The following is a 57,521-nucleotide window of genomic DNA, read 5'->3' on the forward strand; positions in this document are numbered from 1 at the left end:
CATCCCTGTTCGTGAGCTTTCATCCGTAAGTTTGAACGATGCTGCGCAAGCAGTAGAGCTAGGTCAAGAAGTTGAATTGAAGATCGTTTCCATTAACGATGCGAAAGAAACATTGGTATTGTCCAAACGTGTCGTTGACAATGAAAAAGCTTGGGAAACGCTGCAAGGACAACTCGAAAGCAAAGAAATTATCGAAGCTGCCGTTGCTGAAGTTGTTAAAGGCGGACTTGTCGTGGATATTGGTGTGCGTGGTTTCGTTCCAGCATCCATGGTTGAGCGTCAATTCGTTGAAGATTTCTCCGCATACAAAGGCCGCACTTTGCGTCTTCGTGTGAAAGAAATCGATCGCGAGAAAAACAAAGTCATCCTTTCCCAAAAAGATATTTTGGATGAAGAGTTCGAATCGAACAAAAAGAAAATCATCGAAGGTCTTCAAGTTGGCCAAGTACTAGAAGGTACGGTTCAACGTTTGACACAATTCGGTGCATTTGTTGATATCGGTGGTATTGATGGTCTTGTTCATATTTCCGAGCTTGCTTGGCAGCATGTTGAACAAGCATCTGATGTTGTTAAAGAAGGCGACAAAGTTAAGGTTCAAATTCTTAAACTTGATCCGTCCAATGACAAAATCAGTTTGAGCATCAAAGCTACACAAGCTGGTCCTTGGTCCAATGTTGAGAATGATTTCAAAGCTGGTGACATCGTAACGGGGACAGTTAAGCGTCTTGCAGCTTTCGGTGCATTCGTTGAAGTGGCTCCAGGTGTAGAAGGTCTAGTGCATATTTCCCAAATTGCACACCGCCACATCGGTACGCCACATGAAGTATTGAAAGAAGGTCAAGAAGTACAAGTGAAAATCTTGGAAATCAACTTGGCTGAGAAACGCGTTAGCTTGAGCATTAAGGATACAGAAGATGCTCCTGAAGCACCAGCTGGTGCAGCGGCTCCTGCGGTTGCTGGTAAACCAGATAGAGAAAGACAACCACGCGGCGATCGTGACCGCGGCAACAGTGCTAGTCACCAAAAAGAAATCGCTGGTAACGAAAACGTTTCTCTAAGCAATCAAGGTTTGTCCATGACACTTGGTGAGCGTTTTGGAGATAAACTAGCTAAATTCAAAAAATAAATAGATCCAATTTCTAGGAGGGTACAGAAATGCGCATCTCACGCAAAATGGAGCATGTCCATTACGCGCTGGAGCTTGGTCAAACCTGTGAGCAAGGGCTGACGGATATCAAGCTTGTGCATAACTGTCTTCCTGAGACATCGACGGATCATATTGCTTTAACAACAACAATCGGCGATCTCATTATGAGTTCGCCGATTTTAATTAATGCAATGACCGGCGGCGCTCAGGAAACAGAAAGCATTAATCGCGAGTTGGCCATTCTTGCCAGGGAGAAAGGCATGCCGATGGCTGTTGGTTCCCAGATGTCAGCTATTAAGAATAGCGAAGTGGCATCCAGCTATCAAATCGTGCGGCGCGAGAATCCAAACGGCATGATCTTCGCGAATTTGGGCAGCGAGGCGACAACAGAACAAGCGCTGCGCGCCATAGATATGATTGAGGCGAATGCGCTTCAAATTCATTTGAATGTCATGCAAGAGCTGATTATGCCAGAAGGTGACCGCAGCTTCGTAGGTATGCTCGGACGAATTGAGAGTATTGTTCGCAATGTGTCTGTTCCGGTTATCGTGAAAGAGGTAGGCTTTGGCATCACACGTGAAAATGCGAAACAATTGCGGGATATTGGTGTACAGATTATCGACGTCGGTGGTTCTGGCGGAACGAATTTTGCAGCTATTGAGAATGCGAGAAGACCATCTGCTTTAGCATGGCTAAACGATTGGGGAACTCCGACAAGTATGACTTTGTTAGAAGTGCTTTCCGTTTATCCTTGGGGTTCTGTCATTGCATCGGGCGGGATTACAAATGCTTTGGAAGCTGCTAAAGCTCTTTCGCTAGGTGCCTCTGTAGTTGGTATGGCAGGTGCGTTTCTTAAAGTATTGCGTTCAGACGGTGTAGATGCCCTTCATGTGTATGCCGATGAGCTTCACCAAGGACTTATCTTAATCATGACGGCGCTAGGCGCCAATTCGATTCAAGCTTTGACACATTGCCCAGTAGTAATCATTGGAGACACGGCTGAATGGTGTCGTACACGAGGTATTGACTTAACTTCATATGCAGGGCGAAGCAATCCGAGTAAATAATCAAAATATTGCCATACTAAGGATCAGGCAGATCTCCCTTATATCGTGAGGGGGAGTCTGAAGATCCGTTAGCATCTCGATGTCGATAAGTTGTCGTTGCATGCTACGCAGGCTAGGGTGGTTTGATTATGAATGCCGGTTATCTCTCGCTAATCCTTCTTTGCATCACGTTGATCTTGCTGGCCAGCGGTTGGAAGGAGCTGTACGTCAGAAGTATATCGCATAAGGGCATGCTTCTTTTTTTTGTCTCATGGCTTATAGGAACACGAATTACGATAACCATACACAATGTCCATATTCAGCTTGTATATGTCGTTGTACTTACGATTTCATTCAGCATTCTTTATGTCACACAAGGCTTTATACATAAGCTTCATCTGCTTTCTATCGGTCTACTGATCGGTTCTCTCCATTTTCTATTTCAACAACTTCTCGAGATGGATCCCATATTAATCATTCGAAACTCAGAATGGCAGACCGCATTGTTACTTGCTATCGTTGCCGTTGTTGTGCAGCGCAGCGCTTGGGAGCAGATTGCCGCGCTTTCGATTGGGTATCTGATTGGAGATATGTACCAAGCTGGAATCCATGAAGTGGATGGCTTTCATCAGTTGGGCATGGCAACTTTTCAAGATCAATGGTGGCTTTCGATCTTCACAGCGAGAACAATAACGATCATCGTACAGACTGCTTATAGCAGTTGTCGAAATGTCATACGAAATTGGATTGGCCGTAGTAGGAGCAGATGGAAATAATGAAAACCTCATAATGCGAAGCGCTATTTTGGTGAAGTCTCAAAAGAGATTAGCCAAGGCGTCTATTTTTTGTTATGATGTAAGTTGCGTAATTTTCCATGTGTATTCATGGAATTCGAAGGAGTGATGTAAATTGGCTAGACCCGTACTTGCAATTGTAGGCCGACCGAATGTCGGCAAGTCCACCATTTTTAATCGAATCGTAGGCGATCGCATGGCGATTGTAGAAGATAAACCAGGAGTCACACGAGATCGTTTATATGGTGTAGGTGAATGGCTGAATACCTCATTCAGCGTTATTGATACTGGTGGTATTGAAATTGATGGCGAAGATGTGATCCTGAAATCTGTTCGTGTACAAGCTGAGCTAGCGATCGAAGAAGCGGATGTTATCGTGTTCATGGTTGACGCGAAGGCAGGGGTTACTCCGTCTGATGAGGAAGTTGCACAGTTGTTGTTCCGCTCCAAGAAGCCTGTTGTTCTTGCCGTGAACAAAGTGGATAATTTGGCGCGTCAAGATGATATCTATGAGTTCTATTCTCTTGGTTTCGGTGATCCAGTAGGGATATCCGGTTCGCACGGAATTGGGATTGGTGATCTGCTTGAGGTTGTGTGTAATTTATTCCCGGATAAATCCGATGATGAGTACGGCGAGGAAGTTGTGAAATTTGCTCTGATTGGCCGCCCGAACGTAGGCAAATCATCAATGACGAACGCGATTCTTGGTGAAGAGCGGGTTATCGTGAGCGATGTTGCAGGAACAACGCGCGATGCGATCGATACTCCTTTTGAACGTGATGGACAGAAGTTCGTTATCATTGATACGGCAGGTATGCGTAAGCGTGGTAAAGTATATGAGAACACAGAAAAATATAGTGTCATGCGTGCCATGAAAGCCATTGAGCGTGCAGATGTCGTATTGGTCGTAATTGATGGTCAAGAAGGCATTATTGATCAAGATAAACACATTGCGGGATATGCGCATGAAGCAGGAAAAGCGATCGTGATTGTCGTAAATAAATGGGACATTGTAGAGAAAGATGATAAAACGATGCAGCATTTCACGACCACGATCCGTGATCATTTCTTGTTCTTGAGTTACGCACCGATTGTGTTTGTATCAGCCAAAACGACACAGCGGCTTCATAAATTGCTGCCTGTTATCGTACAAGTAGCGGAGAATCATGCCCTGCGTGTACAAACACATCTTCTTAATGATGTTGTTTCTGATGCTGTTGCCTATAACCCGCCGCCAACAGATAAAGGGAAACGTCTGCGGATTAACTATGTAACACAAGTGGCTGTTAAGCCGCCAGTCTTCGTTCTCTTCGTGAATGAGCCTGAGCTCATGCATTTCTCTTACGAACGATACCTGGATAATAAAATCCGTGCTGCCTTTGGTTTTGAGGGAACACCCATTCGTATCTTGAGCCGTAGGAAAACTTCGGACAAAGAATAGGAGATGTTGCACATTGCTTTCGATAATAACAATTGTATTGGGCTATTTATTAGGATCCATAAGCTTTAGTTATTTATTCGGAAAATGGATTAAGGGCATTGATATCCGCAAGCACGGCAGCGGGAACGCTGGGGCCACGAATACGCTCCGCGTACTGGGGAAGGGGCCAGCAATCCTCGTCCTGCTGCTGGATGGCTTCAAAGGTGTCGCAGCGGTCTTACTAGGGGCTTGGGTTGCCTCAGGACCGGATGAGATCTGGATCCGCGTTTTATGTGGTTTGGCAGCGATTGTAGGGCATAACTGGCCTGTCTATTTTGGCTTTCGGGGTGGTAAAGGAATTGCAACTACCGTTGGGGTCATGGCTACACTTTGCTTCCTTCCTACGTTGATCGCGGGATTAACTGCCATAGTCATTATTGCTGTCACACGATTTGTATCGTTAGGCTCCCTTATACTTACTGCACTCTTACCTTTTCTTATTTGGGGAATGGACCGGCCTTTACCAGTTTTGTGGATAAGTATTTTACTATGTGCTTTTGCTTTCTTACGTCATCGGACGAACATTGTGAAGCTTATTCAGGGGAAAGAAAACAAGCTGGGCCAAAAAAGAGCCTAACGAATGTGTTCTAAAAACATCTACGCATAGGAGGGGAAACCGTGACACAAAAAGTATCGGTCCTTGTAGCTGGAAGTTGGGGGACGGCACTTGCCTCCGTATTGGCGGATAATGGAAAAGAAGTACTTCTATGGACTCGTAACGAAGAACAAGTGGTGGAAATCAATGAAAAGCATACGAATAGTCGGTTTCTCAAAGATATCTCGCTTTCTCCTTCGATTATAGCTACGAATTCCTTGCAGGATGCTGTGCAAGATGCGGATGCCATTATCATGGTTGTGCCATCTGCGGGCATGCGTGAGGTAGCTTCACGAATTCGTCCCTTTTTGAAGAAGGATGCACTTGTCATACATGCAACCAAAGGCTTTGAGACAGGAACGCTGAAGCGAATGACGGAGGTGCTGGCGGATGAACTGCCGGAGCTGGATCCGAAGCGATTTGTCGTTCTCTCAGGTCCAAGTCACGCCGAAGAAGTGATTCGTAAAATGCCGACTACGGTTGTTGTGGCCGCGCAAGATTTGAAAGCTGCAGAGGCTGCGCAAGATTTGCTCATCACTGGCTATTTCCGTGTGTATACGAATCCGGATGTGACAGGTGTGGAGGTAGGCGGAGCGCTGAAGAATATCATCGGGCTTGGTGCTGGACTAACGGATGGTTTGGATTTCGGTGATAATGCCAAAGCAGCGCTTGTTACACGTGGGCTTGCAGAAATTACTCGCTTAGGCACTGCGATGGGGGCGAATCCATTAACCTTTGCTGGTCTAGCTGGAATCGGCGACTTAATCGCAACCTGCACGAGTCAACATAGCCGGAATTTTCGGGCAGGCTATCAATTAGCCAAAGGTATTCCTTTGGACGAGGTGCTGAAAGAGATGGGGATGGTTGTAGAAGGCGTGAAAACGACGAAAGCAGCCTATGACCTGTCGCGACAATATGATGTCACCATGCCGATAACGAATGAATTACATAACGTTCTTTTCGAAGGAAAATCACCACAGCTTGCCGTACGTGACTTAATGGGACGCGTCCGGACACATGAAATGGAAGAATTACCGATGACGAGATAACAAAAGGTTCGAGATAGCCTACACCAGATCTTCTCCGCATTCATACTATACCCTATCAGCAGTTCTTATTAGCTTAGGGTATAGGAGGCGGCACAATTGGCGAATAAAGATATGTCGAAGGACGTATTGAGTGTGGTCAAGAAGAAGACGGGCAAATCCGTTACATCTAAAGATATCGAAAAAATTGCAAGCGGTGTGAAACCTTCTACAATGCAGAATGAAGCCCAATTAAGGGCACTCATTAAGCAGGTCTCAGGTTTAGTTAACGTTAAGGTATCGGAAGAAACCATTAATGATATCGTTCAAGCCGTTAAAAGCAGTAAACTTGATACCAATAACATGCAGCAATTAATGAGTATGATGTTGGGTAAGAAATAAATGGCATGAAGGGGAGACGCCTCCCCTTTATGCTTTTTTTCTTTTTCTGTGCTATACTTACATGTGTTTCATTTTCACCATTTATTACATAAGGAGTTTTATTCGAATGACACCTTTAGACAAAATGTGGGCCTCATTTGTAGCGATGGGCTTGATGGTTGCTGCATCTTTTTTAATTTCATATGCTCGAACAAGAACCAACGGTGTATGGCGAGGTGTGCTTTCTATAATCGCCTTTTTAATGTTTATCCCCATTTTACTATTCATGCTATCTTCTTTGTTTTAACTTACCGGAGGGGAAATCATCATGTTAGAATTGAAAACACGCAAAACACAAATGCAAGTTACGCCGGAAACCGGATTAACTATTTTGGATCATGCTTTGAAAGCCGATGTGGATTGGGGATTTTCTTGCACACGAGGTACCTGCGCCAGGTGTCGCTGTTATGTAGCTGTAGGCCGCGAGATGCTTTCTGAGGCATCAGAAGCGGAAGAGGATCGATTAGAGCCTGAAGAGCTTGAACAAGGCTACCGACTCGCCTGTCAGTGCGTAGTGAAGCAAGTAGGAACCATTGCAGTTACGCATAAGCCTTATTTTTAAAATTAACTGCCTGAAAGGTGTGGGCATGATGAAACTGCTGGAGCCACTACTCCCGTCGATTTCGACTATTCATACACGGTTACAGCATGCTCAAGATGTGCAATGGCTGATTGGCGGAAGCTGCGGCCTGCTGATGCATGGGGTCGATATAGGAAGAAGTCCAAGAGATTTGGATATCTACATAGATCTGAAGGATGTCCAAATGGTGCATGCGTTGCTGCAGCCTTACGCGATTGATACCCCTGAATTTAGCGAAACGCCAATTTATTCTTCGATGCTGAGTCATTATCTCATCGATGGTCATGCGGTGGAGGTTGTTGGGGATTTTAAAGTAAAGGCATTGGGTTCGTTGTATCGAGTCGAGGTTGCGTATCTAGAAGAAAACTATCAATGTCAAGCTATTGTCGAGGCATGGAAGGTTCCCCGGATGCCGCTTGCGCATGAGTTTCTCTTTAATGTTCTTCGCAACCGCCCGGATCGCTATGAACCCATTCTTAGAACGATGGTAGATAAGCCCGAAAGCCATATGCCAGCATTAACGGATTTGATGAACCGGAATGACTGGGGTCAAGAATTTCATGCGAAGATGAAGGAATTGATAGATTGGCGCCGATAAACAGACAAGCGGTCCAATAAGAAGGTGACAATGATGAGTGTTTTTGAGGTGCATTTTTGGCCAGACGACAGAAGAATCAAAGTAAGAGCGGGCACAACTTTATTGGATGCAGGGAACAAAGCTAAGGTTCATATTCGTACACGTTGTGGTGCGAAAGCAGCCTGTTTAATGTGTAAAGTTAAGGTGAATGATCAAAGTGGTCTTGCGCCACCCAATACGAATGAACGCTTGAAACTGGGTTCTCTAGTAGACGAAGGGATTCGTCTTGCTTGTCAAGCGCGAGTAACAGGTGCCGTGCAGGTGAACATTCCAGAAGATCCGTTAAAGGCAGCCATACGTGCTCAACTTGCCAGACAAGCGGAGGACGATGGTTCAATATAGACGAGATAGGATGGTTGAATTGTTAATGAAACGAAAAGGAACCCAAGGTAGAAGCTTGCTTCTGATGCTTATCTTGGTTATTTTGCTTACAGGTTGTGCGTATCCGCAAGAACTTAGAAAAGAGAATCAAATCAATCCTGCTGAATTTATAACAGTCGTTCAACAGGCGGTAGATAGCTATCATGATAAAACAGGCGTGCTTCCCATCAAAAATAGTGATATGACGACACCTCTCTATGAGAAGTATGTGATTGATTTTCCTAAACTTAAGAAAACGAATCTGCTGAGCACAGTGCCTGCCAATGCTTTCGAGAGCGGCGGCGTGTTCATCTACGTACTTGTGGACGCAGAAACGAAGCCAGTAGTGAAGCTGATGGACCTATCTGCTCATCAAAGTGTAGAAGATGTACAGAAGAAAGTGAATGATTACATTGCGAAGCATGGCGGAAATATGCCTCAGGGTGTTTCGCTGAATGACGCATTTGCTTATGTTGACTTCAAGGTGCTTGGGATGAAAGAGCCCGATATTAAATCTGTCTATAATCGAAAAAATGCGATAACGTATATCCTGAATAAGCAAACGGGAGAAGTCTCTATCGATTATGCGATGGATATTAACTCGTTTATTCAGAACAACGCGTTAGTAAGCTCGTTAAAGCCCGATCAAGATTTACGGCAGATTCTCGTAGATAAATCCTACTTCGTACCGATTCGCAGCGTTTCATATACGTGGAAAGATAATCAGCCTTTGCCTCAAAAGTAGTCATAGTATCACCCTCTTCCCATGCCTGGGAGAGGTTTTTTTGTCTTTCTAGAATAAGCGCAACCGACTCATCATATATTCTTTCGAAAGCCGTATGTGCTTCATAAAATATGAGCGAAAAAAAGTTGGAACGCATCTATCATATTTCTATCGAAAGTACATATATTTTTACTAGTCCAAATGAATGTACGAGTAGTCAATTGTTACCGTCACTAGCGTCAGTTGACGACCAAACTGTAGGAGGGATTCTCTTGGAGAAAGTGGATATCTTTAAGGACATTGCAGAACGAACGGGAGGGGACATTTACCTGGGGGTTGTCGGCGCAGTCCGGACCGGGAAATCAACCTTTATTAAGCGTTTTGTGGAATCTGTAGTGCTTCCGAACATTCAAAGCGAAGCGGATAGGATCCGGGCTACCGATGAACTCCCGCAGAGCGCTGCTGGCCGCACGATTATGACAACGGAGCCGAAATTCGTACCGAATACGGCGGTTCAAATTTCTGTGGCCGAGGGGCTGAACGTAAATGTTCGCCTTGTTGATTGTGTTGGATATGCAGTCGATGGCGCCAAAGGCTATGAAGACGAGAACGGACCTCGGATGATCAACACGCCATGGTTCGATGAGCCAATTCCTTTCCAGGAAGCGGCTGAGATCGGAACACGGAAAGTCATTCAGGAGCATTCCACATTAGGTGTCGTTGTTACAACAGATGGCACGATTTCGGATATCCCTAGGTCTTCGTACGTATTAGCTGAGGAAAGAGTTATTAATGAACTCAAAGAGGTCGGGAAACCGTTCATTGTGATCATTAACTCTCAGAAGCCTAACAGTGAGCCTGCACTCGAGCTGCGGAGCGAACTGCAAAGCCGCTACGATGTGCCAGTTGTCACAATGAGTGTAGCTAGCGCAGGAGAAGAAGAAATGGTCTCCGTGCTTCGTGAAGTCTTGTATGAGTTCCCTGTTCATGAAGTAAATGTGAACTTGCCTAGCTGGGTCATGGTGCTGGATGAGAATCATTGGCTGCGTACACAGTTCGAAGCATCCGTTCGCGATACGGTACAGGATATCAGACGCTTACGCGATGTGGATCGTGTTGTCAGTCAATTTGCAGAATATGAGTTTATTGACAGGGCTGCCTTAGCAGGGCTGAGTATGGGGCAAGGGGTTGCAGAAATTGACTTGTTTGCGCCAGATGAGCTCTATGATCGGATTCTCGTAGAAGTTGTAGGCGTTGAAATTCGCGGGAAGGATCATCTCCTCCAACTCATGCAGGATTTCACGCATGCGAAGCGGGAATATGATCAATTCGCTGAAGCGCTGGAAATGGTCAAAACAACCGGTTATGGGATAGCGCCTCCTACGTTAGCGGAGATGGCGCTTGATGAGCCTGAGTTAATCCGTCAAGGCTCCAGATTCGGTGTTCGCTTAAGAGCCACAGCGCCTTCTATCCATATGATCCGCGTAGATGTCGAATCCGAGTTCTCGCCGATCATCGGGACAGAGAAACAAAGTGAAGAGCTTGTCCGCTATCTGATGCAGGATTTCGAAGATAATCCGTTGAAGATTTGGGAGTCCGATATTTTCGGAAGATCACTTCACTCAATTGTCCGCGAAGGCATTCAAGGTAAACTTGCCCAAATGCCAGACAATGCGCGGTATAAACTCCAAGAAACACTTGGACGTATTATCAATGAAGGTTCAGGTGGCTTGATCGCCATTATTTTGTAGGAAAATGTGGACAAAAAACACTCGAAAGAGTGTTTTTTGTCGTTTTCTAGCGGAAAGTCCCACATATAATGGAAATAGATACTTGAAATTGCTCCCTGAGTGTATTACTATGAATTTATTCGTCTGCTTTCAAAGTTCATTTTGCTTAGAAAATCAACGATTTTTCCGATGTTTATGTATAATTTCTGGGAAAACGGTGAAAACAGGAAGTAACGGAAGTGAGAAATCTTGGGGGGAGGTGAATGGCATGAATAAATCTGAATTGATTAACAAGGTTGCGGAAACCTCAGAGCTTTCCAAGAAAGACGCAACGAAAGCAGTAGATGCTGTTTTTGATGCAATTTCTGAAGCATTGCAAGGTGGAGATAAAGTGCAATTGGTTGGATTTGGTAACTTCGAAGTTCGTGAACGTTCTGCTCGTAAAGGACGTAATCCACAGACTGGTGGAGAAATTGATATCCCAGCAAGCAAAATCCCAGCTTTCAAACCTGGTAAAGCACTTAAAGATGGCATTCAATAATTTGTATTTATACATAGGATTGAACGTTACATAATTATAAAGCCGTGGCCGCGAATTGCGGGTAACGGCTTTATTTGTTTTACCTGAAAATGGCTTTACAATTTGATAGTCTGCTACTATAATTACAAAAGTGAAAGCGTTATTCTTGGTTGTGAACGGGGAATGACGGGGTATGGCGCAGCTCGGTAGCGCGCACCCTTGGGGTGGGTGAGGTCGCACGTTCAAATCGTGTTACTCCGATTAAGATGAAGACATCGGTGTTCGATGTCTTTTTCTTTTGACAAGAAAGTCTGGTCAACACACGATAGTACTTTTTGGAACACGTAGGAGGTACAGGATTGAAGAAGTTAAAGCTGAACGACTTAGTGAAGTCACAAGACTGGACGATGTTTGGTATCATTGCTTCGATTTACTTGATCTGGAGAATTGGTACGGTTGGAAACTGGAGCACAGAATGCTGGATATTGTTGCTTATCTGTTTATTAGGTGTTCGGAAGGATCAGATTGATGTAGATTGGAAACGCTTTTTTTTGATTGGAATTCCACTTTTGGGTATTTTTTATTATTTTTACGGGACAGGCAACGGATTTTGGTGGAAAATTGCGAACTGGATGTTTGAAAATAATCGCCACCCATGGCGCTGGGACAGCTATATGAATGCCATCCCACTGAACACGGGAGGATGGGCTAGGTGGATTTCAACACCTTTTCTGGATAGAGCTATGGTGTGGGTTTATAATTATGGTTTCGTGCTATCGCTATGGATTTGTATTGTGAGAAGCTTCTGGACACGCAGTGTCAAAAAAATGTTATCTTATGCGCTATCCGGGCATATGCTGCAATTCCCGCTTATTTTACCTTTTTATAACCTCATCCTGCTTCATGAGGTTTGGTATGTCAATAAGCAACCTGACTTATTGCATCGCACCTTTGCGGATGAGAATTCTTTACTTGTGGCTGTTATGAATTGTTTCCCAAGTATGCACACTTCCATTTCGTTTGCGATGCTTCTCTTGGCGCTGCGTGAAAAGGATCGCATATTCAAATACATGATGGTCACGTATTGCTCCGCAATTATTTTCTCAACCATGTATTTGCAAATTCACTGGGTGATCGATGTTATCGCGGGCATGCTATTTGCCTATGGGACGGTTAAATTAACGGATCTGCTCATTCGCTTAGGCTCGACTCATGCATTGCCAGCGAAATTCAAACAATTTTACCGGAAACGTTCTAAATCAGCTTCTGCTGAATTATCCATCTAACACAGTTGACTTTCGGTTACTTTTTTTGGCATCATTAGATGTGAGAAAGAAGGCAAGGGAAGAGCGGAGGATGGATATGGAACAATCGAATAAATCGAATCAGTCAAATCAATCGAACTCGAACGGTAACGAGTATTTCGTGATTAAAGCCAAAGACAATGGTGTTCATGTGATTGGATTGACACGTGGACAAGATACACGTTTTCATCATACAGAGAAGCTGGACAAGGGTGAGGTCATGATTGCTCAGTTTACAGAGCATACATCCGCAGTTAAGGTTAGAGGCAAAGCTTTGATTATGACCAAGTTTGGCACGATCGATACAGAAGAATAAGAGATAATCCCAATAAATGGTTACAACGGCCTTCTTGGACGGGGCGGAGTGTTTATCAAGAAATATATCCAAGTTATCGTGTGAAACAATTGAATACATGTATTTCTATGAAAAGCAGGCATAGCCTGCTTTTTTTCTATGTACAATGGTGTATAGGACTTGTTACCTTGGATAACCTGCAGGTTATTTGGCTCCTACATATGCTTAGGAGGTGTTGAATGTGAAATGGTCAATGCGCATCGTGATCACGCTTGGTATTTCTGTAGTTGTTGCGATCAGTCTATCCATGCTGCCGAAGATGGATCTTTCATCAGGCTTAGGTTCCGCTTACACGTGGTCCAATAATCGCGGCGGCCAGCTTACGGATAATAACTTGGCCGATCTCCTTGTACAAATTCCACTTCAGCTGCGGATTCGGAAAGTGGAACTAAGTGCTTCTCGTTTATCTATGGATTTGAGTTTGCCCAAAAATGCGGATTCTATTGCGGTGTATCGTGATCTGTATACCATCGCACAGACCATGCTCGTAAAAACAAAAAATGTAGAGCAAGTTTGGGTGCGTATCATTGACTATTCAGGCGGATCCGAAACAACTTCTACCCAAATGGTCCTCGCTATGGTAGCCCAGCGTGAATTTGGCAAGGATATGGAGAAGAAGCCAACGGACCTTAGTTTGATTCAGTTGGAACAGGAGTTACAGAACCGCTTCCGCATTACGTACACCTCCAAATGGCAGCAAAAATATCCACTATAATAAATTGTGCTTCTATTAACGGGTTATGCTATAATAATTTGGATTGAGACTTTGAACTTCAGAAATAGAGATTTGGCATACGGTTACGGAGGCTTTTGCATGAATTCTTATCGGATCCCTGAGATCGCTAAGCAATACACGGAGTATGATATGATCCAAATTCACACAGACTTGCCCGATTTTCCAGAGTTGCGCACACGTCTGTTGTTTGCATTCTTGAATGGAGATAACAAACTGAGTTCATTAAGCGAATTATTTACCTTAGCTACGGCGCTTGTGCAATTAGGGCTCGATACCCATGATCTTGTGACAGTGTCCAATGAGGTCAAGGAGAAAAAGGCTTCAAGGTCAAGACAGCTAAAAGTGCTTGCAGGGGACTATTTTAGTGCTAGATTTTATCATCTCCTAGCTAAAATGGGACAGATCGATATGATTAAGCAGCTCTCGAATGCGATCTGTGAAGTAAATCGATTAAAAATGAGCAGCTATATGAAAATGAAACAGCTGAAACTGACGGCAGAAGATTACATTCACCACTCGGTGGAAATCAAATCTCAGCTGTTTTTGTCTTTTTCAGAGGTTATGTCGGAGGCTTACAAGCACGCATGGCCTGATATTTTAAGAGGCTACGTGAGATGTGAACTTCTATTCGATGAAATTTTCCGTATGGAATCTATGGCGAATTTCAAAGGCAGCTGGGGATATTGGCATATTAATCAGAATGGCACGAGAGATGAGCGAAAGCAGTTACAAGCTGAAGAGCCGGATACAACGAAGTTTCGTACGCTTTTACATAAATACAACATCTCTTCGCAACTGTATCAGCTGCTTAACGCTCAGACGAAGCAATTGCAGGATCGCGTTAAAGAGCTTGAGTCGGATCAGCTACAAAGTGAACTCTTTCACATGGGAGAGCCCTTCTTACGTTTTACTGGGGTGCAGCCCAAAGTGTTAGAAGAAATTTAAGGGGACCTGGGCAATGAGTGTAAGCAAAACAAATAGCGATAGCAAAAAAATGAAGAGCAAAGAAGAGTTTGTACATGGTGTATTTGAAAGTATCGCACCTAAATATGACTTGATGAACAATATCATTAGTTTTAATCGGCATAAAGCTTGGCGTAAATTTGCCATGAAGAAGATGAATGTGAAACCAGGAGATACGGCTATTGACTTGTGCTGTGGTACTTGCGATTGGACGATTAGTCTTGCTCAAGCAAGTGGTACTGGTAAAATGGTCGGATTGGATTTCAGCCAGAATATGCTGGACTTCGGTGCGGAGAAAATTAAACAATTGCGCTTAGATCAACAGATCGAGCTTATACAAGGAAATGCGATGAGTCTTCCGTTTGACGACAATTCTTTTGACTTTGCCACAATCGGTTTTGCCCTGCGTAATGTTCCCGATCTCGAGCAGGTTATCCGTGAAATGCAACGTGTCGTTAAGCCCGGAGGACTAGTTGTGTCTTTAGAGCTATCTAAACCAACTTGGCAGCCGTTTAAGTCCATCTACTATGTGTATTTCCGTCATATCATGCCGTTCCTCGGGAAGTTAATCGTAAAGAAATATGAGCAATATAAGTGGTTGCCGGAATCATTAATTACGTTTCCAGATCATAAGCAGTTAGCAGCTATCTTTGCGAAGAATGGATTAGATCACGTACAAGCCCATCCACTCTTTGGTGGTGTCGCGGCTTTGCATGTAGGAACTAAAGGTCAGAAGAATTCAGGAGTGTAACTAGATTATGTTTACTAAATTAAAAATCTTTCTTGAAATGATTAAGTTCGAGCACAGCGTGTTTGCATTGCCATTTGCGTTCATGGGGGCTATTCTAGGCTCCGTAGTTTTACAAGGGCACCTGCCAAGTTGGGCACAGATAGGCTGGATTACGTTAGCAATGGTCGGGGCGAGAACAGCCGCGATGGCTTTGAATCGTGTCATTGACCAAGCGATTGACAAACGAAATCCACGTACAGTGAATCGGGCGATTCCAGCAGGTTTGATTTCCATTCCGCAAGTTATTATTTATATCATTATCTCTTTTGCTGTCCTCTTTTGGGCAACCTACCATCTAAACACATTGGCAATGAAGCTGCTGCCGATTGCCGTATTCTTTTTGGTCATTTATTCGTATACCAAAAGATTTACATGGACATGCCATTTCGTGCTCGGTATCACGTTGGGGCTAGCTCCGCTTGGCGGTTGGGTTGCGGTAACAGGAGAAATCACATGGGCATCCATCATCTTATTCCTAACGGTTACATGCTGGAGCGCTGGCTTCGATCTCATATATGCTTGTCAGGATGCAGAATTTGATCGCAATGAAGGGCTTCATTCCTTACCAAGCAGATTCGGCATTAAAGCTTCTTTGCTAACGGCTAAGGTGCTGCATGTCTTAACCGCAGTCGGATTAATCTCCTTATTCTTTATTACACATCTTAGCTGGCTCTACTTGGTGGGGCTTGTCATTGCCTATGTATTGTTGTTCAAAGAACACAGACTCGTTACGCATAAAGATTTATCCAAATTGAATACCGCGTTCTTCACTATGAATGGTGTTCTCAGCTTGGTCATGTTCACTTTCACTTTGCTTGATGTGATTGTGAGTAAACACTCATGAGCAGCGGAAATTGGGTCATTGGCATTTCGGGCGCAAGCGGCGCGATTTATGGCGTACGATTGTGTGAAGTGCTGTTGGATCTTGGTTTAGATGTGCATCTTATTATTACAGATGCTGGCTGGCGAGTTCTGCAGGATGAGCATGACTGGAACGTGACCAAGAGGCAAGAAGTGCTTGATAAACACTTCGGTGGCCGAGCAGGTTCCTATGAATATCATCCTGTTGCCAACATTGGAGCGACTGTTGCAAGCGGCTCTTTCCGAACCAGAGGGATGGTAGTCATTCCGTGCTCAATGGGCACTTTATCTGGTATTGCCCATGGTTCGTCCGATAATTTGCTTGAGCGTACCGCGGATGTCATGCTGAAAGAAGGAAGAAAATTAATATTGGTGCCAAGGGAAACACCCCTGCATGCTATACATTTAGAAAATATGCTAACCCTAACAAGAATGGGTGTGCGAATGATACCGGCTATGCCAGCCTTCTATAATCATCCGCGCTCAATCGATGAGATGGTTGATTTTTTGGTAGGTAAAGTGATGGATAGCATGGAGATTGAACATTCCTTGTACCGCAGATGGGGAGATATTGATGAGCAACCTAGACCCTAAAATCCGAATAGGCCGAATCAATTATACGAATGTGTGGCCGATCTATTATTATTTCCCAGAGCTGATGAGTAGCTCTGACGTCGACATTATTGAACAAGTACCTACATCATTAAATCAAGCAATGGCTGAAGGCCGTATTGACATGGGGCCCATTTCTTCTTTTTCTTATGGTCAATTTTTTGAAGACTATATGCTTTTCCCAGATCTCTCTGTAAGCTCTTATGGTGAAGTTAATTCAATCCTTCTTTTTCATGACAAACCACTGCGTGAAATCGTGAATGGGAAGATCATTCTGCCAACAACGTCAGCAACCTCCGTTAATTTACTTAAAATCATTCTAGAGAAGTTTTATAACGGTAAGCCAAACTATGAATATGCGAAGCCAAGCTTAGACCAAATGATGGAGGGAGCAGATGCTGCGCTTCTCATCGGGGATGATGCCATTAAGGAAAGCTGGCGGAATCAGAAATATATGATTACTGACCTTGGTCAAGAGTGGGCCAAATGGACGGGGAAATGGATGTCATTCGCTGTATGGGCGATCCGCAAAGAGACCATTCGTAATTATCCAGAACTCGTGGCATCCGTCTTTGATGCATTTAAAGCGAGTAAAGAGAAAGCTCATCGAAATCCGCAGGACATGATTGAGGAGGCACAAGCTACCGTTGGTGGCACCTCTGACTATTGGCATCATTATTTTCATACATTGTGTTATGATTTTGCAGCTGAACAATGGGAAGGACTTAATTCGTATTATCAGTATTGTTACGAGCTAGGTTTCTTGCCCAAACCAGTTCAAATAGGCATATGGAAAGAGAATAAAGTGGCACGGGTGACCGAATGAAAAACTTGATGGAAATTTATTCTAGGAAAAGAAAAGATATTTCCGCGATCGAGAAAGAGCTTGAAGAAAGTGTAAATAACGACCATTCTTTACTAAGAGAAACTTCAATTCATCTACTGAAAGCAGGAGGAAAACGGATCAGACCCGTTTTCGTTCTTCTTTCTGGTGAATTTGGGAGCTATCAACTGCAAACGATGAAAAACGTAGCCGTGCCCTTAGAACTTATTCATATGGCTTCACTAGTTCATGATGATGTGATTGATGATGCCAACACGCGGCGCGGTCAACTGACGGTTCGCTCGAAATGGGATAATCGCATTGCGATGTTCACGGGCGATTATATTTTTGCTAGAGCATTAGGTGTCATTACTAAGATTCCAAATCCAAGAGTTCATCAGATTATGTCAAAAGCGATTGTTGAAATGTCCATTGGCGAAATGGAACAGATTCGTTTCTTTTTTCATTCCGAACAAACGATTAGGGATTATTTGCTGCGAATTCGGCGCAAAACCGCTCTTCTCATCGCGATCTCTTGTCAATTGGGAGCGATGGCTTCAGGTGCTCCTGATTGGGTGAGCACTAAATTGTATAATTTTGGCTATAATGTAGGTATGGCCTTCCAAATTAGAGACGACATTCTGGATTTAATAGGGACTGAAAAGCAAATCGGTAAACCACCTGGGAGTGATGTAAAGCAAGGGAATATCACCTTGCCCGTGTTACTTTCCATGCAGGACCCCGTTTTAAAGCCTCTGATATTGACAGAACTTGATCGAATACATAAACTGGATGGACAAACGGATGTAAGTCGATTCCTAGAAATGATACGAGGCAGCGCTGGCATCAAGGAAGCCGATCGCCTTTCTCAAGTCTATATTGATAAAGCGATTTCAGCATTGGACATGCTGCCAGATAGCCAAGCGAAGAAGGATCTCATTGAAATCGCTCATTTTATCGGGAATCGATCTTATTAACGAACACGTTAAGGAGGAGGTCTTTCAATGGAAAAAACATTTCTCATGGTTAAACCAGATGGCGTACAACGTGGTCTTGTCGGCGAGATTGTAAAACGGTTTGAACAGAAAGGTTTCCAAATGATTGGCAGCAAGCTGACGGTCATGACGCGGGAACAAGCCGAGACTCATTATGCAGAGCATAAAGGAAAAGACTTTTTCGAATTACTAGTAAATTTCATTACATCAGGTCCTGTGTTTGCGATGGTGTGGCACGGCGATCAAGTGATTGCACTATCCAGGACGATGATTGGCAAAACGAATTCGCTCGAAGCCGCACCAGGCACGATTCGTGGTGACTATGCCGTACATACGCGTCTCAACCTGATCCACGGGTCGGATTCACCTGAAAGTGCTGAACGTGAAATTAATAATTTCTTTCAGCCTGACGAAATTTTCACGTATGACAAGAACATACAGCCATGGATCTAAATCATTGAAGCAAAGAATCTGCTATCTGAAGAGATACAGGTTCTTTTTTTGTTGTTTTTTGAAGGAATTTGGCAATTCCACACAGAATGTATCAGGGTAGATAATGATCAAGGTGGGTGGACAGCATGGAGGATCAAGATTTTTTGTTATTTATCAAAAAAATAAAGGAACATACGTCCATTGATCTTGCGCTTTACAAGGAAGCGCAAATGAAGCGACGATTAACTACACTGCGAATGAAGCGGGGTTACAATACGTTTGTTGCTTTTTTTGATGCGATGATGAAGGATAAAGAATTATTCTATGAGTTTTTGGATCGGATGACGATCAATGTCTCCGAATTTTGGCGGAACCCGAACCGCTGGGAACTCGTGGAGCAGAAATTCATTCCTGAGATGCTGAAACGCAATCGCCGGTTGAAAATTTGGAGCGCTGCTTGCTCTACAGGTGAAGAGCCCTATACGCTTGCGATGATTTTAGCTGAGCATGGAGCTCTTAATGAGACTAGTCTACACGCGACAGATATTGATGATGGTGCCATAGAGAAAGCACGTAAAGGCATGTATCTGGATCGTTCGGTGCGTGATGTGCCGCCTAACTATGTGAAGAAATATTTTAAACAAGACGGCGTTATGTATCATATTTCGGATGAACTCAAAAAATCGATTAAATTTCAAAAGCAAAATTTGCTTGTAGATACATTTGACAGTGGTTATGATCTCATTGTTTGCCGCAATGTTATCATCTATTTCACAGAAGAAGCGAAGCACGTGCTGTATCAGAAATTCGCCAAAGCCTTGAAGCCAGGCGGACTCCTTTTCGTTGGCTCGACAGAACAAATTTTCTCCCCAGGTCAATATGACCTAGAGGCGGCAGAAACGTTCTTTTATCGCAAGAAGGGTGTATAAGAACTTCCATATCTTCCAATACTAAGATGTAGCAAAGCAAAGTGAGGTAACGCCTCGTTTTGAACAATGCATACACGCTTAGGGGGCTATCATGGACAAACGCAAGGTGATTACCGCTTATCGCAGGGGAATGATTTCCATTCAAGAATGTGCTCAAATTTTAGGAGTCGATTCCTCACAAATTACGGGTCTAATGAATGATCCTCAGCTTTGTGAGCCTTTGAGGGTCGTCCAGAAGCAGCCTATGCACGGGTAATTCTAGCTCCTGTCTTGATGATGACACGCTTACGCAGCAGGGTTTATCCCTGACATGTGAAGCGTGTTTTTGCATTTGTGTTGTTGCCAAACCAGAGTAGCTATACTATAATGACAACAGATAATCGCGCGTCAAAGCGCTAAAGTGCTTGGTGCTGTCGAATGCAAGCGAAATGGCGCTAAGCAATTATGCTCGGTTTTTCCATACTATAATATGTTTATATACGGAGTTCGATGTTCTTCGTAAAATTCTTAGGGGGTAAAGGATTGTGAGATATTTAACAGCAGGTGAAACGCATGGCCCGCAGCTCACTGCGATTATTGAAGGGTTCCCAAGTAATGTAAACCTTAACTTTGAAGACTTAAACCATCAATTACATAGACGTCAAAAAGGCTACGGTCGGGGTCGTCGGATGCAAATTGAGAAAGATACAGCGACCATTGCAGGCGGTGTGCGCCATGGTAAAACGACAGGTGCTCCAATTGCCTTAGTCGTCGTGAATAATGACTGGAAGCATTGGACCTCGGTAATGGGCATTGAGCCGGTAGAAGAAGATAATGAAGGCAAACGCCGTGTGAACCGTCCTCGTCCTGGACATGCGGATTTAAATGGCGGACTTAAATATAATCAAAAAGATCTGCGTAACATTTTGGAGAGATCAAGTGCTCGTGAGACAACGATGCGTGTAGCTACTGGGGCTGTCGCACGTCAATTGCTAGCTGAGTTCGGGATCAAAGTAGCTGGACAAGTTATCCGAATCGGAGATGTCGAAGTAGAGCGTCAAGAGCTTCCAGTTGATGAGCTTATTCGTATTACGGAAGAATCTCCAGTTCGTGTTGTTGATAAAGAAGCAGAAGCGAAAATGATTGCTGCAATCGACGCTGCCAAAGAAGATGGCGATACCTTAGGCGGTATTGTCGAAGTTATTATCGAAGGCGTACCAGTTGGTCTTGGTAGTCATGTACAATGGGACCGCAAATTGGATGGTAAAATTGCACAAGCCGTGCTTTCCATTCAAGCGTTCAAAGGTGTTGAATTCGGGATCGGTTTTGAAGCGGCAGAGCGCAGAGGCTCTAATGTTCATGACGAAATCCTATACACGCAAGAAGAAGGCTTCAGACGTAGAACGAATCGTGCAGGCGGATTCGAAGGCGGTATGACGACAGGCGAGCAAATCATCGTTCGCGGTGTCATGAAACCGATCTCGACCTTGTACAAACCGCTGCAAAGCGTGGACATTGATACGAAGGAAGTATTTACAGCGCAGGTTGAGCGTTCCGACACTTGTGCGGTGCCAGCAGCAGGCGTGATCATGGAGAACGTGATCGCTTGGGAAGTGGCAAATGCTTTCTTAGATAAATTCGGTGGAGACTCCATTGAAGAAATCCGTGCGAACCTAGCGAATTTCCTCAAGCAAGTGGAGAACTACTAAGATGAGAGAACTTACCGTAGAGCTTGGAGAACGGTCTTATCCCATTTATATTGGCCAAGGCATTCTTACCAATATCTCGGCACTGTTCGATCGCGCGAAGCTCAGCCGCAAGTCGCCACTGCTCATCGTCACCGACGAATCGGTGGCGGCGCTGCACTTGGAGCGCGTCCTGACGCTGCTCCGTGACGGCGGCTTCGCCGCGACGGCCTGCGTCGTGCCCGCAGGCGAAACATCCAAATCCCTCGCGCAGCTCGAGGGAATCGTAACCGCCGCCCTCCAGGCGGGCCTTGATCGCAATTCTGCGATCGTTGCCCTCGGAGGAGGCGTGGTCGGCGATCTCGCCGGCTTCGCTGCGGCGAGCTTCATGCGCGGGATCCGCTTCGTGCAGATCCCGACGACGATCCTTGCCCACGACAGCTCTGTCGGCGGCAAGGTAGCGGTCAATCACCCGATGGCGAAGAACATCATCGGGGCGTTTCACCAGCCGGAGCTAGTCCTCTTCGACATCGACCTGCTGTTGACGTTGCCAGAGCGCGAAGTGAAGGCGGGGCTTTCCGAGGTGATCAAGCATGGCTTGATCTGGGATGCCGCATTTACACAATGGTGCGAAGAGAACGCAGCCAAGCTGTTAGCTTTAGATCCAGAAGCGTTAAGTTATGCGCTTTACATAGGTTGTCAGGTGAAAGCGATCGTCGTATCGCAGGATGAGCGTGAGAATGATCTTCGTGCGATCCTTAATCTAGGTCACACGATTGGACATGCACTAGAAGCTGTAGCTGGCTACGGCGAACTGCTGCACGGTGAGGCTATTGCCATTGGCATGGTCGGCGCTGCGAAGCTTGCACAACAGTTTGGCTATAGTGAAGACATTCATACCGTGACCAAAGGTTTGTTCGTGAAATACGGCTTGCCAGTGAGCATTCCAGCTCACTTGGACACTGATCGCATCATGAGTGCCATGATGCATGATAAGAAGTTCAAAGAAGGAACGATGGTGTATATCATTCCGACCGAAATTGGCAAAGTCGAGATCCGCAAGGATGTCACGGCAGAGCAAGTCAGACAAATTGTTGACCTTCTAAAAGGGGAGAAATAACCGATGTACTTAAGGGGAATTCGTGGAGCAACAACGGTTGAACAGAATAATGCAGATGAAATTCTAGCGGCTACTTGCGAGCTCCTGCAAGCAATTGTAGATGCGAATGATTTCCGTCCTGAAGATATTGGGTCGGTTTTCATTACGGTAACCGAAGACATAACGGCAACGTTCCCGGCAAGAGCGATTCGTACGCTAGTTGGCTGGGAGCTCGTTCCATTGATGTGTTCCTTGGAAGTACCGGTTGAGAATGCACTGCCGAAATGTATTCGTTTGATGGTACAGGTCAACACGACCAAAACCCAAGCCGAAATTAATCATGTGTATTTGAAAGAAGCCAAAGCACTTCGTCCTGATATTGTTAAATTGACAAATGAAGCTACCCGGTAGTATAGTGAAATTAGATGAGTTTAGGTTAGTAGAGCAGAGTTTAGTCGAGTAGAGCAGAGCCCAGTTGAGATGAGAAAGAGTAAATTAGCTTGTCGTGTGTGAATGAGTTCGTTCCCAATGGGGATCGTCTATTTACTCATACCTAGCCATCATTTTCTTTTTTTCACATTCATCCTGATCGTCTACTGAAACTAAAGTCAACCTCTACCCTAGGTAGAGGTTTTTTTGTATTCGAATAGAGTTTTGAGCGCCGCGGCTAGCGAGCAGCTCACAAGCTGAGAGGGGATGTTTCCATGTATACACCTGAATTGCAAGAAGTCATTCGTTTGTCCAAAGATTATAATCTAATCCCAGTCGTGCGTCATTTGCTAGCTGATACCGAGACGCCAATCCGTGTATTCCAACATTTATATCAAGAGCCCCGTGCATTTCTATTAGAAAGCGTAGAGGGAGGAGTGAAATGGGCCCGTTATTCCTTCATCGGCAGCGATCCTTTCTTGATGATCAAGGCGAAGCATGGAAAAACAGTGGTTGAAACACATTCCGAGAACAAAATCACGGATGAGAAGCCAATCGAAGTGTTGAAAGCCTACCTGCGTTCCTACTCCAGTCCTCAGCTTCCGGATCTTCCGCGCTTTACTGGCGGTGCTGTTGGATTCTTCGGATACGATCTATTGCAATACTATGAGAAACTGCCGGCTCATCAGATTGATGATTTACAAATGAATGATATTCAATTCATGTTCTGTGATCAGGTTATCGTCTTTGATCATTTCAAACAGCAAATTAAAGTGATCGCAAACATACATGTTCCCCAATTTGCAACGGATGCGGATATTGCGAAAGCCTATCAAGCAACCTGTGAGAAAATCGATGCGACGATTGAGAAAATCAAGAAACCGCTTGGATCCGATACGATGACGCATAATCCGATCGTGTCAGAACCAGATTTGGGTGAAATTCGCTCCAATATTACCAAAGATAAGTATATCGCCAACGTTAATAAAGCGAAGGAATACATTCGTGCCGGCGATATTTTCCAAGTCGTGCTTTCGCAGCGTTTTGAAATGGAAACAACGGTTTCTCCGTTACAGGTGTATCGCGTACTGCGTACGATGAATCCTTCTCCTTATATGTATGTGCTAAAAATGGATGATGAGGTTATCGTGGGCACGTCACCTGAGCTGCTAGTTCGTGTAGAGGAAGAAAAAGTAGAAACACGGCCAATTGCGGGAACAAGACCTAGAGGGAAAACACCGGAGGAAGACCATGCACTTGAGCTGGAACTACTTGCCGATGAGAAAGAGCGTGCTGAGCATCTGATGCTGGTTGATCTCGGACGCAATGATATCGGGCGTGTTTCCGAATTCGGAACGGTCAAATGTGATACCTTCATGGACATTGAACGCTATTCGCACGTCATGCATATCGTTTCGAACGTGTCTGGTAAAATTGCCAAGGATAAAGATTTCTTTGATGCTTTCCTTTCTTGTATGCCTGCAGGCACGGTGTCTGGAGCACCGAAGCTGAGAGCGATGGAAATTATTGCTGAACTGGAACCAGAATCACGCGGTTCTTACGCGGGAGCTATCGGTTATCTAGGATTTTCCGGGAACTTGGACACATGTATTACGATCCGCACGATTGTTTTCAAAAGAGGCAAAGCGTATGTGCAGGCAGGAGCTGGAATCGTTTGGGACTCTGTGCCTGAGAGTGAATATCAAGAAACCGTGAACAAAGCGACGGCTTTACTGAAATCAATTCGTATGGCAGAAGCCATGTTCAGTCCTGAGCCTAGACCTGTTAGCGATATTAACAAAGATTATTTTGTTAACTCATAGAAGGAAGGAGCATGGATGAATATGAATGGAACAATTTCAATACAGCAAGCACTTGCTAAGGTTATAACTGGCAGTCATTTATCCCGGGAAGAAGCTCGCAGTGTGATGTCTGAGATTATGGACGGAGCTGCATCACCTGCGCAAATAGGCAGTTTATTGACGGCGCTTCGCATCAAAGGGGAAACCTTTGAAGAGATTACTGGATTTGCTGAGACGATGCGCAGTAAAGCTGTGCAGGTGAAGGTTGGGCAAAATGATCTTCTCGATACGTGCGGAACAGGCGGAGATGGTGCAGATACATTTAATATCTCAACCACAGCTGCAATTGTTGCTTCGGCTGGCGGTATCCGAGTAGCTAAACATGGGAACCGGGCAATGTCGAGTAAAAGCGGGAGTGCTGATGTCTTAGAAGCGCTTGGCGTGAAAATAACACTAAGCGGAGAGCAAGCAGCAAAGTGTTTGGAGAAGACAGGTATTTGCTTCATGTTTGCGCAAGCGTATCATCAATCGATGAAGCATGTGGCAGCACCGCGCAAAGAGCTTGGTTTTAGAACGGTATTCAATTTGCTTGGACCGTTAACCAATCCTGCGGGCGCTGATCGCCAAGTCCTTGGCGTTTTTGACCGTACCAAAACGGAGATGCTAGCCCAATCCCTTCAAGCACTTGGCTTGAAACGTGCAATGGTTGTTGCCAGCGAGGATGGGTTGGACGAATTCAGTATCTCAGCACCTACTAAGGTGTCAGAGCTGAAGTCAGATGTGATCACGACTTATTCTATTACACCGGATGATCTAGGACTTCGTGCACATAGTATCAAAGATGTCGCTGGCGGAGATGCTTCGCTGAACGCTGAAATTATTCGTCATATTTTTGCAGGTGAAAAAGGGCCATATCGAGACATCGTACTTGCGAATGCCGCTGCTTGCTTCTATGTAACTGGTCAAGTAGGCACGCTGCAACAAGGTGTGAAATTGGCAGCTGATGTTATTGACTCAGGGCGAGCAGAGCAGAAATTGACTGATTTAATCCAATACACAGGAGAATTATGCCATGTTTCTTGATAAAATTGTTGCCACAAAGCGAGTAGAAGTAGAAGCTATGAGCAGTTTTTCGATCACTGAGGCTGAGAAGCTGATTTCTCAGCTTCCGCCTTGCTTAGGCTTTGAGCAGGCGTTGACGACGCGGAAGAACCGCACGATGGGACTCATTGCAGAAGTGAAGAAAGCATCGCCTTCCAAAGGCTTGATCCGCGAGGATTTCGAACCCGTCGGTTTGGCTCAAGCCTATGAGCGAGCAGGTGCAGACTGCATTTCGGTGTTGACCGATGTTTCGTATTTCCAAGGGAGCAATGACTATTTGCAAGCTGTACGTAAAGCAGTGAATGTGCCGTTGCTGCGCAAAGATTTCACGATTGACCCGAAGCAAATTTATGAAGCTAGATTATTAGGAGCAGACGCGATTCTCCTGATTGCCGCTATTTTGACAACGGATCAAATGAAGCAATATTTAGCCCTTGCTAAGGATCTTGGCTTGGATGCGCTAGTTGAAGTGCATGATCGTGAAGAGCTGGAACGTGCGCTTGAACTGGATACCCAAATGATTGGTGTAAATAACCGGAACTTGAAGACGTTCGTAACCGATCTTGGCACAACAGAAGAATTGATAAACTTGATGCCAAAAGATAAAACGGTCGTCAGCGAAAGCGGCATTTCTTCCGTAGCGGATATGGCTTATGTGGAGAAGGTAGGCGCACAAGCTGTCCTGATTGGGGAGCATTTCATGCGTCAACCCGTCGTAGAGCAAGCGGTTCATCAGTTGATGGGCGAACTGGTCAAAAAGGCGTAGTTACAGTGTAGAAAGAGGCGAATTTGATGGCTGTAGGAACGATTCCAACGGTAAAAATTTGTGGACTTCAAAGCGTTGAAGTGTTAAAATCAATCGTACATTTGCCGATAGCTCATATCGGCTTTGTTTTTGCACCAAGCAAGCGCCAGGTCACGCCTGAGAAGGCTGCGGAGTTGATTGCGTACTTGAAATCGGAAGCAGCAAACGGGCAGACGGTCCCGCTTACTGTCGGTGTTTTTGTTAATCCAACGAAGGAGCTACTAAGTGAGATCTTAGCTGCAGCTCCTTTGGATGTCGTGCAGCTTCATAGCCAAGAAACTGCAGCATTTTGCAGCTGGGTTCGGGAGCAATTTGGTGTGCAGGTATTTAAAACGGTATCGATTAACAAAACGGACAATCAGGTCCCAACGTTAGCCGATGTGGAAGCTCAGCTAAATCCGTATATCGGCACTGTTGATGCGATATTGTTGGATACGTTCGACCCCATTTATGGTGGAGGTTCGGGCACGACCTTTGCTTGGGATTGTATTCCTGTTTATCAAGAGTGGGCTCGTACAGCAGGTATACAACTGTTAGTTGCTGGCGGACTTCGAGTTGATAATGTAGATCAATTAGTGAATGCATATGCTCCAGATGGCGTTGATGTATCAAGCAGCGTGGAGACAGATGGCGTGAAAGATATTGCGAAAATAACCGCGTTTGTAGAAAGGGTGACCCGGAAGTGACACAAGTACCTGATCAGCATGGTAGATTTGGCAAGTTCGGAGGCCGTTATGTGCCCGAGACATTAATGAATGCGCTGCATGAGCTCGAAGAAGCTTATGATCGATATAAAGATGATCCTGAATTTATTGCAGAAGTCCGTTATTTGCAAAAGCAGTATTCCGGTAGACCTACGCCGCTATATTATGCAGAGCGCTTAACTGAGCAACTCGGCGGAGCTAAGATTTATTTGAAACGTGAAGATTTAAACCATACAGGCGCGCACAAAATTAATAACACCATCGGACAAGCCGTTCTTGCTAAACGTATGGGGAAAAAGAAAATCATCGCAGAAACTGGTGCAGGTCAGCATGGTGTTGCTTCTGCGACAGTGGCTGCTCTTATGGGCTTTGAATGTAAGGTGTTCATGGGTGAAGAAGACACGAAGCGTCAGCAATTGAATGTATTTCGTATGAAATTGCTAGGTTCGGAAGTTATTCCTGTTACTTCGGGAACACGTACGTTGAAAGATGCTTGTAACGAGACACTGCGCTACTGGGTAAGTAACGTGCAAGACACGTACTATATTCTTGGCTCGGTAACGGGTCCACATCCATATCCGATGATGGTTCGTGATTTCCAACGTGTGATCGGGGATGAGTCCCGTGAGCAAATCTTGGAAACAGAAGGCAGATTGCCCGATGCGGTGGTTGCTTGTGTTGGCGGAGGCAGTAATGCGATGGGGATTTTCTATCCATTCGTTCAAGATGAATCCGTGAAATTGATTGGTGTAGAAGCAGCAGGACGTGGCATTCACACGGAGGAGCACGCAGCTACGATGACCAAGGGAACGCCTGGTGTATTCCAAGGTTCACTCAGCTACTTGCTGCAGGATGAGTATGGCCAAGTGCTGCCGGCACACTCCATTTCAGCAGGACTGGACTATCCGGGAATTGGTCCGGAGCATGCGTATCTCAAAGACGCTGAGCGTGCTACTTATTACCCAATTACCGATCAAGAAGCGCTGGATGCTCTTCAATTGCTAAGCCGCACGGAAGGGATTATTCCTGCCCTTGAGAGTGCACATGCGATTGCTCACACATTGAAGTTAGCACCTACGATGTCCAAAGATCAAATCATTATCGTAAGCTTGTCTGGGCGCGGAGATAAAGATGTGGAATCCATTATTAGTTATCTTGGCGAGGGGGTATAGGCGATGAACCGTATTGACAGTCGTTTTGCAGAACTCAAAGCGCGCGGTGAAACCGCCATGATTCCCTTTCTAACGATCGGTGACCCATCGATTGAGGCTTCTTTAGAGCTTATTTTGGAAATGGAGCGCTCAGGCGCGGATTTAATCGAGCTTGGAGTGCCTTACTCTGATCCACTAGCTGACGGTCCCGTTATTCAGCGCTCTTCGGAACGCGCTTTAAAACGTAAAATCTCTATCTTTGATGTTATTGATGTAGCAAAACAAGCAAGAAACCGCGGCTCACAGCTGCCATTCATCCTTTTTACCTACTATAATCCGGTACTGCAGATTGGACTTGAGCGTATTTTCAAGGTCATGCAGGAGAATGAAATCAGTGGCATTATTATCCCAGATCTACCGTTAGAAGAGGATAGTGAGACAAGAGCAATTGCTGAGACCTATGGCGTGCATTTAATTCCGCTAGTTGCGCCAACTTCGAATGAGCGTGTGAAACGGATTGCTGCGGGTGCCCGCGGCTTCGTTTATTGCGTTTCTTCCCTTGGTGTAACAGGTGAGCGTGCTGAATTTTTCGGCGGTATTGAGGATTTCCTTGCAACCGTTCGTGAAGCCGCTAGTGTTCCCATTGTTGTGGGCTTCGGGATTTCGTCGCGTGAGCAGGTTGAACGCTTTGAGAAGCTGTGTGATGGCGTTGTTGTGGGAAGTGCAATTGTTCGCACGATTGAAAGCGCATTGCCTCATTTTGAAGCTGACGCCGCACATCCGGAAGGTCTTAAGCAAATCGGCAACTTTGTAGGTCAGTTAAAACGTTCGAACCACTAATTGATGAGGTGACTACATGAAACCGAAACAAACCATTATACATTTACCAGTCTACCAACCAGGTAAGCCTATCGAGGAAGTAAAGCGTGAGCTTGGACTAACCGAAGTCATTAAGCTTGCTTCCAATGAGAACCCATTCGGTTCTTCCCCTCACGTGAAAGCAGCCATTGAAGCTGAGATAGCGAATATTAGTCTATATCCAGATGGAGGCGCTGTTCAGCTTACTGAAGCTGTAGCGGCATCGTTGGGCGTTGAGACCAATCAACTTATTTTCGGCGCAGGTTCAGATGAAGTCATCCTTATGTTGGCGCGTGCTTTCCTTGTGCCGGGTGACGAGTCCGTCATGGCTTCACACACATTCCCTCAATACAAACACAATTGTGAAATCGAAGGTGCGATCTCCATTGAGGTTCCGTTGAAAGATGGAACGCATGATTTGGATGCCATGGCTGCTGCCATTACAGATCGTACGAAAATTGTTTGGATATGTAATCCGAACAACCCGACGGGGACGATGAATACGGATGCGGAAATTAAAGCTTTTTTAGCTAAAGTACCTGCACACACGATCGTTGTTCTTGATGAAGCTTATTGTGAGTACAACACAACCGGTGAGTTCCCGGATAGCATTGAGCTTATTGGACAATACAAAAATGTGATCTCCTTGCGCACCTTCTCCAAAATCTATGGGCTTGCTTCACTTCGCATCGGTTATGGTATTGGGCATCCAGAAGTTATTCGTTCGATTAATCAAGTGCGTGAGCCGTTTAACACGACACGCTTCGCACAAGCCGCTGCGCTTGCAGCGATCCAAGATCAGGATTTCATTGCGAGCTGCCGTGAAGCGAATACAGCTGGTTTAAACTACTTAGAAGATCAATTCAAACAACTTGGGCTGCAATCGTTTCCTGCACATGGGAACTTTGTAATGGTGGATGTAGCTCGTCCAGCAGCTGATGTATTCAACGGCTTATTGCGCCGAGGGTTAATCGTTCGTGGTGGACATATGTTGGGCTTCCCAACATCGTTACGTGTAACAATTGGTTCAAGCGAGCAAAATGCAAAATTCATTACGGCTCTTAAGGAAGTTCTTGCAGAAGTTCCTGTTCAAGCCTAATTCAGAAGATAAAGGTTGATACCTGTTATGACGAAAATAGCAATATTCGGCGTAGGGCTGATCGGTGGATCACTTGCCTTATGTTTCAAAGGAAAGCCAGACTATACGGTAGTTGGTCATTCGCCCAATCCGAATTCCGTCCAGAAGCTGTTGAAACGGAATGTCGTCGATTATGCAACAACGGATATGGCTGAAGCCGTAGATGGGGCAGACTATATTTTCTTATGTGTGCCCGTGGGTAATTTGGAAGAATACGTTCAGAAGTTGATGAACCTTCCCTTGAAGAAAGGCTGCATCATTACAGATGTGGGCAGCACGAAGGCCTCGATTACAGAAAGCGCAGCAGCACATCTGAAGGAAGGTTACTTTTTCATCGGCGGCCATCCCATGGCGGGCTCTGAGCGGCATGGGGTAGAAGCAGCTTCCTCGCACTTGTATGAGAATGCTTTTTATGTGTTGACACCAGCTGAAGGCACGCCTCAGGCTGAAGTGGACCGGCTTTCAAGTCTGCTGAGTCAAACCAAGGCGCAAATCGTTCAAGTCGACGCTCGTGAACATGACGATATCGTTGGCGCCATCAGTCATTTGCCGCATATCATCGCAGTTGCCCTCGTTAATCAAGTAAGAGGGTATAACGAGAGTAATCCGTTGTATCAAAATTTGGCCGCTGGTGGCTTCCGGGATATTACACGGATTGCTTCCAGTGAGCCGACAATTTGGCGTGATATCCTTGTCAACAATCGTAATGTTCTGCTTAAGCTGCTGAAGGATTGGAATGATGAGATTTCCAGGTTCGTTCAGCTGATCGAACAAAGCGACGGAGAAGGGATTGCGGAGCAGTTCCGGATCGCAGGTGAATTCCGCAGCAAATTACCAGAGCGTCGCAAAGGTGTCATTACATCCTTATTTGATATTTATGTAGATGTTCCCGATCACCCAGGTATCATAGGCTCCATCACGTCGCTGCTTGGAAATGCTCGCATCAATTTGAGCAACATTCAAATCATCGAGAGTCGTGAAGATGTTCCTGGCATACTCAGATTGTCATTCCGTAACCAAGAGGAAGCGGACCGGGCTTCTGAGTTGCTTGGTAAAGAATATGCGGTGCATGTATAATCTCAATAATCAGTGGACTTCCTTGTCATTAGTATCTGCCAATGACAAGGAAGTCTTTTTTGTTCCTAAACGAGCCATGGTAAACGTTTTCAAAAAAGTGTTGACAGAATGAAACCGTATACATATAATAAAAGTACAGTATGGTTTCTCTCCACTCCTATCCGATAATCGCACCATAAGTGCAACCGCCGATTCGGCGGTTTTTTTTTGTCTTTTTTCGTTTGAAAAATACATATAAAACCAAAGCGTTAGAATGTCGATAGTAATGTATCGCATGAAATATGAACTTTATCCAACAATTTGTCGAATCTAGCAGGAATCTCGTGTTTAATCAAGAATATATAATAGGCTAATTGTTTGCCTATTTTGGCGTTCACATTTTTTTTACAATATAACGCAACTTTTCACTCCAACAGTAGTAAAACATGTATGAACAGTTGGAGTGGTACCCGGAATCGCGAGGAGGGTCGCCACGTAATGACCGATTCCCAATTGATCAGAGAAATCAAGGATGGAAATGTTCAGCTGTATGATGAGCTTATGCGTCGTTACGAGCGTAAAATCCTTGCATTTATTTATCACATGCTGAAGAGCACACAAATGGAAGCAATCGCAGAAGATTTGTGTAATGAAACTTTTTATAAAGCGTATCGCAGTTTGCATTCTTTCCGAGAGATCGAGGCATCTTTTTCAACGTGGTTGTATACGATTGCCCGTAATACCGTATTGAGTGAGCTGCGCAAAAATAAAAGTGTCCAGGTGTCTCTGGAGCAAAGCGGACTAACGCCGCATGCTTCATTTGATGCTATGCCTGAGCAGGCCATGTTGCGGAACGAGAAGGTATCCATGGTTCGCGAAGCGATCAATAGCTTACCTGAGAAACAGAGGTCTGCCTTGATTCTCCGTGAGTATGATCAGATGGATTACCAGGAAATTGCCAACATTTTGGGTCAAACCGTCAGCTCAGTGAAATCACTCTTATTTAGAGCGAGAGCATCTGTTAAGTTGCACCTGGATCCTTATTTCAGTGAACCGATATTCGAAGAATCGAAGGGATGACAAGCGATGAAGTGTAGTGAGATCCAGGAATTATTTGGAGTCTACTGGGATTTGCCGAATGATGACCTGCGTCGTGCCGCAGTGGATAAGCATATAGAAACGTGCGACTCCTGTGGGGAGGAATTTCAAATATGGGAAGAAAGCATGGTTCTTATACGGACTGCAGCAAACGACGAGGAGCTTACAGACTTTGAGCCAGTAGTATCAACGAAAGTGATGAACCGCATTTATGAGGATGAATCATGGCGGATTCCAGTTTCGGAACGGATGTATTCCATTTCGTATAAACTAAGACGTAACTTGACGGCAGTCATTGCTTTCTGTCTTGCGCTTTTTGTGTTTAGCTTCTTATTTGCCATCGTCTATGATGGTTCGCCACAGTCATCCTTGGCTTCCGCGGACAATTCGCTCTACGACCTGGAAGCGCCTCAAGCACTCAAATCTAGCGGTACAGAATCATTGAATGGTCATAAGTTGGGTGATGCTGTCGCAAGTTTGAACCCAAGTTTCATGGAACCTTTACGCTTTCATGTGGGTCCCATACACTCGTATCCGCATTACTTATTAGTCGTATCACTACTTGGCTTAGTTTCAACCATTATTATCATGAATTGGTTATCACGAACGAAAACCTAATGCTCCTTTTGGAGCATTTTGCATTTCTAGCGCTGGAGGGTAAGGGAATGACAACAATTGGGTTCATACGACATGGGAGTACAGAATGGAATCAGCTTGGCAAGCTTCAAGGGCAATTGGATACGGATCTCACGGAAGAAGGCAGAGAGCAAGCTCGGTTGCTTGGGCTGCGGTTAGCGCAGGAAAGCTGGGATGGGATCATCAGTAGTGATCTTAAACGAGCACATGAAACCGCACAGATTATCTCTGACTTGTCCGGCATTCCGCTTATACGCACAGACAAGCGTCTCAGAGAGCGCAAATATGGGTTAGTCGAAGGGACTACGGTCGCAGAACGTGAAGAGCGCTGGGGAGCCGATTGGAAGCTTCAGGATCTGGGGCAGGAGTCGGATAGCGAGCTGTGGGCTAGATGGATAGCTCTAGAGACTGAGATTTTGAACGAATACCCGAACAAGAAAGTGTTACTTATCTCACATGGGGGCTTTATTGTTCAAGTGCTCCGTGTGTTGAAACTAAATCAAGAGGAATTTTTGCAAAATACCTCATTGACCTTATTGTTGCGACAAGAAGATCAATGGGAACTCCAGCTGTATAATTGTTTAACTCATTTGAAAACAACATCGGAATCGATGGTTTAAAAGAAAACATGACTCGATAGAGTCATGTTTTTTTGTTTGTAACGGAATATTTTCGGGAAAAAATCCCATAATGGTTACTAGAAACATCGGAGTAGAAAGCTCCGCCAGATGGGAGATGTAGGATGGAAATGAACCTAGCGGATATGCTCAGTTATGCCGATATCCATGAATTAGGCAGAATTGCACATACCTACGAGTGTGAGTGTAATGGTCATTCAAAGAATGAATTGATTCAATCGATCCTGAGCACGGCCATGCGCAAAGACATATTCGAAAAGCACATTCAAAGTCTTAGTTTGGAAAACATTCGATTCCTCAATTCCTTACTCTCCGATCCTCGCAATGCATTTAGTATGGAGGAGCTCATCGCTAGAGTTGGGCAGTCGCGTTTTCAAAAGGAAGAGTCGTCAGATGGTTGGAATCCTCGGGATATGATCCTAAAATTCAAGAAATTAGGCTGGCTCTTCAACGGTTATTCACAGCAAACGAAATACCTATTCCATGTACCAGCGGATTTAAAGCGTAGATTTGGCGATGTGCTGGCGAATCAATTCAAACAAGCGTTGGTGAAAACAGAGGAACCTACAGTCTATCGTGATGAACAAATGCTTCTAGTTGACGACATTTTTCATTTCTTAACTGCCGTAGCCCAGCAGGAAGTGCCCTTAACAGCGGAAGGCTTTATGTACAAAAGACAGCTGCAACAGCTCCTTAGTATTTTATCCGTGCAAGAGGTTATGGTGCCTAAAGGGGCATGGAGATTCGGCTACGGGCGTATGTTTAAGGAGTATCCGAATCGCTTCTCCTTTATCTATGACTACTGCTATTACCATCAATTTATTAGTGAGCATGACTTAGTTCTACGCCTAACCGATGTTGGTAAAGCACGATTGCTGGAGGGGAAGAAGGAGTCACTTTCGGATGTCTATACGTTTTGGCTCAGGCTATACAAAAATCCGATACCGAATATCCAAAGTTTATCCGTCTGGATGGATCGACTCTGCGATCAATGGGTGACGGTAGCGTCTCTCGTAGAGTTGTTTAGTAAATTAGTTAAACCTTTCTACTATGACAGCTCAGAATCCATTGTAGAGCAGCGTATTGTACAAATGATGATGCACATGGGCTTGATCCGAATTGGTGAAGATCACAGCTATGGCGCTGTCGTCCAGGTCACGAAGCTAGGCTCCAAAGTCATTCGAGGTATCAGTATTGCAGAGGAAGATAAAGTTGTGCTCTTCTGAAAACTAGGTATTAACACATTCCCGTTCATACGGGCTTTTGAAGGAAGCGTTGAAATAGCGAGTGAATATGATGTACTAGGAGCAAAACACCGGGTTGGCGTACACCAAAAAGCAGACACATATTTTTGCGAAAAAGAAGCTCCTGACAAACCGCGGACAACATTTGGAGGTAGGTCTCATGGGAAAAATGAATGTATCTAACGATGCGCTGCTGGCACTTTTCGCGGAAATGATTTGGGATAATGCCTTACGCAAATATAGAGAAGAAAATCTTTATAAAGAAATTGACACCGCTTTGGCAAAGGGAGATCAGATATCCTTCTTGGCGCTCACTTCTGAACTAAGGATTTTACAATCACTAGGGTAATCATTAGCTGCGCATGAGCAAGAAACGACGAAGACATGAGGATTCCAATCCCATGTCTTTTTGTCTGTCTACCTGTGATCTTGATTGACAGCCATGAGATGACGGATTAAAGTACAAGTTGGGCTAATGCTACATAGCCATTGTTGTTTTGGTAAATGATAGGGAGGCGTTAAACCTTGAAGTTTAATGATATTGCTTCGCAAGAATGGACAGAATTGAAACCTTACTTGGATACGTGTCTTCTGCCGGTTACAGGATTGACAGGGGATGAAGATCCGATGCAGGTGACCGCAGCATTGGAGCTGCTCCGGGATGTTATGGAAGTCATTGAGATTCCATACAAAGGCAGAGTCGTGACCTATCCAGCACTTCATTACATAGCGGGTGCAGAACCAAGTGAGCAATTGGCGGGAATCGCACAGCGTTTGAAAAGATCAAGTTTTCGTTACATAATTGTCCTTACTTTACATGGGGAAGCGATCACTTGGAAATCAGCTGAAACAGATTTGTTGATTGTTGTCGATAAAGCGCAATGGGCGCAGCAATCCGACGCAATTAAATCAGGTATAACCAAACAAGTACAGCAACTCTGGTACCCTGCAGATTAACTTTGGTGATGTCGCGTATTAATGGAAAAAAAATGTGCAAGATAAGGTTAGTAATGGATGAATGTGGCTTCCAAAAAGTTGTGACAATTTCGTTAAAATTTGTCCGAAAGCGAAGATTTCAATCCAATAAAAGGAGTTATGAATTCTTGACGACCTAGTAGACGTAGGCTATTATTAGAAATGTCCTAGTTATGTAGTGTAATGTCGAACGACACGTGATAGAGGTAGCCGATGTTCGAGAGGTTCGGACTTTGGCCAATGTAGGAGGGTAGACCTGAGAATGAGTGATCATAACAATCACAATGAAAAACAGCATGGGAAGAAACCCGGGACCAAACGCGAAATGTCTCGTCGACAATTTCTTTCTTATACCCTTGGTGGCGCTGGTGGATTCATGGCAGCAGGAATTATCATTCCGATGATTCGCTTTGCCGTTGATCCAGTCCTTCAGTCAAAAGCAGCATCGGACTGGGTTAAAGTTGTCGAAGAAAGTAAAATTACGAATGTTCCACAAGCGTTTACGTTCCAAGTCCATCAAGTAGATGGCTGGTACGAAAGTGATGCTGAGTTGGTAGCATGGATTTCCAAAGACAGCAAAGGTGCTCTGTTTGCGTTAAATCCAACATGTAAGCATCTTGGTTGTACAGTTAACTGGAATGATAACCCTGCTTACAAAGATCAGTATTTCTGTCCATGTCATGGTGCGCACTATACGCAAGACGGCAAGAACCTTGCAGTAGCACCTAAACCGCTAGACGAATACACAACTAAAGTAGAGAATGGTTTCGTGTATGTTGGACAACTGCATGCTAACACTAGAGTATAAGGGGGCGTCACGATCAGATGTTTAAAAACGTATACAACTGGATTGACGAACGTCTTGATATTACGCCTATGTGGAGGGATGTAGCGGATCACGAGGTACCTGAACACGTTAACCCTGCTCATCATTTTTCCGCATTCGTTTACTGTTTTGGCGGATTGACGTTTTTCATCACAGTAATTCAAATTTTGTCAGGTATGTTCCTAACGATGTACTACACACCTGATATTATCAATGCGTATGCAAGTGTTGATTACTTACAACATAAAGTAGCTTTCGGTGTTATCGTCAGAGGTATGCACCACTGGGGAGCTAGTTTAGTTATCGTAATGATGTTCTTACATACCCTGCGCGTGTTCTTCACAGGATCGTATAAAGCTCCACGTGAAATGAACTGGGTTGTAGGCATGCTCATTTTCTTCGTTATGTTAGGTCTTGGTTTTACGGGATACCTGCTTCCATGGGATAACAAAGCTTACTTTGCAACTCAAGTAGGTATGAAAATTGCAGCAGCGGTACCATTCGCTGGTCCGTACATCGAAACATTGCTGCAAGGCGGAAGCATTGTTGGTGCACAAACACTAACACGATTCTTTGCTATTCATGTGTTCTTCCTGCCTGGCGTTCTGCTCGCTTTGCTTGCCGGACACTTCTTCATGATTCGCAAACAAGGTATTTCCGGACCGCTATAATTTAGGGAGGGGCGAATAGCGTGGCGCATGGTCATAAGTCTGATGAAAAAATCGTTTACGTAGGGGATTCCCGCGTAATTAAGAAAACGCAAGAACAACGACTCATTCCTAAAGATTACTCTGCTTATCCAGGTAAATCAGAAGCCTTCATTCCCAACTTCTTGTTGAAAGAGTGGATGGTTGGTGTTGTTGTCTTGGTCGGTATGCTAGTATTAGTTATGTCCGACCCAGCTCCGTTAGGTTATCCTGCGGATCCGAAGAACACGGCATTTATTCCGATGCCAGACTGGTACTTCTTGTTCATGTATCAATTGCTGAAGTATCCATATACATCGGGTGATTACGTCGTTCTTGGAGCGGTTGTAGTACCAGGTTTACTATTTGGCGGTTTATTGCTTGCTCCATTCTTGGATACAGGTAAAGAGCGTCGCTTCTATAGAAGACCAATTGCTTCAAGCCTAATGATTCTATCTTTGATCGCTTGTACATACCTGACGTACACGTCTTGGTCACATTATCAAGTTGAGCTTAAAGAGAAAAATATTATCCCAGAGCACATTAAGCGTGAAGAAGAAATGCACGCGAACAAAGGTGGCGCAGCTGGAGAAGGCGCGAAGAAAGAAACGAAAAAAGCGGCTGCCATCGTGGCTGCTGATGATCCAGGTGCTGCGATTTATGCGAAAGCAACTTGCTTAGCTTGTCATGGCGCTCAGCTAAAAGGAATGCCAGCTTCTGGTGTACCTGCATTGTTAGGAACTGGCGATACACATACGAAGGAAGACATTATGGGTATCATCAAAAATGGTAAAGGCAACATGCCTTCCATGTATAAGCCTAACATTGATAAAGGATTAACAGACGCTGATATTGATAAATTGGCGGATTGGTTATCCAAACAAAAAACTCAATAAAAACAGAACCTGATCGCGAAAGTGATCAGGTTTTTTTTGAAAATATTCGCGTGTCTATGTTTCAAACTTGATTCTTAAGGAGGAGCCTACATGTCCGTTTCCTATTTGTGGAGCAGAGACTTCTTACTTAGTAAAAAAATGCTATGGCTGCTTTTCATTAGCAATTTGCTAGGGACCGTATATGGCTATGAATGGTATTGGATACAAATGGTAGACACCATTGCTGAAAGTCCAGTATGGTATGTGTTTTTTGTACCGGATAGTCCGACAGCAAGTCTATTCTTCACACTTTCAGTTGGCTATTTGATATGGGATCAATCCTCAAATAGACCATCCAGTAAGCTTTCTAAGGCGATACGCGGCTTTATTGAAGCTTTCGGACTCATCACTTCATTTAAGTATGGGATATGGGCAGTGACAATGATTTGGGCAGGAGCCTGGCAGGGGGCTGCCGTTGGATGGGATGGCTGGATGTTAACAGCATCTCATTTGGCGATGGCTGTGGAAGCGCTGTTATTTGTTCGCTGGTTTACTTTTCGATTGCCTGCCATTGTTCTGGTGGCGATCTGGACGTTTTGGAACGATTTCATGGACTATGAAAAGGGTGTCTTTCCAAGGTTACAGCGAGAGCTTCATCCTTATTTGGGTACGATTCAATTCTTCACCATTTGCTTAAGTATCATTGGCATCTGGATAGCTATTACATCTCTATTGGTGAGAGATAAAAGAATCTTGAAAGCGAACTCTTAATGGTCTAAACAGGGACAAACCTCCATATGATGATGGTGAAGGAGGGGATGTCCCATGTTTTTTGGTCGAACGATAAGAGTGATAGCCGTTACGTTCGTTCTCGGCTTTGTTCTTTGTATACTTGCAGCTTGCGGAGATGACAAACATACAATCGGACAAGCTAGTAAGCCAATAGACCCTGCACAAATTGAGCGGATCTCGTTTTTGAATCAAATAGCGGAAGAAATGTACACGTTGACGATGTCAGGACAAATTGCTGAAGCCAGAAATAAGCTGATTCAGCTATCCGATCAAATTCCCAAAATTTCATTTGAAGGAATTACGTCCGTTGAGGGCTTGAATGCGTTGACAGAAACGGTTACTGGGGCAAAACGGGTATATAATGCAGTCAACTATTCGCCTGCTGAAGGGCAAATAGCCGTCGCCAAAATTCGTCTTGCCACCGATGCGCTATCTCATAAAAACCAACCGATGTGGCTGCAGTACTATAAAGTGCTGCAAAACGATAGTCAAATGCTAAGTCAACACATAAAAACAAATAAGCAGCAAGAAGCGATTGAGGAATTCGGTAAGCTGTCTCAGCATATCGCCATTATTCATCCTTCACTGATCATTAGCCGAGATGCTTCTTCGGTTGAGAAGTTAGATTCAATAGTCGTCTTCTTACGAACAAATGTCAACGCAAAGCCAATGCCCATAAGACAGCTAGAAGCTGGCATCACTAATTTTAACCAGTTGCTAGATGAGCTCTTCATGAAACACAAAGATGCTCTGGCCTATGTGCCATTCACAGATCCGAAACAACCGATTATCTGGTCGCTCAGCATGGGAGTCATTATCGTAGGTGTTTTAACTTATGTTGGTTGGCGCATGTACCAATCGGGACGACATATTGTTCCTGTTAAGCAAGCGAAGGAAAGTGAAAATCGGTAATGTGAAAAGTGGGTTAAGTTAGCTCGGGTAGAGCTGCTTAACCCACTTTTTTTGCATAATCAATCCTAAGATCCTTAATGCGTTTTAAATCCTTCTCCAATAACCTCATGTACATCCTCAACAATAATGAACGCGCTCGGATCAACAGCACGGATCAACTCGCGCAGCCGCCTTGTTTCATGCCGATAGACGACACAATAGACGACTTCCTTCGTGTTACCCGAGTAGGCACCTCTTGCTGGGAATAGTGTCACTCCGCGGTCAAGTTCGTTGGTGATAGACTCGGCTAACACGCTTGGCTGTTCACTGATAATCGTAAAAGCTTTCGCTGCATAAGCACCTTCCGATATGTAATCAATAATGCGTGAAGTGACGAAGACAGCAACAAGTGAGTAGAGTACCTTTTCTTTAGGTAGATAAATGAATGAAGAGCCAATTACGACGACATCAATAATAAGGATGACTTGTCCGACACTCCAGCCTCTTTTTTTATGACCAATACGAGCTAAGATATCAGATCCACCAGTTGTTCCACCAAATCTGAATACAAGCCCAAGTCCTGTTCCAAGTGTAATCCCGGCATAAAGTGTTGCTAGGAAATAATCCTGTGTAGTGTGAAAAGGGATGATCCAGCCCACGTGAATCAACCATTCCATGACCCAAAGAAAAAGCGACAGACATACTACACCGAAGATCGTATATAGCATGGGACCCTTACCGAAATTACGCCATCCTAAGTAAAATAAAGGGATATTAAAGAGCAGCGTTGAGTAAGAAGGGGGGAAATTAAACACGTATTTGAGCAAAAGGGAAATGCCTGTTAATCCACCCTCCATTAACTCATTCGAAATGACAAAATAATGCAAACCAAACGCATAAATCGCGGTTCCAATCAGGATTCCCATTACATTCAGGAATTGATCGGCAAATCTTTCTTTGAAAATCATGCATATTCCTCCAAGCTTAAGATACTTATTTGTCTTACAAAAAATTTGTCAACTTTTCTCGTTTAGTTTAACATAAGGAGGATAACCTTTGTGAAGATGATGGAAAGAAGGATGCCGATGTCAGAACGTACACTTAAAGACCTGCAACAAGAGGTTGATACTTATATTTCCCAGTTCAAGGAAGGATATTTCAGTCCTCTAGCGATGCTGGCGAGAATGTCGGAAGAAGTCGGTGAGTTGGCGCGCGAGGTGAATCATTCATACGGTGAAAAGCCGAAGAAAAGTACAGAAGCTGATAACTCGATCGAGCTGGAGCTAGGTGATATCTTGTTCATCACAATCTGTTTTGCAAATTCACTAGGCATTGATTTGACCGAGGCTCATGACAAAATTATGCATAAGTTTAATACCCGCGACGCAGGGCGTTGGACTAAAATTAACACCGAAACTACCTGACCTTCATAAACTATACCATCCCCACTAATCGGGTAAACCGCTTATGGCAAAGGAGGATGGGCAGATGAATGGAGAAAATCAAATACAAAAAGCATATGAATCCATACTTGGGCATGATTTTGAAAAAGCCATTGAATGGTTTGAAAAAGCAATAGCTGAAGAACCAAACAATGCTGCCTATCACCACAAACTTTCGATTACTTTCGCGAGAAGTAATAAGCTGATCAAAGCGGTGGAACATGCTTCAAGAGCAATTGAACTAGAGCCGACCAATGAGGCGTTTCGCTTTCATTTGCAAGTGTTGAATGCACGCGAGCTGGTAGAACAAGCCAGAAGACAACTGGGTAACCAGTCGGCGCATGCAGAACGAGCTATTTTTCTTCTCAAAGAAGCGATAGTTCTTGATCCTCTGGCGATTGAAGCGTATCTTATTCTAGGTGAAGCGTTCGCTATGCGAAAAGATTATACAAGAGCTTATCAAACTGTCATGGAGGCAGTTCGGTTAGAGCCACATCATGAGCTTGCCAAGCAACATGCAGCGATGTATCAACTTAAGTTGAAAACATAGCTGTGCCCGAAACAAAAATAAAGGAGATCGTCACAATATGGAGCGTAGAATACGAGTAGCAGTCATTGGTGCAAGTGGAAGAATGGGGCGGGAGGTCGTGAAGACCGTACTGCGTGAAGCTGATATGGAATTAGTTGCAGGGGTCAGCCGTACCTCCGGTCCAATTGATCTGGGTAAAATGGTTGGAATGGAAGAATGCGGTATCCTGATGGGGAACGACATCGAGAAGACGCTTATCGAATCCAAACCGGATGTTTTAGTTGATTTTACAGGGCCGCAAACGGCGGTTTCACATACAAATCTTGCGATTCGCCTAGGGATTCGCCCCGTAATGGGGACGACGGGATTCACCCCTCAGGCTATTGCTGAATTGGACATGCTATGCCGAGATAGCCAAATTGGCGGCTTGATTGCACCGAATTTCTCCATCGGGGCGATACTAATGATGAGATTTGCCGCTCAAGCTTCGAAATATTTCCCTAATTTAGAAATTATCGAATACCACGGTGATCAGAAGTTGGATGCTCCCTCTGGGACAGCTGTGAAGACGGCTGAGCTTATTTCGGAAGTGCGTGAAGAAATGAAGCAAGGAAATCCGAAAGAAGAAGAAACAATTGAAGGTTCGCGCGGTGGGTATTACAATGGATTCAGAATACATAGTGTACGTTTGCCAGGAATATTTGCACAACAGGAAGTTATTATGGCTGAGCAGGGTCAAGCGCTTAAAATTCGACATGACTCCTATGATCGTGCCGCCTACATGCCAGGTGTAGCGATTGCGGTTCGTAAAGTTATGACGTATACCGGAATGATTTATGGATTTGAGCATTTTATAGATTAATGACCCCTAGGAGAGTGGAAGTCAGATGTTAAGCATCGCACTTATTGCCCATGATCGGAAAAAAGATGAGATGGTGAATTTCGTTACTGCCTATGAGCATGTTTTCGAGGGTCACAAACTATATGCTACTGGCACGACAGGCACGCGCATTATGGCAAATACGAAATTAAATATTCATCGATTTATGTCAGGGCCACTTGGTGGAGATCAGCAGATTGGTGCGTTGGTTGCAGAAAATGAAATGGATTTTATCATCTTTTTACGTGATCCCTTAATGGCTCAACCGCATGAGCCTGATATTATCGCGTTGCTTCGCCTTTGTGACGTACAGGGAATTCCCTGTGCCACGAATATTGCGACAGCTGAGCTACTTGTGAGAGCGCTGGATCGCGGAGATTTTGCATGGAGAGAACTCGTACATAAATATAAGCCAGGGATTGATTAAGATGAGCGAACATCTGGATATTCTCATATTTGGTGCCCATGCAGATGATGCTGAGATCGGGATGGGAGCCACGATTGCCAAACATACGCAGCGCGGACTGCGAGTCGGACTCTGCGAGCTGACTTTTGCCGAAATGTCCTCCAATGGGACTGTTGAAACTAGACTAGAAGAAGCCGCCGAAGCTGCGAAGATCTTAGGGGTTGCAGCTCGGACGAATCTTGGTTTACCCGATCGCGGATTATTCGTCACCGCTGCTAACATCGAACGAATTACACAAGAGATTAGAAAATTTCGTCCTAGAATTGTATTCGCGCCATATTGGCAAGACCGCCATCCTGATCATATTGCGTGTTCGGCGCTCGTTCAGGAGGCTGTTTTCAATGCGAAGCTGCGTAAATATTTGCCTGACTCCGAAGCTGTGAATGTGGAGCAACTCTTTTTTTATTTTATTAATGATGTGTATGAAGCTAATGCGATTGTAGATGTAACTGATACTTACGATAAAAAAATGGCAGCACTGCGCGCGTACCGGTCACAATTCGTAACTGGTGCGGGCACGGTTGCTACGCCACTCAATCAAGGTTATGTCGAACGTGTAGAAGCTCGTGATCGAATCATGGGTCAAAAGCGTCAATTGACGTACGCGGAAGGGTTCGTTTCCAAACTCCCTTTGGTGATAGAACATTTTGATTGATCGGAAAGAGGTGTGGAGATGAAAGATAAATTAAAGATCGGTATTACATGTTATCCGACACTAGGCGGCTCAGGCGTTGTTGCGACAGAGCTGGGTAAGCTGCTTGCTGAAAAAGGACACGAGGTTCACTTTATTACACATAGCATGCCGTTTCGTTTGGGTAAATTTCATAAAAATATTTATTATCATGAAGTGGAAGTCAGTCAATATTATGTCTTCCGTTATCCGCCGTATGACCTTTCACTTGCAAGTAAATTAGCTCAGGTTGCCAAAATGGAAGAGCTTGACTTACTGCACGTACACTATGCGATTCCGCATGCTGTTTGTGCTTTACTTGCGAAGCAAATGGTAGGTACGAACCTTAAGGTTGTAACAACACTGCACGGAACCGATATTACGGTACTGGGACAGGATCAATCCATTTCGGATCTTATTCGTTATGCCATTAATGAAAGTGATGCGGTTACTGCTGTTTCCAAGGATTTGATAAAAGAAACACGGGAATTGCTTGCCATTGATCGGGATATTGATCTGACCTATAACTTTGTTGATAAACGGGTGTATTACCCGCGAGATATATCGAAGCTAAGAGGCGAATTCGCGCGGCCGGATGAGAAAATTCTTATCCATATTTCCAATTTCCGCCCAGTGAAGCGCGTGCAGGATGTTGTGGATATTTTCGCTAAGGTCAGCAAGGAAGTGCCGTCTCGCCTTTTATTTGTGGGGGAAGGTCCGGATCTCTCGAAAATGATTTCGAAGGTGAAGGAACTAGGTCTCTCAGATAAAGTAACGTTCTGCGGTAAGCAGGATGATGTGGCTCAAGTTATTTCTCTTGCAGACCTCATGCTGCTGCCTTCTGAGAAAGAAAGCTTCGGACTTGTCGCGCTGGAAGCGATGGCTTGCGGTGTGCCGACGATTGGATCCAATGCAGGGGGGATTCCTGAACTGATTACACATGGTGAAACAGGATATTTAGCCGAAGTAGGCGATACGGATCAAATGGCCAACTACGCGATTAATCTATTGAAAAATCAAGTGTTGTACGAACAAATAGCGCAAAACTGTTTGAATCGTGCGCGGTATACGTTCTGTAACGATATTACCACGGTTCAATACGAAGAAATTTATTATCGCGTGTTAGGGAGAGAGCTCCCAGAATCACATCGCATTTCAGCCTCGTCCTGTCAGTAAGGATGATGTCTGGCTAGGAGAATTATCGTGGAAGCAAGAAAAATGAACATAAATGATGCTGGGGCATCCGCTGTGGTTACGCGGCTCACAGAAGCTGGGTACGAAGCGTATTTAGTAGGTGGTTGTGTTCGTGACGCGGTGCTTACGCGTCCGATAAAAGACATCGATATTGCCACTTCAGCGCTGCCTGAGCAGGTTATTCAGTTGTTCCAGCGTACGGTACCGACCGGCCTTCAACATGGCACAGTGACGGTTCTGATGGCTCAGGGAACCTATGAAGTTACAACCTTTCGTAAGGAGTCGGCATACGAAGGTTTTCGTCGCCCGACCTCCGTTGCTTATATTTCAGATTTAACCGAGGATTTGAAACGAAGGGATTTCACGATGAACGCGATGGCCATGGATGGGGCAGGCGTTCTGCAGGATCCTTTTGGCGGACAGGAGGATCTGTCCGCTGGGGTTCTCCGCTGCGTAGGTATTGCGGAGGAACGATTTGGCGAAGATGCGCTGCGCATGCTTCGCTGCATTCGTTTCGCCTCGACGTACGGCCTCGAGATCGAGGCGAGCACGTGGCAGGCGCTGCTGGTGAATGCACCCTTGCTGCGCCACATTGCCATGGAGCGCGTGCGCAGCGAGCTGCAGCGCATGGTTGAAGGCCCAGCCCCTGCACGGGCTGTGCGGCTACTGCTGGCGAGCGGCCTGCTGGCCCACCTCAAAAAGCAGCTTCCGCTGCCTTTTGAGGCTTGGCTCGCCTGGGATGACGCGCTGGACGCTGTCAGCGCGCTGGAGGGGCAGCATGACCGCTGGGCCATGCTGCTGATGCTCTTGGAGGTGCCAGCGGACACAGTCCGCGCGGCGCTCCAGGAGCTGACCTTCTCCCGCGCCGACGTCGCCGCGGTCGCGGAAGTGCTTGCCCTGCGCGACGCTGTCGCCGCGCAGGCTAAGGCTGATGACCCGGCTCCGCTGGAGCGGGTCTGGAAGCTTGGCGCGGTGCGCCGCGGCGAAGCCGCAGCCCGCGCGTTACTGCGGCTGCTGCGCGAGCTGCCGCAGGTGGAAGGGAAGCGCGGCGAGTTGGCGCGCTTCTTGGGTGAGACCGCGCCGGCGCTGCTGCAGCGCGGGGAGGCATGGCTGAAGGAGGTCCCCTGCTTCAGCCTGAAGGAACTCGCCATATCCGGCCAGGATGTGGCTGGGGCACTTGAGAAGCAGCCGGGCCCATGGATGGGCGTGCTGCTGCAGGATCTGCTCGAGCGTGCCGCGCTCGGGGAAATCCCGAATGAGCGCGAGGCTCTTATTCACGCCGCGCAGGCTGCGAAGTAGCAGCGCTGTGCGGTTTTTCTTTTCTTTTCTTTCTTTTCATTTCTTTCTTTTCATTTCATTCCGACATTTTCGTAATGAAAAGTGATTAACAGGAAATCCTCCAGTTAAATTTTACGAATTTGGCGAAAATGAGAGGAAAGGATGAAATTAACGTCATAAATCCAGTTAAATTGATATATGTGGGCCTTGCCTTCAAATTTACCTGTATGAAATCCAGTTAATCTGCAGTCGGCTTGCGTAATGCTTAGTATTGGTGTCCGCAGTTAGATCAAGTAAAAGTGAGTGTTGTTTCCTCTAGACCACTAATGATTGTGAGTGAAATCATATGAATGAACGAATTTTAGAGCTTTTTGAACAGTCACCTGAGACGTATGTATCCGGTGCGGAAATCAGTCGGAGGCTCGGTGTGAGTCGAACTGCGATTTGGAAGCACATTGAGGAACTCCGTGCTGAGGGCTATGGCTTTGAAGCGGCATCTCGCAAAGGATATCGTCTGGTTAGTAAGCCAGCGAAGTGGCAGCTCAGCGAGCTGATGCATGGAATGAAAACGAAGGTGCTTGGCCAGAAGGTACATATCCTTGATGAAGTAGACTCGACACAGACGATTGCGCATAAGCTTGTCGCTTCAGGGGCGACTGAAGGCACAATTGTGCTTGCGGAAAAGCAGACAGCAGGCAGAGGCCGTATGGGACGCAACTGGCATTCTCCGTCGGGCAAGGGGATCTGGATGAGTCTTATTCTGACTCCGCGAATTCCTGTCTATTTCATGCCCCAGCTAACTCTGCTGAGTGCTGTTGCCCTGTGCCGTGCGATTCAAAAAGTGTGCCATGTGGAGATCGGCATTAAATGGCCTAATGATCTTTTGATTCATGGGAAGAAGGTCAGCGGGATTTTGCTGGAAAGCAGCGGCGAGGATGAACGCCTGAAGTATGTCATCGCTGGGATTGGCATTAGCGTGAATTTGTTAGCGGAGGACTATCCGGAAGAGCTGCGTGCGATTGCAACTTCTTTGGCGATCGAGTCCGGCGGTGAGGTTTCACGTGAGGGCTTAGTCCAAGCTTTTCTTTTGGAATTCGAGGAAATGTATGCTCTTTACTTAGAGAAGGGCTTCGCCCCAATTCGTCTATTGTGGGAGGCTTTGAGCGTGACGCTGAAGAGACCGATTCGGACTCAAACGCCTGCTGGGCTTATTGAAGGGGTTGCGGATTCCTTAGACGATACGGGTGCCTTGACGGTGATTACCCCTTCAGGCGAGCGGATCAAAATTTATTCGGGTGATATCGAGCTTAAGTAGTGGGAGATAAAGGGTATCCTCCGGGAGCAAGCTTTGGTATAATAGACGTATAAGGCGGTATCCTTATAGGAACTGCACTTGTCATAGATCTTGCTTATGAACTTGTAGTTGAACTTGCATTGATCTCGTAATTACTACTGCTGTATGGCCTCAGCTATACACGGACGGTTCTTACACGACAATGGAATAACCCGAAACAAGATGTTGGATTCTGCTCTGAGCCTTATAGGACCGAGACAGAGGGATCATTGATTCTTTCTGCATGCGCTCCTTTTAGCTCTTAGCTAAAAGGTTTTTTTATTTTATATGAGGAAGCTGGGATTACTGTGGAACAACGTAAAGCGCTAACGACAGCGAAGATGAGAAAAATGAAGCAAGATGGCGTACCGATTACGATGGTGACGGCCTACGATTATCCCTCAGCACGATTGTCAGAGGAAGCTGGTATTGATGTTATTCTAGTTGGAGATTCACTAGGAAATGTCGTGCTAGGGTATGATTCCACGTTGCCAGTTACCCTGGACGACATGGTGTATCATACACGTGCTGCGGTGCGAGGTGCCGCGAATACGTTTGTCGTCGCTGATATGCCCTTCTTAACCTACCACGGCAGCTTGGACGCAACTATGCAAGGCGTAGGGCGTTTGATGCGTGAGGGCGGAGCTAAGGCGGTTAAATTGGAAGGCGGCGCAGAGATCGCGGCTACGGTCAAAGCGATTACTGAGGCAGGCGTACCTGTCGTTGGTCATTTGGGGTTAACGCCTCAGTCGGTACACCAATTGGGTGGCTTCCGTGTCCAAGGGCGCAGCTCAGAGCAAGCGAAGAAGCTTCTGAGTGATGCGAAGGCAATTGAAGAGGCTGGAGCTTTTGCGGTTGTGCTTGAGCTTGTGACGGATGAATTGGCGGCCTGGATCACGAAGCAGCTCTCCATTCCTACGATTGGCATTGGTTCAGGCGTGCATTGTGATGGGCAAGTCCTTGTGTATCATGATCTGTTGCAGTATGGTTCTGACAGTGCTCCCAGAAAGTTTGTTAAAGCCTATGCAAATATCGGGGAAACTATCCGTACAGGTATTGGCGAATATGTGAAAGAAGTGAAGGCGCGGACGTTCCCGGCGCAAGAAAATACATTTCATATGGATAACGATGTTGTTCAATATCTATACGGCGATAAGGAGTGATTGGCCATGGAAGCGATCCACACAATGGAAGTGGTACAGACAATTGCCGATTTAAGAGCACGTATCAAAGATTATCGTCGCAAAAATGATCAATCCGTTGGCTTCGTGCCGACGATGGGTTTTTTACATGAAGGGCATGCCAGTCTTCTCAAAAAAGCGCGTTCCCAAAGCGGTTTAGTAGTGTTAAGTATATTTGTGAATCCTTTGCAGTTTGGTCCTGGTGAGGACTTTGAACGGTATCCGCGCAACGCGGAGCGGGACTTGGCGGTAGCGGAGGCAGCAGGGGTGGATCTTGTATTCATGCCATCTGTGGACGAAATGTACCCATCACCGATACGCACTACCGTAAGTGTTTCGAAAGTTACTACAAGATTATGCGGGGCTTCACGACCTGGTCATTTTGATGGTGTAGCAACGGTAGTCAGCAAGCTATTTCATATCGTTAAGCCCGATCAAGCCTTTTTCGGCTTAAAGGATGCCCAGCAAGTTGCAGTCATCGAGCAAATGGTGCAAGATCTTAATCTAGACGTAGAAATCGTCCCTTGCCCAACCTTGCGTGAAACCGATGGGCTTGCAATGAGTTCCCGCAATGTGTATCTCTCGGCAGAGGAGCGTCAGCAAGCGTTGGTGTTGTCGCAATCCTTACAGAAAGCGAAAGAATTCATCTTAAGCCGTACAAATGCATCTGTTACTTCACAAGAGCTTCAAACACTAGTCAGCACCCATATACAAACGGCACCATTAGCCGTTATCGATTACGTTGAAGTCCTGTCCTACCCAACTTTAGAGCCTTTTGAAAATAGCCATTCTACCTCATCTCTTATTATCGCATTGGCTGTGAAATTCGGGAAAACACGTTTAATTGATAATCTTATTCTACAAGTCAGGAAGTGACGTCTTATGTTTCGCACAATGATGAAAGCGAAGATTCACCGCGCCACGGTTACCGAGGCGAATTTAAATTATATCGGCAGCATCACGATTGATGAAGATTTGATTGACCTCGTGGACATGCTCCCAGGCGAGAAAGTACAGATCGTGAACAATAACAACGGTGCCCGTCTTGAAACGTATATTATCCCAGGGCCGCGCGGCACAGGTGTAGTCTGTTTAAATGGTGCGGCAGCTAGGTTAGTTCAAACTGGCGATACGATTATCATTGTTTCTTATGCCATGATGAGTGATGAAGAAGCCAAGAAGCATCATCCAACGATTGCCATTATGGGGGCGGGCAATACAGTTGCCCAGTTGCTGAAGGAAGAAGAACATTCCACAGTTCTTTAAGTGTGACGCAGACCTGCCTTGCATGCATGAAATCGGCTCTGTTTACAAAGAATGAGGGTAAGCTTTCGAAGCAAAGGTGGGGATGCCAAATGTTTAAGCATTTATTTTCCACAATGAATGAGGTTTTGGAAGAAATCCAGAAGGAATATCCGAACAGTGATGTGGAGAAAAAGGCGGAGCTTGACGAACAACTGCAAGTGCTGAAAACGATGAGTGATGAGTTCATCGAGGCGTGGCTGCTGTTTGAGGAGAAGCTGGGAAAGTTCTACGGGGCGGTGCCGATCAGTACCAAAACCTTACATGACGAACTGATGGAGCTCGACGTATCCGGTAAGCAGACTGAGGAATTCATGCGCGGTCAGGGGTATTACAAGCTGTACATGTATGATCAAGCGATCAAAGAATTCGAGGTGTTGATCGAGCGGCAGCCGGATTTCTTGTTAGCTCGGGTGTACTTAGCGATGGGACATTTGCGAAAAGGGGAGTTTGGCGATGCTTATCAGCACTTCAAATTCCTTCTCCCATTGACGGACAATTCTAAGATGAAAGCTATCTCCTATAATGCAATGGGCTGTATTCAAGTGCAGAATCAGAATCTGGAGAAGGCTTTCGAATATTTCCAAAAAGCGTATCATACCGATCCTTCTTGTATGGAGCCACTTATCAATCTAGATGAGTCCTAACCCGAAACGGCAAAACAAGGTATTCCCTTTTCCTAATCAGATTTGGTATGCTAGGAGAAGTGCAGGACGAAGGGATTGAAGATAGACGTTATGAAATTTGCAGTTTTGGATTTTGAAACGACAGGAAGTCAGCCTGGGGACGAAATTATACAGGTTGGACTCGTCATCATAGATCAATTTGAAATTACAGGTAGGTATACTTCTCTGGTGAACCCAGGGATTAGTATACCTTCTTCGATTACAACCTTAACGGGGATTACCAATGACATGGTTGCTGACGCGCCGTCACTCGATCAGGTGATGTCCGATATGTTTCCACTACTGTTTGATTGTGTGTTAGTTGCGCATCAAGCTGCTTTTGACTTGTCTTTTCTGCAACGAGGCCTAACAAGAACAGGATATCCGCCATTCTCAGGGCGAGTCCTAGATACGATGGATATGCTTCGGATCTTATTCCCGTCCATCTCCAGCCTACAACTGAGTATGGTAGCAGCCTTGTTTGGCATCGACCATGAAAGACCCCACCAAGCAGATAGCGATGCGGAAGTCACGGCGCTCATTTGGATCCATTGTTTGGATCGGTTATTGGGTTTGCCGCTCTTGACGGTGCAAAGATTGAATCATATTTTCGAAAACGGTAACACAGATCTAGGCTGGTTCCTTGATGAGATTTGTTTATATAAAGAGTCCGTGACGAGTGTAGATATGGACACGAATCGATACTTTCGCCAGTTTACTCTCAATGTGACGGATTGGGGCGAGGAAGAAGAGATTCGCTCGGAGTACGAAGTAACGGAAGCTTTGGGTACTTCTTTTACAGCGTTCCAGCAAGGCCTGAAATCCGCGCTTCAGCAACGATTTGAGGTCTACGAGGATCGAGAATCTCAGGATCAAATGATTCAGGAAGTCGAAAAGTCGCTTGAAGCTGATCAGCATTTGATGATCGAAGCGGGAACGGGGACTGGGAAATCACTTGGATATTTGATTCCTTCGATTTACTACGGATTGAAATATGAGAAGAAAGTCGTTGTGTCCACACACACGATTAATTTGCAGGAGCAGCTTCGCGAGCGGGATATTCCTTTATTAAAAGAAATTTTCCCCGTACCTTTCAAAGCGGCTGTGTTGAAAGGGCGAAGCCACTATCTTTGCCTGCGCAAATTTGAAACAAAGCTGACTACGCGGGATTACGAGAATGGCAGGGAAGACCCGATAACCGCCGCGCAAATGGTTGTTTGGTTAAGTGAGACAGAGCATGGGGACGAAGAGGAACTCCACTTTGGGAACAAAGGCGCTCAATTCTGGTATTCAGTCGCAAGCGATACAGATTCTTGCTTAAACCGAATGTGCCCTTGGTACAAGAAGTGTTTCTATCACCGAGCACGTAATGACGCCAACACGGCTGATGTAATCATTACGAACCATTCCCTCCTTTTTACGGATATGAAGGCTGAGAACCGCCTTCTACCGTCCTACAAGCACCTTGTGATTGATGAGGCGCATCACTTTGAAGAAGTGGCAAGTAAACATCTCGGGATTGAGCTGCATGCTTCGGCTTTTTATCATTCACTGCTTTGGCTGTATAAGGATAACCGAAGCGGTCAGCTTCCGATGCTTCGTTTCCGATTACAGAAATCGGATGAGGCTGGGGAGCGCGCAGCGGCTTGGAGTCAAACGATTGATGGGTTATTTCCCAAAATTATTTCGATCAAAGAGGACTGGGAACGTTTAAGCGAAGCCTTATATGAGTTGGTTTCTTCTAGGAGTGATCCTTCGCAATCAGAAACCTCACAATACGTGCTGCGCTTGAAACCAGAAACACTCCCTTCCAACTGGCGTGAACTGCTGATCATGGAGGACAACATTTATCTGAACGCGAATGATTTGCTGCGGACCTTAGATAAGTTGTTGAATGAATTAAAGGAACAACAGGATGGACTTGGGGTTCAGGGGTTAGTGACCGATCTCAACGGCACAGTGAAAGAGCTGTACGCGCATCGAGACGCGCTTCATTTTTTCATGAAAATGGCAGATGATGGGTACGTTTACTGGATCGAAGCCGGCACGTATGCAAAGGCCAAATCCGTGCAGCTGAATTCCGTACCGACGGACGTTAGCGGATTGCTGCAGCAGCATTTCTTTGAAACGAAGGATAGCATCATTCTGACCTCTGCGACTCTCTCTGTGAATAAGTCATTCCAATATTCAGCGGAGCAGCTTGGATTAGCCATTCCAGAGGACGAAGAGTCAGGAAAGCTGAAGACGGTTCAATTGCCATCTCCTTTTAACTATCGTGAGCAAGCCTTGGTTGTGATTCCGCGAGATTTTCCGACCATTAAGGGAGCGGGCGACCCTGTTTTCATAGAAGCATTGATTAACTCACTAAGTGATGTGGCACAGGTGACGAAAGGCCGCATGCTCGTTCTATGCACCTCGAATCGGATGCTGAAGCTCGTCCATGCAGGGATGAAGGAGAAGCTAACTCCTCATGGCATCACCGTGCTCGGACAAGGCGTTGACAGCGGTAATCGGAGCAAGTTAACCCGGATGTTCCAGGATAACAAAATGTGTGTGCTGCTGGGCACCAGTTCGTTCTGGGAGGGTGTGGATATTCCAGGGGACGCGCTAAGCTGTCTTGCGATCATTCGTCTACCCTTTCAGCCGCCTAATCATCCGCTTGTTGAAGCCAAATGTGAAAATATTAAGAAACGAAATGAGAATCCGTTCATGAAATTTTCTGTGCCGCAAGCCGTTATTCGGTTTAAACAGGGCTTTGGCCGACTTGTACGTAGAGCGTCAGACAAAGGGATCGTTATCATTTATGATACACGTGTTATTGAAACGTATTATGGCAAGCATTTCCTCTATTCGTTGCCTGGTCCGAAGATCGAGCACATGACGTGCGAACAAATGCTACCGAGGATTGAGCAATGGATGGGGGGAGCCTAAAGGCGTGAAAACACAGAAAATTTCGGAAGCCGTTGTCCGCAGATTACCGATTTATTTACGATATTTGAACGAGCTGCAAATGAACAATGTGTCGACCGTCTCTTCTCAGGATTTGGGTCAGAAGCTGGATCTGAATCCTGCTCAGATTCGCAAGGATTTGGCTTACTTCGGGGAGTTTGGTAAAAAAGGAATCGGCTATGATATTAATTATCTGATTGAGAAGATCAGACAAATTCTGAAGTTAGATCGACACATTCAAGTTGCACTTGTAGGTGCAGGGAATTTAGGTAGAGCCCTTTGCAATTATAATACGTACTTACGAAATGATATGAAAATTGTAGCGCTCTTCGATGCGATGCCTTCCAAGACAGGCGAAGTAATAAACAACTTAGTTGTGCTGCCTATGGATAAAATGAAGTCAGTTTTGGCTGAGCTTGGTGTACGGATAGGCATCATTACCGTACCTGCGGCAGAAGCACAAAATGTGGCTAATCAATTCGTAGCTTGCGGGATCGAAGCGATCTTAAATTTTGCGCCAGTCATCATTAAGGTACCAGCAGAAGTGCGTGTGCACTATGCTGATTTTACAACAGAGCTTCAGAGCTTGGCTTACTATCTGGATTAGTAAGAAAAAGGCACGACCCGTGCTGCTTCAGCGGGTCGTGCCTTTTGTTGTTTACCACAATAGAAAAATATTTTCGGATTCCGAAAATATCTTTCTCATTACATAATAAAACGGAATATCACTGAGTAAAGCAAGTAAGCAAGTACCATGCTGATTGGAATCGTAATGATCCATGTGATGAGCATTCGGCCTACAGTGCCCCATTGGACATCGTGGAAACGCATAACGCTTCCTGTACCGATAATCGCAGATGAGATGACATGCGTTGTGGATAATGGTTTGCCTAAGAATGTTGAAATTTGGATAACAATCGAAGAAGTTAAGTCTGAGGCAAAGCCATTGATCGGTTCAATTTTTACGATTTTGCCTGACACGGTTTTAATAATTCGCCATCCACCAATGGAGGTTCCAAGTCCCATAGCGAGCGCGGCTGCAATCTTAACCCATATCGGTACATCCAAATCAGTTTGATAGCCAGCTGCGACGAGACCGAACACAATAATCCCCATCGCCTTTTGTGCATCGTTACCACCATGGGAATACGAAAGTAATCCGGCGGATAGGATTTGTAAGGTCCGAAATCCCCGATTTAGCTTGGATCTGGACGTATTTCCCGACCAAATCACGATGTATTTAATCAATATCATGATGAGATAACCTAAACCAAAAGCAATAATAGGCGATAAAACCAGAATAATAATGATTTGTGTGAAACCGCTCCAATTCACGCCGTTGAATCCAGCTCCTGCAATGACAGCGCCAGCTAGGGAGCCAAGCAGGGTGTGGGAGGAAGAAGACGGTATCGACAAATACCAAGTAAGCAAGTTCCAGATGATAGCCGCGAGTAGGGCGGCAATAACGACCTCAACACCATTCTCGATCTTAGCGGGATTGGCGATACTGCCGCCAACCGTTTTGGCTACTTCAGAGGACACCATAGCTCCCACAAAATTCAAAGTAGCTGCCATGAAAATGGCGACTCGCGGACTCAAAGCCCTTGTAGATATTGAAGTTGCAATCGCATTGGCTGTATCGTGAAATCCATTAATGAAGTCAAATGCTAGGGCTAGAAAAACGATCACTATCAAATAAGTTAACATGAATTCCTCCTTGCGTTTTCCATCGGAAAACGTTCTTCGAACACAAAGACAGTTGTCTTATGAGTAGCGAAGTACAACGCTATCTAGAATGTTTGCAACATCTTCACAAGCATCGGTTGTTTCCTCAAGACGCTCATAAATTTCTTTAAGTTTAAAATCTTCGTACACATCTTTACGTGTTATAAAGATTTGACGGATCCCTTCACGCATCAAGCGATCTCCATCATTCTCAAGTTTGTTTATAGCAACGGTGTGCTCTGGAATTTGCATATACTTTTTTTTAGCCAAAAGCTTGAAGGCATCTAACATATGTTGACAGGAGTCTACAATTACGCCTGAGAAATCTTTCATATAGGCATCCGTATGAGAAACATTCAAATAGTCAAAACGAGCAATCGTTGCCTCAATTCCATCGGTAACATCATCTACTTTGGAAGCCAGAATCATAATATCTTCCCGATCAATCGGCGTGATAAAAACTTTGTTCAAGCCTCTGAAAATATCATGTGTAATGGAGTCGCCTGCATGCTCAAGATCATTAATCGCTTTGACATACTCAATGGGGGGTTTATCACCCATCATGGCTGTACGAAACAATTGCGCTGTTTGCAAGGCGTTCTCTGCAGCACGGATAAGTAGTTGCAAGAAATCGACTTCGTTCTTTCTGGTGAATAACGTTGTCATAGAATCCTCCTAATTTTTACTATATGTACAAGTTTTTAAACGAATTTGTGAAAAGAATATGACCAAATTGTAGAAAAAACTCACAATGATTAAAGTATCATACTCATTAGGACTAAAGCAACGAAAATTCCGTGACATTTTACAATTTCTTAACATATAAAGAATAGCGCTCTGCTTCCTTGATTTTACAAGCTTGAAGATGTAAAGTTTATGGAGTATTAGCTGTTTATAGAATGAGCATAGAGAGGGTTTTTTACTATGAAAAAAACATTAATTTCGAATGGTATTTTTATTACTAATAAGGAAGAGACAACATCTATTAAAGGCTGCATGGTTATCGAAGGCAGTCAGATTACATACATCGGTAAAGAAGTTCCAGAACCTCTTGAAAATTATGATGAAGTGATCGACGGTACTAATAAGTTGTACATGCCAGGTCTTGTCAATACGCATGGTCATGCCGCGATGTCCCTTCTGCGCGGATATGGTGACGATTTGGCGCTGCAAGTATGGTTAGAAGAGAAAATGTGGCCAATGGAAGGGAAATTTACTTCGCAGGATGTCAAATGGGGAACACGTTTGTCCATTCTTGAAATGATCAAAGGGGGTACAACAACTTTCGTTGATATGTACGATCATATGAATGAAGTTGCACTCGCAGTTGAGGATTCTGGTATACGTGGTGTCTTGACCCGCGGTGTGATTGGACTTTGTCCGCCAGATGTACAAACATCAAAGCTAATTGAAGCAACAGAATTCGCAAAGAATTGGCATGGTAAAGCGGACGGAAGAATTACAACGATGATGTCGCCGCATGCGCCTTACACATGTCCGCCAGATTATATCGAGCGCATTGTTCAAGTTGCACATGATCTTAATCTTCCTATTCATACA

At 45.1% G+C, this 57,521-nt stretch carries 66 protein-coding genes and 1 tRNA gene (2 of these 67 cut by a window edge); 64 read left to right on the plus strand and 3 right to left on the minus strand.

The window, feature by feature from the left end:
- The 49 genes from rpsA to AC58QO_RS12425 all read left to right on the plus strand — a co-directional run.
- A protein-coding gene (gene rpsA, locus AC58QO_RS12185; RefSeq protein WP_497265729.1) for a 30S ribosomal protein S1 crosses the window boundary here: on the plus strand, positions 1–1,126 show its 3' portion. 188 nt of this gene lie to the left of the window's left edge; the window shows 1,126 of its 1,314 coding nt (coding positions 189–1,314); its start codon lies beyond the left edge, outside the window; the stop codon is at positions 1,124–1,126.
- 29 nt (positions 1,127–1,155) lie between these two features.
- Positions 1,156–2,214 (plus strand): type 2 isopentenyl-diphosphate Delta-isomerase, encoded by a 1,059-nt coding sequence (gene fni / locus AC58QO_RS12190; RefSeq protein WP_497265731.1) that lies wholly within the window; start codon positions 1,156–1,158, stop codon positions 2,212–2,214.
- A gap of 128 nt (positions 2,215–2,342) precedes the next feature.
- Positions 2,343–2,969 (plus strand): YphA family membrane protein, encoded by a 627-nt coding sequence (locus tag AC58QO_RS12195; RefSeq protein ID WP_497265733.1) that lies wholly within the window; start codon positions 2,343–2,345, stop codon positions 2,967–2,969.
- Positions 2,970–3,102: 133 nt separating this feature from the next.
- Positions 3,103–4,428 carry a ribosome biogenesis GTPase Der gene (der, locus tag AC58QO_RS12200; protein ID WP_497265735.1) on the plus strand — a complete coding sequence of 442 codons (1,326 nt, stop codon included), beginning with the start codon at positions 3,103–3,105 and terminating at the stop codon, positions 4,426–4,428.
- Positions 4,429–4,441: 13 nt separating this feature from the next.
- On the plus strand, positions 4,442–5,044 hold the full coding sequence (gene plsY, locus AC58QO_RS12205; protein WP_497265737.1) for a glycerol-3-phosphate 1-O-acyltransferase PlsY: 603 nt from the start codon (positions 4,442–4,444) through the stop codon (positions 5,042–5,044).
- Between the two features lie 41 nt (positions 5,045–5,085).
- Positions 5,086–6,111, plus strand: coding sequence for an NAD(P)H-dependent glycerol-3-phosphate dehydrogenase (locus AC58QO_RS12210; RefSeq protein ID WP_497265739.1), 1,026 nt, complete (start codon positions 5,086–5,088; stop codon positions 6,109–6,111).
- Positions 6,112–6,222: 111 nt separating this feature from the next.
- Positions 6,223–6,489, plus strand: a complete 267-nt coding sequence (locus tag AC58QO_RS12215) for a stage VI sporulation protein F (RefSeq protein ID WP_497267462.1) — start codon at positions 6,223–6,225, stop codon at positions 6,487–6,489.
- Between the two features lie 106 nt (positions 6,490–6,595).
- Positions 6,596–6,775, plus strand: a complete 180-nt coding sequence (locus tag AC58QO_RS12220; protein WP_497265741.1) for a DUF2768 family protein — start codon at positions 6,596–6,598, stop codon at positions 6,773–6,775.
- A 21-nt stretch (positions 6,776–6,796) separates the two neighbouring features.
- A complete protein-coding gene (locus AC58QO_RS12225; RefSeq protein WP_497265743.1) occupies positions 6,797–7,090 on the plus strand; it encodes a 2Fe-2S iron-sulfur cluster-binding protein in 294 nt (97 codons plus the stop codon).
- Positions 7,091–7,115: 25 nt separating this feature from the next.
- Positions 7,116–7,706: a nucleotidyltransferase domain-containing protein gene (locus AC58QO_RS12230; protein ID WP_497265745.1), complete on the plus strand. Its 591-nt coding sequence runs from the start codon at positions 7,116–7,118 to the stop codon at positions 7,704–7,706.
- Positions 7,707–7,736: 30 nt separating this feature from the next.
- Positions 7,737–8,087, plus strand: a complete 351-nt coding sequence (locus tag AC58QO_RS12235) for a 2Fe-2S iron-sulfur cluster-binding protein (protein WP_497265747.1) — start codon at positions 7,737–7,739, stop codon at positions 8,085–8,087.
- A gap of 25 nt (positions 8,088–8,112) precedes the next feature.
- On the plus strand, positions 8,113–8,850 hold the full coding sequence (locus AC58QO_RS12240; protein ID WP_497265749.1) for a YphF family lipoprotein: 738 nt from the start codon (positions 8,113–8,115) through the stop codon (positions 8,848–8,850).
- A 251-nt stretch (positions 8,851–9,101) separates the two neighbouring features.
- Positions 9,102–10,580 carry a stage IV sporulation protein A gene (gene spoIVA, locus AC58QO_RS12245; RefSeq protein WP_028554281.1) on the plus strand — a complete coding sequence of 493 codons (1,479 nt, stop codon included), beginning with the start codon at positions 9,102–9,104 and terminating at the stop codon, positions 10,578–10,580.
- Positions 10,581–10,827: 247 nt separating this feature from the next.
- Entirely contained in the window at positions 10,828–11,100 is a 273-nt protein-coding gene (locus AC58QO_RS12250; RefSeq protein ID WP_056614405.1) for an HU family DNA-binding protein, read from the plus strand.
- Between the two features lie 166 nt (positions 11,101–11,266).
- A tRNA-Pro gene (locus AC58QO_RS12255) sits at positions 11,267–11,340 on the plus strand.
- 98 nt (positions 11,341–11,438) lie between these two features.
- The gene (locus tag AC58QO_RS12260) at positions 11,439–12,365 is read left to right on the plus strand and encodes a phosphatase PAP2 family protein (protein ID WP_497265751.1); all 927 of its coding nucleotides are present in this window, start codon (positions 11,439–11,441) and stop codon (positions 12,363–12,365) included.
- A 76-nt stretch (positions 12,366–12,441) separates the two neighbouring features.
- The gene (gene mtrB, locus AC58QO_RS12265) at positions 12,442–12,699 is read left to right on the plus strand and encodes a trp RNA-binding attenuation protein MtrB (protein WP_497265753.1); all 258 of its coding nucleotides are present in this window, start codon (positions 12,442–12,444) and stop codon (positions 12,697–12,699) included.
- Positions 12,700–12,919: 220 nt separating this feature from the next.
- A complete protein-coding gene (locus AC58QO_RS12270) occupies positions 12,920–13,453 on the plus strand; it encodes a hypothetical protein (RefSeq protein WP_497265755.1) in 534 nt (177 codons plus the stop codon).
- 99 nt (positions 13,454–13,552) lie between these two features.
- Positions 13,553–14,419, plus strand: coding sequence for a heptaprenyl diphosphate synthase component 1 (locus AC58QO_RS12275; RefSeq protein ID WP_497265757.1), 867 nt, complete (start codon positions 13,553–13,555; stop codon positions 14,417–14,419).
- Between the two features lie 13 nt (positions 14,420–14,432).
- Positions 14,433–15,188 carry a demethylmenaquinone methyltransferase gene (locus AC58QO_RS12280; protein WP_497265759.1) on the plus strand — a complete coding sequence of 252 codons (756 nt, stop codon included), beginning with the start codon at positions 14,433–14,435 and terminating at the stop codon, positions 15,186–15,188.
- Positions 15,189–15,195: 7 nt separating this feature from the next.
- Complete coding sequence (locus tag AC58QO_RS12285) at positions 15,196–16,071, plus strand: UbiA-like polyprenyltransferase (RefSeq protein ID WP_497265761.1); 876 nt, start codon at positions 15,196–15,198, stop codon at positions 16,069–16,071.
- Entirely contained in the window at positions 16,068–16,682 is a 615-nt protein-coding gene (locus AC58QO_RS12290) for a UbiX family flavin prenyltransferase (protein WP_497265763.1), read from the plus strand. The genes AC58QO_RS12285 and AC58QO_RS12290 overlap by 4 nt, the downstream gene beginning before the upstream one ends.
- Positions 16,663–17,526 (plus strand): menaquinone biosynthetic enzyme MqnA/MqnD family protein, encoded by an 864-nt coding sequence (locus tag AC58QO_RS12295; RefSeq protein WP_497265765.1) that lies wholly within the window; start codon positions 16,663–16,665, stop codon positions 17,524–17,526. The genes AC58QO_RS12290 and AC58QO_RS12295 overlap by 20 nt, the downstream gene beginning before the upstream one ends.
- Positions 17,523–18,500 (plus strand): polyprenyl synthetase family protein, encoded by a 978-nt coding sequence (locus AC58QO_RS12300; RefSeq protein ID WP_497265767.1) that lies wholly within the window; start codon positions 17,523–17,525, stop codon positions 18,498–18,500. Before AC58QO_RS12295 ends, AC58QO_RS12300 begins: the two co-directional genes overlap by 4 nt.
- Before the next feature lie 27 nt (positions 18,501–18,527).
- A complete protein-coding gene (gene ndk, locus AC58QO_RS12305) occupies positions 18,528–18,971 on the plus strand; it encodes a nucleoside-diphosphate kinase (RefSeq protein ID WP_497265769.1) in 444 nt (147 codons plus the stop codon).
- Between the two features lie 125 nt (positions 18,972–19,096).
- Positions 19,097–19,879 carry a CheR family methyltransferase gene (locus AC58QO_RS12310; protein ID WP_497265771.1) on the plus strand — a complete coding sequence of 261 codons (783 nt, stop codon included), beginning with the start codon at positions 19,097–19,099 and terminating at the stop codon, positions 19,877–19,879.
- Between the two features lie 91 nt (positions 19,880–19,970).
- Positions 19,971–20,135: a hypothetical protein gene (locus tag AC58QO_RS12315; protein ID WP_497256844.1), complete on the plus strand. Its 165-nt coding sequence runs from the start codon at positions 19,971–19,973 to the stop codon at positions 20,133–20,135.
- Positions 20,136–20,403: 268 nt separating this feature from the next.
- Positions 20,404–21,567 carry a chorismate synthase gene (aroC, locus tag AC58QO_RS12320; protein WP_497265773.1) on the plus strand — a complete coding sequence of 388 codons (1,164 nt, stop codon included), beginning with the start codon at positions 20,404–20,406 and terminating at the stop codon, positions 21,565–21,567.
- A 1-nt stretch (position 21,568) separates the two neighbouring features.
- Positions 21,569–22,663 carry a 3-dehydroquinate synthase gene (gene aroB, locus AC58QO_RS12325; RefSeq protein WP_497265776.1) on the plus strand — a complete coding sequence of 365 codons (1,095 nt, stop codon included), beginning with the start codon at positions 21,569–21,571 and terminating at the stop codon, positions 22,661–22,663.
- Between the two features lie 3 nt (positions 22,664–22,666).
- Positions 22,667–23,053 carry a chorismate mutase gene (gene aroH, locus AC58QO_RS12330; RefSeq protein ID WP_497256838.1) on the plus strand — a complete coding sequence of 129 codons (387 nt, stop codon included), beginning with the start codon at positions 22,667–22,669 and terminating at the stop codon, positions 23,051–23,053.
- Between the two features lie 293 nt (positions 23,054–23,346).
- Complete coding sequence (gene trpE, locus AC58QO_RS12335; RefSeq protein ID WP_497265778.1) at positions 23,347–24,894, plus strand: anthranilate synthase component I; 1,548 nt, start codon at positions 23,347–23,349, stop codon at positions 24,892–24,894.
- 15 nt (positions 24,895–24,909) lie between these two features.
- Positions 24,910–25,956, plus strand: coding sequence for an anthranilate phosphoribosyltransferase (gene trpD / locus AC58QO_RS12340; protein ID WP_497265780.1), 1,047 nt, complete (start codon positions 24,910–24,912; stop codon positions 25,954–25,956).
- Positions 25,946–26,740, plus strand: a complete 795-nt coding sequence (gene trpC / locus AC58QO_RS12345; RefSeq protein WP_497265782.1) for an indole-3-glycerol phosphate synthase TrpC — start codon at positions 25,946–25,948, stop codon at positions 26,738–26,740. Before trpD ends, trpC begins: the two co-directional genes overlap by 11 nt.
- 26 nt (positions 26,741–26,766) lie before the next feature.
- Positions 26,767–27,465: a phosphoribosylanthranilate isomerase gene (locus AC58QO_RS12350; protein WP_497265784.1), complete on the plus strand. Its 699-nt coding sequence runs from the start codon at positions 26,767–26,769 to the stop codon at positions 27,463–27,465.
- Positions 27,462–28,655 carry a tryptophan synthase subunit beta gene (trpB, locus tag AC58QO_RS12355; RefSeq protein ID WP_497265785.1) on the plus strand — a complete coding sequence of 398 codons (1,194 nt, stop codon included), beginning with the start codon at positions 27,462–27,464 and terminating at the stop codon, positions 28,653–28,655. The genes AC58QO_RS12350 and trpB overlap by 4 nt, the downstream gene beginning before the upstream one ends.
- 3 nt (positions 28,656–28,658) lie before the next feature.
- Positions 28,659–29,474: a tryptophan synthase subunit alpha gene (trpA, locus tag AC58QO_RS12360; protein WP_497265787.1), complete on the plus strand. Its 816-nt coding sequence runs from the start codon at positions 28,659–28,661 to the stop codon at positions 29,472–29,474.
- A 16-nt stretch (positions 29,475–29,490) separates the two neighbouring features.
- On the plus strand, positions 29,491–30,591 hold the full coding sequence (hisC, locus tag AC58QO_RS12365) for a histidinol-phosphate transaminase (RefSeq protein ID WP_497265789.1): 1,101 nt from the start codon (positions 29,491–29,493) through the stop codon (positions 30,589–30,591).
- A gap of 27 nt (positions 30,592–30,618) precedes the next feature.
- Positions 30,619–31,707 carry a prephenate dehydrogenase gene (locus AC58QO_RS12370; protein ID WP_497265790.1) on the plus strand — a complete coding sequence of 363 codons (1,089 nt, stop codon included), beginning with the start codon at positions 30,619–30,621 and terminating at the stop codon, positions 31,705–31,707.
- A gap of 477 nt (positions 31,708–32,184) precedes the next feature.
- Positions 32,185–32,766 (plus strand): RNA polymerase sigma factor, encoded by a 582-nt coding sequence (locus AC58QO_RS12375; protein ID WP_497256822.1) that lies wholly within the window; start codon positions 32,185–32,187, stop codon positions 32,764–32,766.
- 6 nt (positions 32,767–32,772) lie between these two features.
- Entirely contained in the window at positions 32,773–33,402 is a 630-nt protein-coding gene (locus AC58QO_RS12380) for an anti-sigma factor family protein (protein ID WP_497265791.1), read from the plus strand.
- Between the two features lie 47 nt (positions 33,403–33,449).
- On the plus strand, positions 33,450–34,040 hold the full coding sequence (locus AC58QO_RS12385; RefSeq protein WP_497265792.1) for a histidine phosphatase family protein: 591 nt from the start codon (positions 33,450–33,452) through the stop codon (positions 34,038–34,040).
- A 128-nt stretch (positions 34,041–34,168) separates the two neighbouring features.
- On the plus strand, positions 34,169–35,284 hold the full coding sequence (locus AC58QO_RS12390) for a hypothetical protein (protein ID WP_497267464.1): 1,116 nt from the start codon (positions 34,169–34,171) through the stop codon (positions 35,282–35,284).
- A 178-nt stretch (positions 35,285–35,462) separates the two neighbouring features.
- Complete coding sequence (locus AC58QO_RS12395; protein WP_497265794.1) at positions 35,463–35,651, plus strand: IDEAL domain-containing protein; 189 nt, start codon at positions 35,463–35,465, stop codon at positions 35,649–35,651.
- A 176-nt stretch (positions 35,652–35,827) separates the two neighbouring features.
- Positions 35,828–36,259 (plus strand): DUF2487 family protein, encoded by a 432-nt coding sequence (locus AC58QO_RS12400; RefSeq protein ID WP_497265796.1) that lies wholly within the window; start codon positions 35,828–35,830, stop codon positions 36,257–36,259.
- A gap of 280 nt (positions 36,260–36,539) precedes the next feature.
- Positions 36,540–37,085, plus strand: a complete 546-nt coding sequence (locus AC58QO_RS12405) for a QcrA and Rieske domain-containing protein (RefSeq protein WP_497265798.1) — start codon at positions 36,540–36,542, stop codon at positions 37,083–37,085.
- Positions 37,086–37,102: 17 nt separating this feature from the next.
- Positions 37,103–37,774 (plus strand): menaquinol-cytochrome c reductase cytochrome b subunit, encoded by a 672-nt coding sequence (gene qcrB, locus AC58QO_RS12410; RefSeq protein ID WP_029193037.1) that lies wholly within the window; start codon positions 37,103–37,105, stop codon positions 37,772–37,774.
- 20 nt (positions 37,775–37,794) lie between these two features.
- Positions 37,795–38,685 carry a c-type cytochrome gene (locus tag AC58QO_RS12415; protein WP_497265800.1) on the plus strand — a complete coding sequence of 297 codons (891 nt, stop codon included), beginning with the start codon at positions 37,795–37,797 and terminating at the stop codon, positions 38,683–38,685.
- Between the two features lie 90 nt (positions 38,686–38,775).
- The gene (locus AC58QO_RS12420; RefSeq protein WP_497265802.1) at positions 38,776–39,435 is read left to right on the plus strand and encodes a DUF1405 domain-containing protein; all 660 of its coding nucleotides are present in this window, start codon (positions 38,776–38,778) and stop codon (positions 39,433–39,435) included.
- Positions 39,436–39,489: 54 nt separating this feature from the next.
- Positions 39,490–40,368 carry a sporulation protein YpjB gene (locus AC58QO_RS12425; protein WP_497265804.1) on the plus strand — a complete coding sequence of 293 codons (879 nt, stop codon included), beginning with the start codon at positions 39,490–39,492 and terminating at the stop codon, positions 40,366–40,368.
- 74 nt (positions 40,369–40,442) lie between these two features.
- Here AC58QO_RS12425 and AC58QO_RS12430 read toward each other — a convergent pair whose 3' ends face one another.
- Positions 40,443–41,315: a YitT family protein gene (locus AC58QO_RS12430; protein WP_497265806.1), complete on the minus strand. Its 873-nt coding sequence runs from the start codon at positions 41,313–41,315 to the stop codon at positions 40,443–40,445.
- Positions 41,316–41,432: 117 nt separating this feature from the next.
- Between AC58QO_RS12430 and AC58QO_RS12435 the strand changes: the two genes are divergently transcribed.
- The 14 genes from AC58QO_RS12435 (at position 41,433) to AC58QO_RS12500 (ending at position 54,843) form a co-directional block, all read left to right on the plus strand.
- Positions 41,433–41,771, plus strand: coding sequence for a nucleotide pyrophosphohydrolase (locus tag AC58QO_RS12435; RefSeq protein WP_065857436.1), 339 nt, complete (start codon positions 41,433–41,435; stop codon positions 41,769–41,771).
- A gap of 64 nt (positions 41,772–41,835) precedes the next feature.
- A complete protein-coding gene (locus tag AC58QO_RS12440) occupies positions 41,836–42,339 on the plus strand; it encodes a tetratricopeptide repeat protein (RefSeq protein WP_497265808.1) in 504 nt (167 codons plus the stop codon).
- Between the two features lie 37 nt (positions 42,340–42,376).
- A complete protein-coding gene (gene dapB / locus AC58QO_RS12445; RefSeq protein ID WP_497265810.1) occupies positions 42,377–43,180 on the plus strand; it encodes a 4-hydroxy-tetrahydrodipicolinate reductase in 804 nt (267 codons plus the stop codon).
- Positions 43,181–43,205: 25 nt separating this feature from the next.
- Positions 43,206–43,625: a methylglyoxal synthase gene (locus AC58QO_RS12450; RefSeq protein ID WP_497265812.1), complete on the plus strand. Its 420-nt coding sequence runs from the start codon at positions 43,206–43,208 to the stop codon at positions 43,623–43,625.
- Between the two features lies 1 nt (position 43,626).
- On the plus strand, positions 43,627–44,319 hold the full coding sequence (gene bshB1, locus AC58QO_RS12455) for a bacillithiol biosynthesis deacetylase BshB1 (protein WP_497265814.1): 693 nt from the start codon (positions 43,627–43,629) through the stop codon (positions 44,317–44,319).
- An 18-nt stretch (positions 44,320–44,337) separates the two neighbouring features.
- Positions 44,338–45,510 (plus strand): N-acetyl-alpha-D-glucosaminyl L-malate synthase BshA, encoded by a 1,173-nt coding sequence (gene bshA / locus AC58QO_RS12460; RefSeq protein WP_497265816.1) that lies wholly within the window; start codon positions 44,338–44,340, stop codon positions 45,508–45,510.
- Between the two features lie 27 nt (positions 45,511–45,537).
- Positions 45,538–46,827: a CCA tRNA nucleotidyltransferase gene (locus tag AC58QO_RS12465; RefSeq protein WP_497265818.1), complete on the plus strand. Its 1,290-nt coding sequence runs from the start codon at positions 45,538–45,540 to the stop codon at positions 46,825–46,827.
- Positions 46,828–47,152: 325 nt separating this feature from the next.
- Positions 47,153–48,121 (plus strand): biotin--[acetyl-CoA-carboxylase] ligase, encoded by a 969-nt coding sequence (locus AC58QO_RS12470; RefSeq protein WP_497265820.1) that lies wholly within the window; start codon positions 47,153–47,155, stop codon positions 48,119–48,121.
- Between the two features lie 326 nt (positions 48,122–48,447).
- Positions 48,448–49,302, plus strand: coding sequence for a 3-methyl-2-oxobutanoate hydroxymethyltransferase (gene panB, locus AC58QO_RS12475; RefSeq protein WP_497265822.1), 855 nt, complete (start codon positions 48,448–48,450; stop codon positions 49,300–49,302).
- 24 nt (positions 49,303–49,326) lie between these two features.
- On the plus strand, positions 49,327–50,196 hold the full coding sequence (panC, locus tag AC58QO_RS12480) for a pantoate--beta-alanine ligase (protein ID WP_497267466.1): 870 nt from the start codon (positions 49,327–49,329) through the stop codon (positions 50,194–50,196).
- 6 nt (positions 50,197–50,202) lie between these two features.
- A complete protein-coding gene (gene panD / locus AC58QO_RS12485) occupies positions 50,203–50,586 on the plus strand; it encodes an aspartate 1-decarboxylase (RefSeq protein ID WP_497265824.1) in 384 nt (127 codons plus the stop codon).
- Between the two features lie 89 nt (positions 50,587–50,675).
- Positions 50,676–51,269, plus strand: a complete 594-nt coding sequence (locus AC58QO_RS12490; protein ID WP_497265826.1) for a tetratricopeptide repeat protein — start codon at positions 50,676–50,678, stop codon at positions 51,267–51,269.
- A 90-nt stretch (positions 51,270–51,359) separates the two neighbouring features.
- Positions 51,360–54,218, plus strand: coding sequence for an ATP-dependent DNA helicase DinG (gene dinG / locus AC58QO_RS12495; protein ID WP_497265828.1), 2,859 nt, complete (start codon positions 51,360–51,362; stop codon positions 54,216–54,218).
- A 4-nt stretch (positions 54,219–54,222) separates the two neighbouring features.
- Positions 54,223–54,843 carry a redox-sensing transcriptional repressor Rex gene (locus tag AC58QO_RS12500; protein WP_497265830.1) on the plus strand — a complete coding sequence of 207 codons (621 nt, stop codon included), beginning with the start codon at positions 54,223–54,225 and terminating at the stop codon, positions 54,841–54,843.
- Positions 54,844–54,941: 98 nt separating this feature from the next.
- Here AC58QO_RS12500 and AC58QO_RS12505 read toward each other — a convergent pair whose 3' ends face one another.
- Together AC58QO_RS12505 and AC58QO_RS12510 are read right to left on the minus strand one after the other, a co-directional pair.
- Complete coding sequence (locus AC58QO_RS12505; protein ID WP_497265831.1) at positions 54,942–55,943, minus strand: inorganic phosphate transporter; 1,002 nt, start codon at positions 55,941–55,943, stop codon at positions 54,942–54,944.
- Between the two features lie 57 nt (positions 55,944–56,000).
- On the minus strand, positions 56,001–56,627 hold the full coding sequence (locus AC58QO_RS12510; protein ID WP_497265833.1) for a DUF47 domain-containing protein: 627 nt from the start codon (positions 56,625–56,627) through the stop codon (positions 56,001–56,003).
- A gap of 258 nt (positions 56,628–56,885) precedes the next feature.
- On the opposite strand from AC58QO_RS12510, the gene AC58QO_RS12515 reads away from it, so the two are divergent.
- A protein-coding gene (locus tag AC58QO_RS12515; protein WP_497265835.1) for an amidohydrolase crosses the window boundary here: on the plus strand, positions 56,886–57,521 show its beginning. The gene runs 660 nt beyond the window's last position; 636 of the gene's 1,296 nt are visible here — the first part of the coding sequence; its start codon is at positions 56,886–56,888; the stop codon falls past the right edge of the window.

The sequence above is a fragment of the Paenibacillus sp. J31R30 genome, assembly GCF_059692115.1.

Coding starts and splice junctions, on each gene's coding strand:
- trpC (WP_497265782.1), top strand. CDS start 25,946: ATGTTTCTTGATAAAATTGTTGCCACAAAGCGAGTAGAAGTAGAAGCT.
- AC58QO_RS12225 (WP_497265743.1), top strand. CDS start 6,797: ATGTTAGAATTGAAAACACGCAAAACACAAATGCAAGTTACGCCGGAA.
- AC58QO_RS12505 (WP_497265831.1), bottom strand. CDS start 55,943: ATGTTAACTTATTTGATAGTGATCGTTTTTCTAGCCCTAGCATTTGAC.
- AC58QO_RS12230 (WP_497265745.1), top strand. CDS start 7,116: ATGATGAAACTGCTGGAGCCACTACTCCCGTCGATTTCGACTATTCAT.
- mtrB (WP_497265753.1), top strand. CDS start 12,442: ATGGAACAATCGAATAAATCGAATCAGTCAAATCAATCGAACTCGAAC.
- AC58QO_RS12490 (WP_497265826.1), top strand. CDS start 50,676: ATGTTTAAGCATTTATTTTCCACAATGAATGAGGTTTTGGAAGAAATC.
- trpE (WP_497265778.1), top strand. CDS start 23,347: ATGTATACACCTGAATTGCAAGAAGTCATTCGTTTGTCCAAAGATTAT.
- AC58QO_RS12395 (WP_497265794.1), top strand. CDS start 35,463: ATGGGAAAAATGAATGTATCTAACGATGCGCTGCTGGCACTTTTCGCG.
- AC58QO_RS12215 (WP_497267462.1), top strand. CDS start 6,223: ATGTCGAAGGACGTATTGAGTGTGGTCAAGAAGAAGACGGGCAAATCC.
- panD (WP_497265824.1), top strand. CDS start 50,203: ATGTTTCGCACAATGATGAAAGCGAAGATTCACCGCGCCACGGTTACC.
- AC58QO_RS12235 (WP_497265747.1), top strand. CDS start 7,737: ATGATGAGTGTTTTTGAGGTGCATTTTTGGCCAGACGACAGAAGAATC.
- AC58QO_RS12420 (WP_497265802.1), top strand. CDS start 38,776: ATGTCCGTTTCCTATTTGTGGAGCAGAGACTTCTTACTTAGTAAAAAA.
- AC58QO_RS12440 (WP_497265808.1), top strand. CDS start 41,836: ATGAATGGAGAAAATCAAATACAAAAAGCATATGAATCCATACTTGGG.
- AC58QO_RS12370 (WP_497265790.1), top strand. CDS start 30,619: ATGACGAAAATAGCAATATTCGGCGTAGGGCTGATCGGTGGATCACTT.
- bshA (WP_497265816.1), top strand. CDS start 44,338: ATGAAAGATAAATTAAAGATCGGTATTACATGTTATCCGACACTAGGC.
- AC58QO_RS12430 (WP_497265806.1), bottom strand. CDS start 41,315: ATGATTTTCAAAGAAAGATTTGCCGATCAATTCCTGAATGTAATGGGA.
- AC58QO_RS12385 (WP_497265792.1), top strand. CDS start 33,450: ATGACAACAATTGGGTTCATACGACATGGGAGTACAGAATGGAATCAG.
- AC58QO_RS12300 (WP_497265767.1), top strand. CDS start 17,523: ATGAAAAACTTGATGGAAATTTATTCTAGGAAAAGAAAAGATATTTCC.
- AC58QO_RS12425 (WP_497265804.1), top strand. CDS start 39,490: ATGTTTTTTGGTCGAACGATAAGAGTGATAGCCGTTACGTTCGTTCTC.
- qcrB (WP_029193037.1), top strand. CDS start 37,103: ATGTTTAAAAACGTATACAACTGGATTGACGAACGTCTTGATATTACG.
- AC58QO_RS12315 (WP_497256844.1), top strand. CDS start 19,971: ATGGACAAACGCAAGGTGATTACCGCTTATCGCAGGGGAATGATTTCC.
- fni (WP_497265731.1), top strand. CDS start 1,156: ATGCGCATCTCACGCAAAATGGAGCATGTCCATTACGCGCTGGAGCTT.
- aroH (WP_497256838.1), top strand. CDS start 22,667: ATGTACTTAAGGGGAATTCGTGGAGCAACAACGGTTGAACAGAATAAT.
- trpD (WP_497265780.1), top strand. CDS start 24,910: ATGAATATGAATGGAACAATTTCAATACAGCAAGCACTTGCTAAGGTT.
- AC58QO_RS12405 (WP_497265798.1), top strand. CDS start 36,540: ATGAGTGATCATAACAATCACAATGAAAAACAGCATGGGAAGAAACCC.
- AC58QO_RS12510 (WP_497265833.1), bottom strand. CDS start 56,627: ATGACAACGTTATTCACCAGAAAGAACGAAGTCGATTTCTTGCAACTA.
- ndk (WP_497265769.1), top strand. CDS start 18,528: ATGGAAAAAACATTTCTCATGGTTAAACCAGATGGCGTACAACGTGGT.
- AC58QO_RS12220 (WP_497265741.1), top strand. CDS start 6,596: ATGACACCTTTAGACAAAATGTGGGCCTCATTTGTAGCGATGGGCTTG.
- AC58QO_RS12240 (WP_497265749.1), top strand. CDS start 8,113: ATGAAACGAAAAGGAACCCAAGGTAGAAGCTTGCTTCTGATGCTTATC.
- AC58QO_RS12350 (WP_497265784.1), top strand. CDS start 26,767: ATGGCTGTAGGAACGATTCCAACGGTAAAAATTTGTGGACTTCAAAGC.
- AC58QO_RS12195 (WP_497265733.1), top strand. CDS start 2,343: ATGAATGCCGGTTATCTCTCGCTAATCCTTCTTTGCATCACGTTGATC.
- AC58QO_RS12470 (WP_497265820.1), top strand. CDS start 47,153: ATGAATGAACGAATTTTAGAGCTTTTTGAACAGTCACCTGAGACGTAT.
- AC58QO_RS12275 (WP_497265757.1), top strand. CDS start 13,553: ATGAATTCTTATCGGATCCCTGAGATCGCTAAGCAATACACGGAGTAT.
- AC58QO_RS12390 (WP_497267464.1), top strand. CDS start 34,169: ATGAACCTAGCGGATATGCTCAGTTATGCCGATATCCATGAATTAGGC.
- bshB1 (WP_497265814.1), top strand. CDS start 43,627: ATGAGCGAACATCTGGATATTCTCATATTTGGTGCCCATGCAGATGAT.
- AC58QO_RS12250 (WP_056614405.1), top strand. CDS start 10,828: ATGAATAAATCTGAATTGATTAACAAGGTTGCGGAAACCTCAGAGCTT.
- AC58QO_RS12450 (WP_497265812.1), top strand. CDS start 43,206: ATGTTAAGCATCGCACTTATTGCCCATGATCGGAAAAAAGATGAGATG.
- hisC (WP_497265789.1), top strand. CDS start 29,491: ATGAAACCGAAACAAACCATTATACATTTACCAGTCTACCAACCAGGT.
- aroB (WP_497265776.1), top strand. CDS start 21,569: ATGAGAGAACTTACCGTAGAGCTTGGAGAACGGTCTTATCCCATTTAT.
- AC58QO_RS12310 (WP_497265771.1), top strand. CDS start 19,097: ATGGAGGATCAAGATTTTTTGTTATTTATCAAAAAAATAAAGGAACAT.
- AC58QO_RS12435 (WP_065857436.1), top strand. CDS start 41,433: ATGTCAGAACGTACACTTAAAGACCTGCAACAAGAGGTTGATACTTAT.
- AC58QO_RS12375 (WP_497256822.1), top strand. CDS start 32,185: ATGACCGATTCCCAATTGATCAGAGAAATCAAGGATGGAAATGTTCAG.
- AC58QO_RS12290 (WP_497265763.1), top strand. CDS start 16,068: ATGAGCAGCGGAAATTGGGTCATTGGCATTTCGGGCGCAAGCGGCGCG.
- panC (WP_497267466.1), top strand. CDS start 49,327: ATGGAAGTGGTACAGACAATTGCCGATTTAAGAGCACGTATCAAAGAT.
- AC58QO_RS12280 (WP_497265759.1), top strand. CDS start 14,433: ATGAGTGTAAGCAAAACAAATAGCGATAGCAAAAAAATGAAGAGCAAA.
- dapB (WP_497265810.1), top strand. CDS start 42,377: ATGGAGCGTAGAATACGAGTAGCAGTCATTGGTGCAAGTGGAAGAATG.
- AC58QO_RS12380 (WP_497265791.1), top strand. CDS start 32,773: ATGAAGTGTAGTGAGATCCAGGAATTATTTGGAGTCTACTGGGATTTG.
- trpA (WP_497265787.1), top strand. CDS start 28,659: ATGAACCGTATTGACAGTCGTTTTGCAGAACTCAAAGCGCGCGGTGAA.
- AC58QO_RS12295 (WP_497265765.1), top strand. CDS start 16,663: ATGAGCAACCTAGACCCTAAAATCCGAATAGGCCGAATCAATTATACG.
- AC58QO_RS12285 (WP_497265761.1), top strand. CDS start 15,196: ATGTTTACTAAATTAAAAATCTTTCTTGAAATGATTAAGTTCGAGCAC.
- dinG (WP_497265828.1), top strand. CDS start 51,360: ATGAAATTTGCAGTTTTGGATTTTGAAACGACAGGAAGTCAGCCTGGG.